At 59.5% G+C, this 53628-nt stretch carries 61 protein-coding genes (1 of these 61 running past the window's edge); 27 read left to right on the top strand and 34 right to left on the bottom strand.

Annotation, left to right across the window (positions count from 1 at the left end):
- Positions 1–81: 81 nt before the first annotated feature.
- The 5 genes from pbpG to AB5Y67_RS16985 form a co-directional block, all read right to left on the bottom strand.
- Complete coding sequence (gene pbpG, locus AB5Y67_RS17005; protein WP_005336410.1) at positions 82–993, bottom strand: D-alanyl-D-alanine endopeptidase; 912 nt, start codon at positions 991–993, stop codon at positions 82–84.
- A 261-nt stretch (positions 994–1254) separates the two neighbouring features.
- Positions 1255–2721, bottom strand: coding sequence for a glutamate/gamma-aminobutyrate family transporter YjeM (gene yjeM, locus AB5Y67_RS17000; protein WP_064341782.1), 1467 nt, complete (start codon positions 2719–2721; stop codon positions 1255–1257).
- A 435-nt stretch (positions 2722–3156) separates the two neighbouring features.
- Entirely contained in the window at positions 3157–4035 is an 879-nt protein-coding gene (locus AB5Y67_RS16995; RefSeq protein WP_081253325.1) for a DMT family transporter, read from the bottom strand.
- 33 nt (positions 4036–4068) lie between these two features.
- On the bottom strand, positions 4069–4989 hold the full coding sequence (locus AB5Y67_RS16990; protein ID WP_081253328.1) for an ABC transporter substrate-binding protein: 921 nt from the start codon (positions 4987–4989) through the stop codon (positions 4069–4071).
- Positions 4990–5109: 120 nt separating this feature from the next.
- A complete protein-coding gene (locus tag AB5Y67_RS16985) occupies positions 5110–6165 on the bottom strand; it encodes a porin (RefSeq protein WP_019444867.1) in 1056 nt (351 codons plus the stop codon).
- A 221-nt stretch (positions 6166–6386) separates the two neighbouring features.
- On the opposite strand from AB5Y67_RS16985, the gene glpX reads away from it, so the two are divergent.
- Together glpX and AB5Y67_RS16975 are read left to right on the top strand one after the other, a co-directional pair.
- Positions 6387–7397, top strand: a complete 1011-nt coding sequence (gene glpX / locus AB5Y67_RS16980) for a class II fructose-bisphosphatase (RefSeq protein WP_005336386.1) — start codon at positions 6387–6389, stop codon at positions 7395–7397.
- A gap of 131 nt (positions 7398–7528) precedes the next feature.
- Positions 7529–7780, top strand: a complete 252-nt coding sequence (locus tag AB5Y67_RS16975) for a YkgJ family cysteine cluster protein (RefSeq protein ID WP_005336384.1) — start codon at positions 7529–7531, stop codon at positions 7778–7780.
- Between the two features lie 70 nt (positions 7781–7850).
- On the opposite strand, the gene AB5Y67_RS16970 is transcribed toward AB5Y67_RS16975, so the two are convergent.
- From AB5Y67_RS16970 to hemC, 4 genes are read right to left on the bottom strand one after another with little or no spacing between them, the layout of a single operon-like run.
- A complete protein-coding gene (locus AB5Y67_RS16970; protein ID WP_199427815.1) occupies positions 7851–9014 on the bottom strand; it encodes a heme biosynthesis HemY N-terminal domain-containing protein in 1164 nt (387 codons plus the stop codon).
- 10 nt (positions 9015–9024) lie between these two features.
- Complete coding sequence (locus AB5Y67_RS16965; RefSeq protein WP_150389866.1) at positions 9025–10074, bottom strand: uroporphyrinogen-III C-methyltransferase; 1050 nt, start codon at positions 10072–10074, stop codon at positions 9025–9027.
- The gene (locus AB5Y67_RS16960) at positions 10071–10805 is read right to left on the bottom strand and encodes a uroporphyrinogen-III synthase (RefSeq protein ID WP_150389864.1); all 735 of its coding nucleotides are present in this window, start codon (positions 10803–10805) and stop codon (positions 10071–10073) included. The genes AB5Y67_RS16965 and AB5Y67_RS16960 overlap by 4 nt, the downstream gene beginning before the upstream one ends.
- Positions 10802–11731 carry a hydroxymethylbilane synthase gene (gene hemC, locus AB5Y67_RS16955; RefSeq protein WP_150390568.1) on the bottom strand — a complete coding sequence of 310 codons (930 nt, stop codon included), beginning with the start codon at positions 11729–11731 and terminating at the stop codon, positions 10802–10804. Before hemC ends, AB5Y67_RS16960 begins: the two co-directional genes overlap by 4 nt.
- Positions 11732–12054: 323 nt before the next feature.
- On the opposite strand from hemC, the gene AB5Y67_RS16950 reads away from it, so the two are divergent.
- Positions 12055–14574 carry a class I adenylate cyclase gene (locus AB5Y67_RS16950; protein WP_199427816.1) on the top strand — a complete coding sequence of 840 codons (2520 nt, stop codon included), beginning with the start codon at positions 12055–12057 and terminating at the stop codon, positions 14572–14574.
- 64 nt (positions 14575–14638) lie between these two features.
- Here AB5Y67_RS16950 and AB5Y67_RS16945 read toward each other — a convergent pair whose 3' ends face one another.
- The gene (locus AB5Y67_RS16945; protein WP_199427817.1) at positions 14639–15292 is read right to left on the bottom strand and encodes an alpha/beta hydrolase; all 654 of its coding nucleotides are present in this window, start codon (positions 15290–15292) and stop codon (positions 14639–14641) included.
- Positions 15289–15603, bottom strand: coding sequence for an iron donor protein CyaY (gene cyaY, locus AB5Y67_RS16940; RefSeq protein WP_021231825.1), 315 nt, complete (start codon positions 15601–15603; stop codon positions 15289–15291). The genes AB5Y67_RS16945 and cyaY overlap by 4 nt, the downstream gene beginning before the upstream one ends.
- Positions 15604–15676: 73 nt before the next feature.
- Between cyaY and AB5Y67_RS16935 the strand changes: the two genes are divergently transcribed.
- The 6 genes from AB5Y67_RS16935 (at position 15677) to AB5Y67_RS16910 (ending at position 20501) form a co-directional block, all read left to right on the top strand.
- Positions 15677–15853: a lipoprotein gene (locus AB5Y67_RS16935; protein ID WP_074042653.1), complete on the top strand. Its 177-nt coding sequence runs from the start codon at positions 15677–15679 to the stop codon at positions 15851–15853.
- Positions 15854–15885: 32 nt separating this feature from the next.
- Positions 15886–17136: a diaminopimelate decarboxylase gene (gene lysA / locus AB5Y67_RS16930; RefSeq protein ID WP_199427818.1), complete on the top strand. Its 1251-nt coding sequence runs from the start codon at positions 15886–15888 to the stop codon at positions 17134–17136.
- A gap of 49 nt (positions 17137–17185) precedes the next feature.
- On the top strand, positions 17186–18016 hold the full coding sequence (dapF, locus tag AB5Y67_RS16925) for a diaminopimelate epimerase (RefSeq protein WP_199415640.1): 831 nt from the start codon (positions 17186–17188) through the stop codon (positions 18014–18016).
- A 91-nt stretch (positions 18017–18107) separates the two neighbouring features.
- Positions 18108–18788: a DUF484 family protein gene (locus AB5Y67_RS16920; protein WP_043821859.1), complete on the top strand. Its 681-nt coding sequence runs from the start codon at positions 18108–18110 to the stop codon at positions 18786–18788.
- A complete protein-coding gene (gene xerC / locus AB5Y67_RS16915; RefSeq protein WP_139709609.1) occupies positions 18781–19758 on the top strand; it encodes a tyrosine recombinase XerC in 978 nt (325 codons plus the stop codon). Before AB5Y67_RS16920 ends, xerC begins: the two co-directional genes overlap by 8 nt.
- A gap of 32 nt (positions 19759–19790) precedes the next feature.
- On the top strand, positions 19791–20501 hold the full coding sequence (locus AB5Y67_RS16910) for an HAD-IA family hydrolase (RefSeq protein ID WP_144715400.1): 711 nt from the start codon (positions 19791–19793) through the stop codon (positions 20499–20501).
- A 76-nt stretch (positions 20502–20577) separates the two neighbouring features.
- Here AB5Y67_RS16910 and AB5Y67_RS16905 read toward each other — a convergent pair whose 3' ends face one another.
- Positions 20578–20976 (bottom strand): STY0301 family protein, encoded by a 399-nt coding sequence (locus AB5Y67_RS16905; protein ID WP_199427819.1) that lies wholly within the window; start codon positions 20974–20976, stop codon positions 20578–20580.
- Between the two features lie 45 nt (positions 20977–21021).
- Positions 21022–22548 (bottom strand): mechanosensitive ion channel family protein, encoded by a 1527-nt coding sequence (locus AB5Y67_RS16900; RefSeq protein ID WP_199427820.1) that lies wholly within the window; start codon positions 22546–22548, stop codon positions 21022–21024.
- Positions 22549–22693: 145 nt separating this feature from the next.
- On the opposite strand from AB5Y67_RS16900, the gene AB5Y67_RS16895 reads away from it, so the two are divergent.
- Positions 22694–23077 carry a hypothetical protein gene (locus tag AB5Y67_RS16895; RefSeq protein WP_040069030.1) on the top strand — a complete coding sequence of 128 codons (384 nt, stop codon included), beginning with the start codon at positions 22694–22696 and terminating at the stop codon, positions 23075–23077.
- A 12-nt stretch (positions 23078–23089) separates the two neighbouring features.
- Here AB5Y67_RS16895 and AB5Y67_RS16890 read toward each other — a convergent pair whose 3' ends face one another.
- Together AB5Y67_RS16890 and yjgA are read right to left on the bottom strand one after the other, a co-directional pair.
- Positions 23090–23872 (bottom strand): gamma-glutamyl-gamma-aminobutyrate hydrolase family protein, encoded by a 783-nt coding sequence (locus AB5Y67_RS16890; RefSeq protein WP_150389850.1) that lies wholly within the window; start codon positions 23870–23872, stop codon positions 23090–23092.
- A gap of 397 nt (positions 23873–24269) precedes the next feature.
- Positions 24270–24794, bottom strand: coding sequence for a ribosome biogenesis factor YjgA (gene yjgA / locus AB5Y67_RS16885; RefSeq protein WP_005336359.1), 525 nt, complete (start codon positions 24792–24794; stop codon positions 24270–24272).
- Positions 24795–24908: 114 nt separating this feature from the next.
- Between yjgA and pmbA the strand changes: the two genes are divergently transcribed.
- Entirely contained in the window at positions 24909–26252 is a 1344-nt protein-coding gene (gene pmbA / locus AB5Y67_RS16880; RefSeq protein ID WP_005336357.1) for a metalloprotease PmbA, read from the top strand.
- Positions 26253–26339: 87 nt separating this feature from the next.
- Here pmbA and murA read toward each other — a convergent pair whose 3' ends face one another.
- Genes murA through mlaF form a run of 7 tightly spaced genes read right to left on the bottom strand, consistent with a single transcriptional unit; the run spans position 26340 to position 30860 of the window.
- Entirely contained in the window at positions 26340–27596 is a 1257-nt protein-coding gene (murA, locus tag AB5Y67_RS16875; protein ID WP_005336355.1) for a UDP-N-acetylglucosamine 1-carboxyvinyltransferase, read from the bottom strand.
- An 18-nt stretch (positions 27597–27614) separates the two neighbouring features.
- Positions 27615–27872 (bottom strand): BolA family iron metabolism protein IbaG, encoded by a 258-nt coding sequence (gene ibaG, locus AB5Y67_RS16870; protein ID WP_005306001.1) that lies wholly within the window; start codon positions 27870–27872, stop codon positions 27615–27617.
- Positions 27872–28144 carry a lipid asymmetry maintenance protein MlaB gene (locus AB5Y67_RS16865; RefSeq protein ID WP_064339241.1) on the bottom strand — a complete coding sequence of 91 codons (273 nt, stop codon included), beginning with the start codon at positions 28142–28144 and terminating at the stop codon, positions 27872–27874. The genes ibaG and AB5Y67_RS16865 overlap by 1 nt, the downstream gene beginning before the upstream one ends.
- A complete protein-coding gene (locus AB5Y67_RS16860; protein ID WP_005336350.1) occupies positions 28141–28773 on the bottom strand; it encodes a phospholipid-binding protein MlaC in 633 nt (210 codons plus the stop codon). Before AB5Y67_RS16860 ends, AB5Y67_RS16865 begins: the two co-directional genes overlap by 4 nt.
- A gap of 2 nt (positions 28774–28775) precedes the next feature.
- A complete protein-coding gene (gene mlaD / locus AB5Y67_RS16855) occupies positions 28776–29273 on the bottom strand; it encodes an outer membrane lipid asymmetry maintenance protein MlaD (protein WP_005336348.1) in 498 nt (165 codons plus the stop codon).
- Positions 29274–29280: 7 nt separating this feature from the next.
- Positions 29281–30060: a lipid asymmetry maintenance ABC transporter permease subunit MlaE gene (mlaE, locus tag AB5Y67_RS16850; protein ID WP_005336345.1), complete on the bottom strand. Its 780-nt coding sequence runs from the start codon at positions 30058–30060 to the stop codon at positions 29281–29283.
- The gene (gene mlaF, locus AB5Y67_RS16845; protein WP_005336343.1) at positions 30060–30860 is read right to left on the bottom strand and encodes a phospholipid ABC transporter ATP-binding protein MlaF; all 801 of its coding nucleotides are present in this window, start codon (positions 30858–30860) and stop codon (positions 30060–30062) included. Before mlaF ends, mlaE begins: the two co-directional genes overlap by 1 nt.
- 207 nt (positions 30861–31067) lie before the next feature.
- Here mlaF and AB5Y67_RS16840 point away from each other — a divergent pair, with 207 nt between their 5' ends.
- The 10 genes from AB5Y67_RS16840 to npr all read left to right on the top strand — a co-directional run bounded on the left by AB5Y67_RS16840 (position 31068) and on the right by npr (position 37884).
- Entirely contained in the window at positions 31068–32063 is a 996-nt protein-coding gene (locus AB5Y67_RS16840; RefSeq protein WP_058057518.1) for a KpsF/GutQ family sugar-phosphate isomerase, read from the top strand.
- Positions 32063–32617 carry a 3-deoxy-manno-octulosonate-8-phosphatase KdsC gene (gene kdsC / locus AB5Y67_RS16835; protein ID WP_047438734.1) on the top strand — a complete coding sequence of 185 codons (555 nt, stop codon included), beginning with the start codon at positions 32063–32065 and terminating at the stop codon, positions 32615–32617. Before AB5Y67_RS16840 ends, kdsC begins: the two co-directional genes overlap by 1 nt.
- Positions 32614–33174: an LPS export ABC transporter periplasmic protein LptC gene (lptC, locus tag AB5Y67_RS16830; RefSeq protein WP_005336338.1), complete on the top strand. Its 561-nt coding sequence runs from the start codon at positions 32614–32616 to the stop codon at positions 33172–33174. Before kdsC ends, lptC begins: the two co-directional genes overlap by 4 nt.
- Positions 33161–33688 carry a lipopolysaccharide transport periplasmic protein LptA gene (gene lptA / locus AB5Y67_RS16825; protein WP_040068817.1) on the top strand — a complete coding sequence of 176 codons (528 nt, stop codon included), beginning with the start codon at positions 33161–33163 and terminating at the stop codon, positions 33686–33688. The genes lptC and lptA overlap by 14 nt, the downstream gene beginning before the upstream one ends.
- A gap of 3 nt (positions 33689–33691) precedes the next feature.
- Positions 33692–34417, top strand: a complete 726-nt coding sequence (gene lptB / locus AB5Y67_RS16820; protein ID WP_005336333.1) for an LPS export ABC transporter ATP-binding protein — start codon at positions 33692–33694, stop codon at positions 34415–34417.
- A 65-nt stretch (positions 34418–34482) separates the two neighbouring features.
- A complete protein-coding gene (locus AB5Y67_RS16815; protein WP_005336331.1) occupies positions 34483–35922 on the top strand; it encodes an RNA polymerase factor sigma-54 in 1440 nt (479 codons plus the stop codon).
- Between the two features lie 20 nt (positions 35923–35942).
- Complete coding sequence (gene hpf, locus AB5Y67_RS16810) at positions 35943–36230, top strand: ribosome hibernation promoting factor (protein ID WP_005336323.1); 288 nt, start codon at positions 35943–35945, stop codon at positions 36228–36230.
- Between the two features lie 2 nt (positions 36231–36232).
- The gene (gene ptsN / locus AB5Y67_RS16805) at positions 36233–36679 is read left to right on the top strand and encodes a PTS IIA-like nitrogen regulatory protein PtsN (protein WP_005336322.1); all 447 of its coding nucleotides are present in this window, start codon (positions 36233–36235) and stop codon (positions 36677–36679) included.
- Between the two features lie 45 nt (positions 36680–36724).
- On the top strand, positions 36725–37591 hold the full coding sequence (gene rapZ / locus AB5Y67_RS16800) for an RNase adapter RapZ (RefSeq protein ID WP_040068818.1): 867 nt from the start codon (positions 36725–36727) through the stop codon (positions 37589–37591).
- A 20-nt stretch (positions 37592–37611) separates the two neighbouring features.
- Positions 37612–37884, top strand: coding sequence for a PTS phosphocarrier protein NPr (gene npr / locus AB5Y67_RS16795; protein WP_005336318.1), 273 nt, complete (start codon positions 37612–37614; stop codon positions 37882–37884).
- Positions 37885–37901: 17 nt separating this feature from the next.
- Here the strand turns inward: npr and AB5Y67_RS16790 are convergent, their stop codons facing one another.
- From AB5Y67_RS16790 to AB5Y67_RS16735, 12 genes are all read right to left on the bottom strand, one after another.
- Complete coding sequence (locus AB5Y67_RS16790) at positions 37902–39806, bottom strand: PTS sugar transporter subunit IIA (protein WP_325793975.1); 1905 nt, start codon at positions 39804–39806, stop codon at positions 37902–37904.
- 106 nt (positions 39807–39912) lie between these two features.
- Positions 39913–40653 (bottom strand): KDGP aldolase family protein, encoded by a 741-nt coding sequence (locus tag AB5Y67_RS16785; RefSeq protein ID WP_199427822.1) that lies wholly within the window; start codon positions 40651–40653, stop codon positions 39913–39915.
- Positions 40653–41768 (bottom strand): DgaE family pyridoxal phosphate-dependent ammonia lyase, encoded by a 1116-nt coding sequence (locus AB5Y67_RS16780; RefSeq protein WP_199427823.1) that lies wholly within the window; start codon positions 41766–41768, stop codon positions 40653–40655. Before AB5Y67_RS16780 ends, AB5Y67_RS16785 begins: the two co-directional genes overlap by 1 nt.
- Complete coding sequence (locus AB5Y67_RS16775; protein WP_199427824.1) at positions 41752–42891, bottom strand: amidohydrolase/deacetylase family metallohydrolase; 1140 nt, start codon at positions 42889–42891, stop codon at positions 41752–41754. Before AB5Y67_RS16775 ends, AB5Y67_RS16780 begins: the two co-directional genes overlap by 17 nt.
- 42 nt (positions 42892–42933) lie before the next feature.
- Positions 42934–43584: a DUF4310 family protein gene (locus AB5Y67_RS16770; protein WP_005341755.1), complete on the bottom strand. Its 651-nt coding sequence runs from the start codon at positions 43582–43584 to the stop codon at positions 42934–42936.
- Positions 43585–43595: 11 nt separating this feature from the next.
- Positions 43596–44372 (bottom strand): DUF4311 domain-containing protein, encoded by a 777-nt coding sequence (locus AB5Y67_RS16765; RefSeq protein WP_005341754.1) that lies wholly within the window; start codon positions 44370–44372, stop codon positions 43596–43598.
- Between the two features lie 39 nt (positions 44373–44411).
- A complete protein-coding gene (locus AB5Y67_RS16760; protein ID WP_019444839.1) occupies positions 44412–44708 on the bottom strand; it encodes a DUF4312 family protein in 297 nt (98 codons plus the stop codon).
- Entirely contained in the window at positions 44708–45073 is a 366-nt protein-coding gene (locus AB5Y67_RS16755) for an SFCGS family glycine-rich protein (RefSeq protein ID WP_005355141.1), read from the bottom strand. The genes AB5Y67_RS16760 and AB5Y67_RS16755 overlap by 1 nt, the downstream gene beginning before the upstream one ends.
- Positions 45074–45090: 17 nt before the next feature.
- The gene (locus tag AB5Y67_RS16750; protein WP_199427825.1) at positions 45091–45450 is read right to left on the bottom strand and encodes a transcriptional regulator; all 360 of its coding nucleotides are present in this window, start codon (positions 45448–45450) and stop codon (positions 45091–45093) included.
- A 314-nt stretch (positions 45451–45764) separates the two neighbouring features.
- Positions 45765–46892, bottom strand: coding sequence for an outer membrane-stress sensor serine endopeptidase DegS (degS, locus tag AB5Y67_RS16745; RefSeq protein WP_325793974.1), 1128 nt, complete (start codon positions 46890–46892; stop codon positions 45765–45767).
- 109 nt (positions 46893–47001) lie between these two features.
- Positions 47002–48363, bottom strand: a complete 1362-nt coding sequence (locus tag AB5Y67_RS16740) for a Do family serine endopeptidase (protein ID WP_005336295.1) — start codon at positions 48361–48363, stop codon at positions 47002–47004.
- An 81-nt stretch (positions 48364–48444) separates the two neighbouring features.
- The gene (locus AB5Y67_RS16735; RefSeq protein ID WP_005356646.1) at positions 48445–48825 is read right to left on the bottom strand and encodes a YhcB family protein; all 381 of its coding nucleotides are present in this window, start codon (positions 48823–48825) and stop codon (positions 48445–48447) included.
- A 140-nt stretch (positions 48826–48965) separates the two neighbouring features.
- On the opposite strand from AB5Y67_RS16735, the gene zapE reads away from it, so the two are divergent.
- The 6 genes from zapE to AB5Y67_RS16705 all read left to right on the top strand — a co-directional run.
- Positions 48966–50060: a cell division protein ZapE gene (gene zapE / locus AB5Y67_RS16730; protein WP_150389842.1), complete on the top strand. Its 1095-nt coding sequence runs from the start codon at positions 48966–48968 to the stop codon at positions 50058–50060.
- Between the two features lie 266 nt (positions 50061–50326).
- Positions 50327–50755: a 50S ribosomal protein L13 gene (gene rplM, locus AB5Y67_RS16725; RefSeq protein ID WP_005336289.1), complete on the top strand. Its 429-nt coding sequence runs from the start codon at positions 50327–50329 to the stop codon at positions 50753–50755.
- Between the two features lie 15 nt (positions 50756–50770).
- Positions 50771–51163 (top strand): 30S ribosomal protein S9, encoded by a 393-nt coding sequence (gene rpsI / locus AB5Y67_RS16720; protein ID WP_005336286.1) that lies wholly within the window; start codon positions 50771–50773, stop codon positions 51161–51163.
- Between the two features lie 295 nt (positions 51164–51458).
- A complete protein-coding gene (gene petA / locus AB5Y67_RS16715) occupies positions 51459–52049 on the top strand; it encodes a ubiquinol-cytochrome c reductase iron-sulfur subunit (RefSeq protein WP_005336284.1) in 591 nt (196 codons plus the stop codon).
- A gap of 2 nt (positions 52050–52051) precedes the next feature.
- Positions 52052–53269: a cytochrome bc complex cytochrome b subunit gene (locus AB5Y67_RS16710; RefSeq protein WP_005336282.1), complete on the top strand. Its 1218-nt coding sequence runs from the start codon at positions 52052–52054 to the stop codon at positions 53267–53269.
- Positions 53266–53628, top strand: the 5' end (the start) of a protein-coding gene (locus AB5Y67_RS16705) for a cytochrome c1 (RefSeq protein ID WP_005336280.1). 372 nt of this gene lie beyond the right edge of the window; the window shows 363 of its 735 coding nt (coding positions 1–363); the start codon lies at positions 53266–53268; its stop codon lies off the right edge, out of view. Before AB5Y67_RS16710 ends, AB5Y67_RS16705 begins: the two co-directional genes overlap by 4 nt.

Here is a 53628-nt window from a genome sequence, read left to right as displayed (position 1 = left end):
GAGCAAGCTCCCGTTTTTTGGGCGCGCTCATGCAGATAAAAAAAGCGAGGCGGACGCCTCGCTTGGTTGGGGAGCTCGAGCTTACTGGTGAGTCAGCATGCTGCTCTGGTTGGCGGCCAGGGTGGTTCTGCCCGAGCTCTCCAGCCAGGTTTTGATCCGCTTGGCGTCGGCGACCCGATCGTTGGTGGTCTCGGCATTGAGCAGCACCATGATCACCGGCTCACGATTGACCTTGGTGCCCAGCACCAGACAGCGGCCCGCTTCGCGGATATAGCCGGTCTTGGAGAGAGTGAACTCCCATTGCCCTTCGCGGATCAACCGGTTGGAGTTGAGGTAGTGCAGCTGACGCTTGTTGGTGCGCACATAGCTCTGCTCGTCGGTGGAATATTGGCGGATCAGCGGATAGGAGGCCGCTGCGGCGGCGAGTTTGGCGAGATCCTGCGCGGTGGAGACATTGCGTGGGTTAAGCCCGGTGCTGTCGGCGTAGCGGGTATTCCACATCCCCAGCATGCGGGCTTTGGCATTCATCGCCTCGACGAAGGCACGCTGGCCGCCGGGATAGTGGCGGGCCAGCGCCGAGGCGGCACGGTTTTCAGAGGACATCAGGGCGATATGGAGCATTTCGGCGCGACTGAGCCTGGAGCCGATGGCCAGGCGCGAGCCGGTTCCCTTGATGCGGTCGATGTCGGCATTGGTCACCGTGAGCATTTCGTTAAGGCGCAGGTTGGCATCCAGCACCACCAGCGCCGTCATCAGCTTGGTGAGTGAGGCGATGGGCATTACCCGGTTGCCGTTGCGCTCGGAGATCACCTCGCCGGTTCTGTGGTTGGCCACCACGAAGGCAGCCGAGCTGAGGTTGGGCACATCCCGTCGCTCGAGAAAGCCGCTGCTGCTCTTGCTGCTGGCGGAAAAGGGGTTGGCATGGGCACTGTCCATAGTGGCCGGCAGCATTACTGCGCCAAGCAACAGGGGAAGGAGGGAACGCATCATCATGATCAGCTCTACCGGACGAAATACAGGGATATCTCGCTAAGTTATATGTCGTGAACTGGCGCTTCACAATCATTCTCACCTTGATATTGATAATTTACGGCGTTGAGCGTGCTCTGACGGCGAGGAGTTCGTAAAAGAGGTCTCTATGGAGTCTTTTTTTTGCATTGAAACTATGGGCTGGCCGTGATGGCGAGCGGAAGCCGGCGCTAAAAAAAATCGGGACCAGAACGGCCCCGATTGGCATGGAGCATTGCCTACCGTTTAGTGGGCATCTTCCTGCTTGATCTTGAAGCGCATGGCGATCACCACGAACAGCAGTGGGCCAATGATGGTCCAGACGCCGGTGGAGATATCGCCGGAGATAAAGGGGGCGACCACGGTAAAGACGTTGCCGAAGGCGACCAGGATCAGGCTGATGATGGTGGCAAGCAGTACCGAGCCCGCGCTCTTGAAGAAGATCAGGTCCTTGCCCAGCGCCGGGTTGTTGCGATAGCGATACCAGGCGTAGATGAGGAACATGTAGGGCAGGGTCATGCCGACGTTGGTCATGGTGATGATCAGCTCATAGAGGGCGGCGGCCCCTTCCGGGTTGATCAGGGTAAAGATGGACTTGGCGGCAATGAACAGACAGACCACCCAGGCTTGCACCTTGAGGGCTTCAATGCGCACGCCATTCTCGTTCTCGCGCTGGAAACGCTCCGGCCAGAAGTAACTCGGGGTGCCGGTGATGAACTGGCGCAGTGGCGCGTAGGAGAGGGCGATAAAGGCACCCAGATAGCTCAGGAACATGCCCAATCCGGCAAAGCGCATGAGCACCTGTCCAAGCCACTCGCCACCGAGATGGCGCCCCAGCTCCAGCATGATGATGAAGAGGGCGGAGAGAGAGGTGATCCCCTCGGCCGGGAAGTCGCTCCAGCGCATGATTGAGCCGACCGCCAGAAAGCCGATGATGTAGCAGAGTACGATGAAGGCGCCGGAGAGGAAGATGCCGCGCTTGAGGTCACGCTCGGGATCTTCCAGCTCGTCAGCCACTCCGGCCATCGCCTCGACCCCGCCGTAGGCGAAGATGGCGAACACCATAAAGCCGAGGAAGGGGATGATGTCGTTGAAAGCGGCATTGGGAGAGGCAGTCAGCGATGCCTGGGTGAAGGGCTCCTGCAGAGTCATGCCGCTCACCGCGAAGGTGAAGACGCCGCCGACCAGCAGCAACACGTTGAGCGCCACTACGGAGAGGCCGCCGATGGCCGCCACTTTGGCGAAGCGGGCGCTGCCCAGAGTGATGAGCTTGGTGACGGTGGCAACCAGCGCGATGGCGACCACACCCAGAATAAAGGGGCCAAAGTCGATGCCGGTGCCCAGGGTGACCGGGATGACGGTGATGTCGCGGCCAAACAGCATGAAGGAGAGGGGCACCCACATGGAGAGCGCCTTGCCAAACATCCAGATGACGTAAGAGGCGAACCACATGGTCAGACCGATAAAGGCGAATCGGGTCGAGACCGAGTGGCGCATCCAGGTAAAGATGCCGCCCGCCTCTTTGCGAAAGCCGGTGCCGAATTCGATCATCATCAAAATGAACGGGATGAAGAAAAACAGACCGCCGATCACGAACATCGGAATGGCGGCATATCCCATTCGGTAAAAACCGATCCCGATATTAGTGACGCCAAATACCGATGTTAATATCATCAATATAAAGGCGCCCAACTTCAGCTTTTTTGCCGACATATTAAAAACTCCCTGATGGTGCTGGATTTAAAATAATCAAAAATTAAACAGACGAAACTGGCCCCATTAATAACGCGGTAGCGCCATGCCATCCTGCTGTGGCGGGCGCGATCGGGTCATCTCTGACCGGGCTGGCTTACCCGTCAGGCGGTCAATGAATGTATGGGCGGAGCGGCATGGTCTGTGCCATGCGCGGTATTGGTCAGCGTTGCCGAAAATTAACTGTGAACGATTTTATCATTAATGCTGCTGGGCAGGTAAGTTTCCCGAATGAAGCTGAGGTTGAAATAAACAGACCTGCCAGTTAATTGATACGTTACGGATGTAAACATTTACGCCCGGGCCGAGACTTATTTCCATTATTGGTATTCGGCATATTTGGCGGAGTGAATTACGCCATCCTGCCTGATAAATACGCACCAATGGCGACAGCGCTTATCCTCCCAGCCGGGTCAGCAGCACGCCGCCAGTGATAATGGCCGCCGCCGTCAGCCGCATGCGCCCGAGCGGCTCTTTCAGCAGCCAGACCGAGAGCAGCATGGCAAACAGCACACTGCTTTCGCGCAGCGCTGCGACCACGCCAATGGGGGCTTGGGTCATTGCCCAGATAACAATCCCGTAGGCGAGCAGTGACATGGCACCTCCGGTGGCGCCAACCAGTGCATATTGGCGGATCTGGCGCCATGCGTTGCGCTTTTGGTGGACGAGCAACACCAGCAGCATCGCCAGCCCGGTACAGGCAAAGAGCCAGAGGGTGTAGCGTACCGGTTCACCCCCTGCGCGGGCGCCGGCTCCATCCGAGAGGGTATAGGTCGCCGTGAACATGGCCGTGATCAGTGCTGCCCGAACTGCCTTGCTGTCAAGGCGCTGCTGCCCACCTCGCCAGGCCATCAGCAAGACCCCCATGATCAGCACGCAGGCGCCGATGATGCCGCCGTAACCGGGGTAGTCCCGCAGCAGCAGGGCACTTAACGCCATGGCGAGCAGCGGGGCACTGCCACGGGCCAGCGGATAGATCTGGCCAAAATCGCCCTGATTGTAGGCATGGCTGAGAAACAGGCAGTAACCGATATGGAGTAGGACTGAGAGGCCGAGCCAGGGCAGCTCGGCAGCAGAGGGAAGCCCCATGGGCAGCAGCGCCACGGCGGCGATAAGCCCTGAGAAGATCGCCACCAGTGACACGCCCACCAGCCGCTCTTCGCCAATTTTGACCAGCGCATTCCAGCTGGCGTGAAGCAGGGCTGCCAGAAGAACGGCAAAAAAGACGGTGGTGCTCATGGGAAAGGGCTCTCGGGCGATGGGGGTCAACAGCATACCCGCCCGGAGCCTGATTGGCCGAGATCTTTATCAAGGCTTCGGCTTTGCGGGGCTCGCCTCCTGCGTGGTGGCGTTACCCAGCTGCCCCAGCACCAGTTTGGGATGGGGGTCGGTCTGCAGCGGAATATCCTGCAACTCTGTTCCCTGCTGATGGCGATGGATGATCCCGGCGGCCATCTTGCCCAGCGCCTCGTAGCTGCTGATGGTGCCAACGCTGCAGCCGTGTTCGACGAACAGCTCGGCACTGCAGATGGTAGGGATGGCAGCTTCGTTGAGCGCATTCAGCAGGCGGGGGGCGATGGAGAGCAGATAGCTGTCTGCGGCCAGAAAGACGATGTCGTTTTTGGCATCCTGTTGCAGCCGCTTCAGTTCTTTGTCCAGCCGCCGTGGGTCAGGGGCCATTCGCCAGGTGACCATCTGCCACTGATAGCGTTTCGCTTCATTGAGCAGCATATCAGCCACCAGCAGGGTGTTCTGCTCACGGGGGTTGAAGGGTAGCAGCAGCCGTTTTCCGGTGGCCAGATGCTCGCTGGCGTTGGCCAGTTGCAGTGCCATCGGCACCATGTTGCTTACCCCGGCCACCATGCTGTTCTGGGCTTTGTCTTCCGAGAGGATGTCTGCCCCGACCGGATCGGATACCACGTTGAAGATCAGTGGCTTGCGGTTTGCCACCAGACTCTTGGTCATGGTGGTGGCGGTGGTGCCAAAGGTGTAGATGTAGTCGTATTCGGCCAGTTTCGGCAGCATCTGCTGGCGCAGCATGGTTGCCAGCGCCGTACGATCCTGATCGGCGTTATAGGTGGTGATGGTGGCCTGATAGCCAAGACGGGTCAGCTCTGCCCGAAAGCCCGCTTCGGCTGCGGTTTCACCGCGCCACAGCACCATGGCGATAGAGAGGGCGTGAGCGGGAAGAGCCAGCAGCAACAGCAGGACGAAAGGCAGCCTGACCATGATCATCTCTCCGGCGATACATCTACTGTTGAGCCTAGGCCACTTTCTCCGGTCGTGAGCGACGCTCAGCAAAAAGCGCGATGGCAAGCCATCGCGCTTTGGGGATCCGCAAAACCTCGATTAGAAGTCGTAGCGGGCAGCCAGCTGGAAGTCATCCTTGACGTTGAGCTTGCCGCTCTCCTTGCTGTCCAGATTGTTGATACGGTACTCGCCAATCACCCGCAGGTTCTTGTTGAATTTGTACTGGGCACCCAAGGTGTAGTAATCCACGTTGTCTTTCTTGATGCCAGCCTTGTCCTGCTCCTGTTTGTTCCACAGGGCCATCAGACCGAAGCCGTTCTCGAAGTTGTAGCCCAGCGCGGCTTCCCAACCGGTGTGATCGGTGCCGGTCGCCAGGAAGTCGCTGCCATCCGCATAGCTCAGGGCGGCGTAGGCGGCCTTGTTGTCGAACTTGGCGGAGATCAGCCACAACTTGGCATCTTCTTCACCGCTCTTGTCGCGGATACCGACGTTGTAGGCGGTACCCAGTGACAGGTTGAACGGGAAGGTATAGGCCACGGCAGCACCGTAGGCGGCGTCGCTATCCTTGCTGGTGGTCTCTTCGGTGTCACCACCGTCGAACTTGTAGCTGGTGTCGAGCTGGAAGCCATTGAACAGACCGGAGTATTTCAGCACGGAACCGGCGCGGTTAGTGGCGAAGGTGTCGGTCTTGGCGCCCAGCGCTTCGTTGCCGTAGCCGTCGGAGAGGGAGACATCAGTCCAGTCGGCCAGGAAACCCGGGGCCCCTTTCTGGCGACCGAAGGTCACGGTGCCCCAGTCAGCGCCGACACCGGCGAACGCCAGACGGGTGCGCAGGTTGTCGGAGTTCTCGCTGATGGTCTTCTCGCTGTCATTGATATACATCTGTACTTCGTACTGAGCCAGAGCCTTCAGGCCGCTCTGGATCTGGGTCTCGGCCTTGGCGCCGAAACGGACAAACTGGTTGGCACCCTGTTTGTCGCTGTATTCGCTTTTCGGTTTGCCGCTGGCATCCAGTTCCTTCTTATCACCAAAGAAGTGGCCAGCGTAGATACGGCCATAGAGATCCAGCATGGAGGTGTCATTTTTGTACACTTCAACGGCTTGAGCCTGGAAGGCTGCGGTGAGAGCCAGTGCCACTACAGTCAGCTTTTTCATCTTAATCCCTTGTGGTGTTGCAAGCTTTTGTTTTGAAAACGGGGTCATGCTAGGCAGCGGGGATGACAGCGGGGTGACAGTTGGATGAAGAGTCGATGGCAATTGGGTTGCAATTGGATGAATTGGCTACATTCTTGCTCGCAGCGGCTACTTTTGTGCGCAAAGGTTTGCCCTTGTGGTAGAATGCCGCCCGTTTTCGAGCTCCATAGGTTGGATATGCGATGAGACGTGAACTGGCAATCGAGTTTTCCCGAGTGACGGAAGCGGCTGCACTGGCTGGCTACAAGTGGCTCGGACGTGGTGACAAGAATATCGCTGATGGGGCGGCCGTTGCGGCCATGCGCCACATTCTCAACCAGATCGAGATCGATGGTGAGATTGTGATCGGCGAAGGTGAAATTGATGAAGCGCCGATGCTCTATATCGGCGAGAAGGTTGGTACCGGACACGGCGACGCGGTGGATATCGCTGTCGATCCCATCGAGGGTACCCGCATGACTGCCATGGGGCAGGCCAACGCGCTGGCCGTGCTGGCGGTGGGCGACAAGGGTTCTTTCCTGAAAGCGCCTGACATGTACATGGAAAAGCTGATCGTCGGGCCCAAGGCCAAAGGCGCCATCGACCTGGATCAGGCTCTCGAGCTGAACCTGAAGTCCGTGGCCAAGGCGCTGGGCAAGCCGCTCTCCCGCCTGACAGTCATTACCCTGGCCAAGCCGCGTCATGACAAGGCAATCAAGGAGATGCAGGGTCTAGGCGTGCGGGTGTTCGCCATTCCTGATGGTGACGTTGCCGCCTCCATCCTCACCTGTCTGCCGGACAGCGAAGTCGACATGCTGTATGGCATCGGCGGCGCACCGGAAGGGGTGATCTCCGCGGCGGTGATCCGCGCGCTGGATGGTGACATGCAGGCCCGTCTGGTGCCGCGTCACCGCGTCAAGGGCGACAGCCCGGAAGTGCGTGCGCTGGGCGAGCAGGAAATTGCCCGCTGCGAAGCGCTGGGTATCGATGTGAACAAGGTGCTCAAGCTGGAAGACATGGCGAAGAATGACAACGTCATCTTCTCCGCCACCGGCATCACCAAGGGTGATCTGCTGGATGGCATCACCAGCGATGGCGTGATGGCGACCACCGAGACTCTGTTGATCCGTGGTAAATCCCGCACCATTCGTCGTATCAAGTCGATCCATTATCTTGAGCGTAAAGACAGCGTGGTTCGCGATATCATCCTGTGATGATGGCTCGCTGAACCGGCTGTGTCTGAAGCCCGATCGCCCGTGCGGTCGGGCTTTTTGTTGTGCGCCAGCTACGTTTGTGCCGCCGCTTCGGCTATGGTGGCTCAGACCGTCCCAAAGGAGTGGAGTCTATGGAGTGTCGTAGCGGCTGCGCTGCCTGTTGTATCGCCCCCAGTATCAGCAGTGCCATTCCCGGTATGCCAGATGGTAAACCGGCAGGTGTCCCCTGTATCCAGCTCGATAGCGCCCTTGGCTGCAAGATCTTCGGTCAACCGGAGCGGCCGGCGGTGTGCGGCGGTTTTCGCCCCATGATGGATGTGTGCGGCAGCCACCGTGCCGAGGCTATCTGGCTGATCGGCGAGCTGGAGCGGCTCACCACCTGACGAGGGCAGGGCGAAGAGATAAAAAAAGAGGCCGCATCATGCGGCCTCTCGCGTTTCTGTTTGCCGGGGATCAGACTCCCGCCAGTTCCAGTGCCTGACGATAGTACTCGTTGGCCTTGTTGGTGAGGCGGCGTTTGTCCATCAGCTGGCCGAGAGCGTGATAGGCGGCGGCGCTCGGCGCCCGCTCCACCTCCTGTTCCAGCAGCTTCTGGGCATCGTCCAGCTGACCGGCCAGCAGATAGAGCTGGGCCAGTGCGGTGTCCACCTCCGGTTGCCCCTGCTGTTTTTGCAGCAGTGCCAACAGCGGCTGGTAGCTGTCGAGTTTCAGCTTGGGCAGACGAGCCAGCAGCTGTGGCATCGGCTGTTTTCGCAGTGCCTCCTGCCACAGGGTGGCGGCTTCGCCATCGGCGCCCAGCTGGCGCAGCAGATCGCCGTAGCAGGCCAGCAGTTCCGGCTCGAGGCGCAGCTTGCGCGGCAGATCCTGCCATACCGCCTTGAGGGTCTCGAGGCTGCCGGCAGCCTGTTGCAGACGACCAGACCAAGCCTGTTGCAGCAGATCTTCTTCCTGTTTCGGGGTCAGCTTGCCCACCTTGTGCAGTGTCGGGATCAGGTCGCACAGGGCGCTCCAGTCCTGACGGGCCAGATGTACCTGACGCAGCTGATCCAGCACCATGGGGTGGCGCGGGTTGAGGGCGTAGACCGACTCCAGCATCGCCAGTGCGGTATCGTACTGGCCCTGCTCGATCTGCAGCTGGGTCTGGGTCAGGGTGAGCGCCAGCTCGGCTTTGGGGTTCTCCTCCTGCGCTTTTTGCAGATATTGATCCCGGCGGGCGTCGTCACCACGGGCCTGTGCCGCCTTGGCGGCGCTCAGATAGTTGAGCAGCGGGGTATCGCTGTTGCTGGCCCCCTTGATCATCAGCTTTTCAGCCTGACTGTAGTGCCCTTCGGCCATTGCCAGGGTGGCGGCGACGGTCTGTTGATTGGCCTTGCGGCGGCGGCGCGAGCCGTACCAGCCGAGGGTCTTGCGGCGCAGGCCGAATATCCGACCCAGCAGCCATTCGACGATCAGCAGGGCGCCGTAGAACAGCACGGCCAGGATCACCGCGCTGGTGACGGAGGATTCGATGGTGTAATTGCCGAGGGCAATCAGCACATAGCCCTTGTTACCGGAGGCTTGCGGGCCAAAGATCAGCCCTGCGACCATCACGGCAACCAGAATGATTATACGGATCATGGCGCCCTCCTCAGCTGCTGGCCAGAATGCGTTGCAGGCGTTCGGTCAGCACCTGCTCCAGTATCGCCTGGGTCTTGAACTGGGCCGGATAGTCGATCTGGATCTGCTCACCCTTGAGCTTGTCGATCTCGCCCTGCATGTAGCGGGTGGCGCTGTTGTCGGTGTCGAAATACTGGGTCAGCCAGCGCTGGGCCTTGTCCAGGCTGTCTTCGTAGAGCGCCTGCTGCTCGCGATAGACGGAGAGCTGGGCCTGCAACAGCTTGGTCTTGAGGTTTTCACGCAGGAAGATCTCCTGCTGCGGCGAGAGCAGCGCCTCTACTGCACCATCGCGGCGGCGGATGGTGACGAAGTTCTCGGTGAACTTGACCCAGTTCTTCTTCAGGTTGCTCTTCCACTCGTCTGGATTGGTGCTGACCGCTTGATCCGGCTCGGCCTTGGCTTCCGGCATGCTGACGGTGGAGAGGGGCAGCAGCTCGATCTGGTCTGAGAGCGCGGCCAGCTTGAGGGTCAGCCCCTCGCGGTCGATGCGCGGCATCCCCTTGAGCTTGGCGATATCCTCGGCCAGTGCCTTGCGGATCGGCATTAGGCTGGGGTCGTTGAGGGCGGCGATCCGCTCGTCGGCATTGCCGAGCAGGGTGATGGCGGAGACGAGGTCATGCTCCAGCCACAGTTTGCGGCCCGCCATCCGTACCAGATACTCGGATTCGGCCAGCATCCAGTCGTTGGGGCGCTTGTCATTCAGGTCCAGTACCCGGTTCTGCAGACCCTGCATCTCCCCCTGCAGCCGCTGCTGGGTTTGATCCAGCGCGGCCAGCTGCTCGGCATCCTTGCTGCTGGTCTGGTCGATCTTGCTCAGGGCGCTCGCCAGCTGTTGCTTGAGCTGGGCCAGTTCGGCCTGCTGGGCAACGGCATTCTTGTGACCGTGCAGATAGAGACCGCCGGTCAGGCCAAGGGCCAGCAGGATGGCGACCCCTCCCAGTACGGCACCGGAGCGGCTCTTGCTGCCATTGACCGCAGCGGTCGGCTGGGGTTTTACCTGGGATTCTTGTTGTTCTGTCATTCCATCTTCCTCAGTTCCAGTGCGGCCGTCAGGGCCTGGTTGGATGCACCTTGGGCAATCGTGATATGGATAAAGCCCGCTACGCTGGCCATCTCGGCCACGCGTGGGCTGGGGACCACCAGCAGGCGGTCAAAAAGCCAGGGCCGCTGGTGGTCGGGAACCAGCTCCAGCAGCCGTTGCAGCAGTTCACCACTGGTAATGAGCAGGCTGTCCAGCCCCGCTGCCTGCCAGTGGTGGGTCAATCTGTCCCCGTCTAGCTCGGGGTAGTGGCGCTCATAGGCCGCACAATAGTGCACCAGAGCACCGCGTGAGGCCAGCGTGCTGGCGATGAGATCCCGCCCGCCATTGCCGCGCAGGATCAGTACCCGTTTGCCTGCTACCTGCTGCAGGGCGGGCAGGGCCAGCAGCCCTTCGCTGCGCGGGTCATCCGGGCAGCTTGCCGTGATGCCGATGGTGGCAAACGCATCTGCGCTGGCCTGACCCACTGCAAAGTACTCAATATGTGGCCAGGTCTGACCAGTTTGCAACAGAAAATCGTGTGCAAAATGAACGGCATGGATGCTGACGGCGATAACCGCGTCGGCACTGCGCAGCAGGTCGGGCAGGAGAGGGAGTTCACTGCCCGCCACGGTTTCCAGCAGCGGGCAGCAGAGTGGTGCATGGCCGTGCTGGCGCAGCAACTGCACCAGCTCGGCGGCCTGGGCGGCCGGACGCACCACCAGCGGTGTCATGTGCGGTAGACCTCGGCCAGGATCTCGTCGGCACCGGCGGCCAGCAGGCGCTGGGCCAGCTGCTCGCCGAGGGCCTCACCATCGGCCAGCGGGCCACGGATCTCGTCGCGGATCACCTGGCTGCCATCCGGGCTACCCACCAGACCACGCAGCCAGATCTGCTCGCCTTCGACCAGTGCGTAGGCACCGATGGGGACCTGACATCCCCCTTGCAGGGCGCGATTCATGGCGCGCTCGGTCAGTACCCGGGCGCGGGTCTCGGCGTGTTCCAGCGGCGCCAGCAGGGCGTGCAGTTCAACATCGTTGAGGCGGCATTCGATACCGACGGCGCCCTGACCGTTGGCCGGCAGGCTCTGCTCCGGCTCGATAAAGGCGGTGATGCGGTGCGCCATCTCCAGTCGTTTCAGACCGGCGGCGGCGAGGATGATGGCATCGTACTCACCCGCATCCAGCTTAGCGAGGCGAGTGTTGACGTTGCCACGCAGGTCGCGGATCACCAGATCCGGGCGGGCGGCGCGCAGCTGGCACTGGCGGCGCAGGCTGGAGGTGCCGACCACGGCCCCTTGCGGCAGTTCGGCAATGGCCTTGAAACGGTTGGAGACGAAAGCATCGCGGGGATCTTCCCGCTCGCAGATGGTGTGCAGGCCGAGCCCCTCGGGGAACTCCACCGGAACGTCTTTCATGGAGTGAACGGCGATATCGGCCCGCCCTTCCAGCATGGCGGTCTCCAGCTCCTTGACGAACAACCCCTTGCCACCAACCTTGGCCAGCGGGGTATCGAGGATCTTGTCACCCTGAGTGCTCATGGGCACCAGTTCGACCTGCAACTGCGGGTGCAGGGCTTCGAGCCGGTCTTTGACAAAGTTGGCCTGCCACAGGGCCAGCGGGCTCTTGCGAGTGGCAATTTTCAGGGTTCGGGCTGCCATATCAATCAGTTGTTTCATTTTTAGAAGGAAATCGATATTACCACCCTTTGCCCGGGCTTTCATGGCGGAGCCGGCAAAAGCGGGGCCAAGCTCAAAAATGCATGCTGAAAATGATTTTCATTAAGCAAGAAGTGTTGATTAATTCATTGAATGTATTGGAATTTAATGATTTCCCCTGATACTTGATGTGGTCATACCAGAAATAATCTGGCGTTTAGCTGAAGGCTTGTTTACCACCGCTGTTTGCATTGTTAACATGATCACACTTTTTTGACGTATCCCCCTTTTGGTGCGTCATTTTCACTTAGGTGATAGGCAGGGCATTGCAGGAACACATCGATACGCTGGTTGCGCGTTATGACGATATTACCCGTCTCAAGACGCAACGGGCGTTAGGCCTCATGAGTCGCTATGGGCAGCAGGTATTCCAACTGCTGCCTGTCATGCTGCACTTCAATCATCCCCTGCTGCCCGGTTATGTCTCCGGTGATGTCCCTCATGGCATCTGGAGCTTCAGCGCCACCGTCGAGCAGCAAGCCTTCATCGATGACCTCTGCCGCAACGCCAACTGCCAGAGCGGTCTTGCCACCCATGATCGGGCTATTCAGGGGCTCTACTCCATGGGCAGCACCTCCTCCATCGGTCAGTGCTGTCACTCCGATCTCGATATCTGGGTCTGCCACGTGGCCGGTTTGTCGCAGGAGCGGCTCGATCTGCTGGAGCTGAAGTGCCAGCAACTCTCCAAGTGGGCCGAACAGCGCGGGGTCGATCTCAACTTCTTCCTGATCCCGGAAGACAAGTTCCGCCAGACCAACGATGCCCAGATGCAGGGGGAGAGCTGCGGCAGTGCCCAGCACCTGCTGTTGCTCGACGAGTTCTACCGCAGTGCCATGCGTATCGCGGGCAAACGCTTGATCTGGTATCTGGTACCCACCGAATGTGATGATCACTACGATGCGTATGTGAACGAGCTGTTCGAGAGCGGCAAGCTCAAGCAGGACGACTGGCTCGATCTCGGCAGTTTTGACCGTATTCCGGCCGAAGAGTATTTCGGCTCCGCCCTGTGGCAGCTCTACAAGGGGATCGACTCCCCCTACAAGGCGGTGCTCAAGTCGGTGCTGATGGAAGCCTACTCCCACGAGTATCCCAACACCCGCCTGCTGTCGATGATTGGTCGCGACTGGTTCCAGCACAACGAGGGGATGCACTACCGGCTCGACAACTACTGTCTGATGCTGGACAAGGTGACCAACTACCTCAAGTCCATCGGCGACATGGCGCGGCTCGATCTGGTGCGCCGCTGCTTCTACCTCAAGGTGTGCGACGGTCTCAGCCATCCCAAGGATGATCACTCCCCCGAGTGGCGCCGCGAGCAGATGAGCCAACTGGTCTCCTACTGGGGCTGGAGTCAGGACAAGCTCTATCAGCTCGATCATCGCCACGAGTGGAAGATCGAAGAGGTGAAGATCGCTCATGCCGAGCTGCTGGAAGCCCTGATGCAGAGCTACCGCAACCTGATTCAGTTCGCTCGCCGCAACAACATCAGCGAGTCGATCAACCCGGAAGATATCGGCATTCTGTCGCGCAAGCTCTACGCCGCGTTCGAGAGCCTGCCGGGCAAGGTGCAGCGCATCAACCTCAAGATCGCGCCGGATCTCAGCGAGCCGGATCTCAGCTTCGTGCAGGTGCCGCACGGTCGCCTCAATCGCGCCGGCTGGTATCTCTACAAACATTCACTGGAGCCGGTGGACATCATTGGCCGCGCGCCGCTGGAGTTCAACGGCTACATTAGCAAGCTGGTTTCCTGGGCCTACTTCAACGATCTGTTGACGCCCCAGTCGCGGGTGCATCTGTTCAATCAGGGCTCGGATCTGCACATCGACAATCTGCACCAGTTCTGCCGTGATCTCTCCGGCTGCTTCCCCGAGAAGTACCCGCTGGCCACCAACCTGGCCCTCAGTCGGCCGTGCGAGATCCGTCAGCTCTCCATCTTCCTCAATCTGGAGATGGACCCGACCAGCCACTGGGTCGGGCAGGTGATCGAGTTTGACGCCAACACCGTGGATGTCTTCTCGTTCGGTCGCAATCAGGAGTGTCTGGTCGGCTCGGTGGATCTGGTCTACCGCAACTCCTGGAGCGAGATCCGCACCCTGCACTTCCAGGGGGATGAAGCCGTGGTCGATGCCCTCACCACCATCCTCGGCAAGATGCATCAGGATGCTGCCGCCCCCGAGATGATCGAGGTGTTCTGCTACAGCCAGCACTTCCGTTCTCTGGTGCGCTCCCGCTTCCAGACGCTGGTGGCGGAGTGCATCGACCTGCGGCTGGCCCGCGACAAACAGCAGCTGGTCAAGACCATGGCCCTTGGCCGCGAGAAGTACGGCATCTTCTTCGAGCGGCGCGGTGTGTCGGTGAAGAAGCTGGAAAACGCCATCGATTTTTACCGTCACATCTCCCACAACAAGCTGGATCACCTGCCGCTGCGGCTCGACAAGACCCACAGCCAGCATCTGCCGAGCATCGTCGATGCCTACGCCAGCGAAGGATTGGTGCAGTTCTTCTTCGATACCCGGGATGCGGGCACCAACATCTATATCCTCGATGAGGCGAACCGGGTGGAGATCTACCAGCACTTTGCCGGCAACAAGGATGAGCTGGTGGCGGGGGTCAACCGCTTCTACACCTCCAATCACGAGCGGTTCAGCGATGATGGGCAGTTCATCAACTTCAACCTGCCGCAGTACTACGAGATAGTACAAGTGAATGGTGAGCTGGATGTGATCCCCTATCGCAGTCAGGGCACTCTGCGCGAACAGGTCCCGCCCACTCGGGAAGTGGGCTGACCCGTCAGTTGGAATCGCCATAAAAAACGGCCTGCAGATGCAGGCCGTTTGCTATTGCGGTTGCTCAGGCGCCGAGGCGGGCCAGCAGCCAGTTGCGAATGTCACCGAGCTGCGGACGGCAGATCTCGTGGCGCATCGGGTACTCGTGCCACTCGGGGGCGAGTCCGGCGCTTTCCAGCCGGTTCTTGGCATCCCAACCGAGCGACAGGCTCACCACATCGTCATAGATGCCGTGCATGTAGCAGATGGGCAGGGTGCGAGCGGCCTCGCTCATCTCGCCGAGCAATTTGTCGGGGGCGGCCAGATAGGTGGACATGCAGAGCAGGCCAGCCAGCACTGCCTGGTAGCGCAACGCGGTGAAGGAGGCAATCACCCCGCCCTGAGAGAAACCTGCCAGCACGATATGCTCGGGGGCAAACCCGTCGGCCACCAGCTGATCGAGCAATGCGGCAATCTGGTCGGCTGATTCACGGACATGGGACTCCACGGCCCGCTCGGCGGGATCCTCGAAGCTCTTTATGTCGTACCAGCCGCGCATCTTGTAGCCCATGTTGATGGTGATGGGGCGCTCGGGGGCATCCGGCAGCAGGTGACGCACCGGTAGCTCGGCGGGCAGATCCAGCGCGTCCACCAGCGGGGCGAGACCGGCGCCGGAATCACCCAGCCCGTGTAGCCAGATCACCGCATGACGGGCGCCCTGCGGGTGCAGGTCGATCATGGGAACACCACATCTTCGCCCGCCTGGGCGGTGCAGGATTGGCTCAGTAGCGCCTTGAGCTCGTGGCCGAAGCGGTTGTCGATCCAGGTGTCACCCTGCAGTTCGAAGTGGAAGCCGTTCTCGCGGGTGGCGACCCAAATCTGGTGCAGTGGCTCCTGCTTGTTAATGATGACCTTGGTCTTGTTCTCGAAAGAGAGGGTCAATACGCCGCCGTTGCGTTCGCAGTCGATATCCGGATACCCCTCGTCGAGCGTGTCTTCCACATATTGGAAAAAGGCGTCGGTCAGGGCGTGATACTCGTGATCCTTCATCGGTTTATCCTGTTGCTTTTAACAATGTGAGTGCGATTATAGAGGGCCAAAAATTTTTTCGCAGCGAACCATTATGATCACCCAGTTCACCAAGTGTCTGCTTGCCACTCTTCTGTCCCTCGGGTTGGCCGCGTGCGGTCTGAAGGGGCCGCTTTATATGCCGCCCCCCGAGCAGCCACAGAGCCAGAGTACACCGCAAGCAGTACCGCCTGCGACCACTGAGGCTGCCACCGAGGCCGCGCCGCACTAATGCCGCACCCATTCTAGGAAGGAACCGCCCCCTTGGATCACTTTAACTACGACGCCGACGGCCAGCTTCAGGCCGAGCAAACCTCGCTGCAACAGCTTGCCGAGCAGTACGGTACCCCGCTTTACGTCTACTCCCGTGCGACCCTCGAGCGCCACTGGCACGCCTTCGACAAGGCCGCTGGCGATATTCCCCATCTGATCTGCTATGCGGTGAAGGCCAACTCCAACCTGGCGCTGCTCAACCTGCTGGCCCGACTGGGCTCGGGGTTTGACATCGTCTCCGGTGGCGAGCTGTCGCGGGTACTGGCGGCGGGCGGTGATCCGGCCAAGGTGGTCTTCTCCGGTGTAGCAAAGAGCGAAGCGGAGATGCGCTTCGCGCTGGATAAAGAGATCCTCTGCTTCAATCTGGAGTCGGAAGCAGAGCTGGAGCGCCTCAATCGGGTGGCGGGCGGCATGGGCAAGAAGGCTCGCGTCTCGGTGCGGGTCAATCCGGATATCGATGCCGGTACTCACCCCTATATTTCCACTGGCCTCAAACAGAACAAGTTCGGCATCCCCATCGAGCTGGCGCCAGCCATCTATCGCAAGGCGGCCGCGATGGCGAACATCGAGATCGTCGGGGTGGATTGCCATATCGGCTCGCAACTCACTGAATTGAATCCCTTTATGGAAGCGGCTGACAAGTTGCTGCGGCTGATCGACGGTCTGGCGGCGGAAGGCATTCATATCCATCATCTGGATGTGGGTGGCGGCCTTGGGGTCAACTATGGTTCCGAGCAGCCACCCCATCCGACCGAGTATGCCGAAGCGCTCAAGCAGAAGCTGGCGGGCCGGGATCTGACCCTGCTGTTCGAGCCGGGCCGCGCCATCGTCGCCAATGCCGGCGTGCTGCTGACCCGGGTCGAGTACCTGAAACCGGGCGAAACCCGCAACTTTGCGCTGATCGATGCCGGCATGAACGACATGCTGCGCCCCTCGCTCTACGGTGCCTGGATGAACATCATCGAGGTTGATAGCCGCGCCGGTCATGCTCCCGCGCTCTATGACGTGGTGGGCCCGGTGTGCGAGACCGGCGACTTCCTCGGCAAGGAGCGCACTCTGGCCATTGCCGAGGGTTCCCTGCTGGCAGTGCGCTCGGCCGGTGCCTACGGCTTTACCATGTCATCCAACTACAACACCCGTCCCCGTGCCGCCGAAGTGCTGGTGGACGGCACGCAATCGTTCCTCATCAGAGAGCGCGAGCAGTTGACCGATCTCTGGCGCGGTGAGCACTTGCTGCCTTAAGCTGCCTTTAAAAGTGCCTTGAGCGCGCGCCCAAAAACAGGAACGCACGATGTTGATAGATTTTTCCAAGATGCACGGGCTGGGAAACGACTTCATGGTGGTGGACGGAGTCACCCAGAAGATCTTTTTCAGCAACGACGTCATCAAGAAGCTGGCTGATCGCCACTTCGGGGTCGGTTTCGACCAGCTGCTGCTGGTGGAGCCCCCCTATGACCCCGAGCTCGATTTTCACTACCGTATCTTCAATGCCGATGGCAGCGAGGTGGAGCAGTGCGGCAATGGTGCCCGCTGTTTCGCCCGTTTCGTGCGTCTCAAGGGGTTGATCAACCGCGATCGCATCGCGGTCAGCACGGCGCGCGGTCGCATCGTGTTGCAGCTGGAGGGGGAGAATCAGGTCACGGTCAACATGGGAGTGCCCCAGTTCGAGCCGGGCAAGATCCCGTTTCGGGCCCAGAAGGCAGAGAAGACCTATCTGCTGCGGGCGCAGGAACATACCGTGATGTGTGGTGCCGTCTCCATGGGCAACCCCCACTGCGTCATCGAGGTACCGTCGGTGGCCGATGCGCCGGTGGCCACTCTGGGGCCCATCATGGAGCGTCACGAGCGTTTTCCCGAGCGGGTCAACGTTGGATTCATGGAGATGGTCAATGCTACCGAGATCAAGCTGCGGGTGTTCGAGCGGGGCTGTGGCGAGACCCTGGCCTGCGGCACCGGTGCCTGTGCGGCGGCAGTAATTGGCATCAGTCAGGGCAAGCTCAAGGAGCGGGTCACCGTCAGTCTGCCGGGCGGCAAGCTGACCATCGCCTGGAAGGGGCCGGGCCAGCCGGTCTATATGACAGGCCCCGCCGAGCATGTGTTTGACGGCCAGATAGAGGTTTAGCCGATAAAGGTTCAGGTACGGGGGGCGTTGGCCCCCTTTGCCCATGATGTCGGGGCAGCGAGCCCCATTTCTCTGATGGATCAACCAATTTATGAGCGAACTCAAACGGCAGGAGCAATCGGTGGATGAAGCCACTGTGCTGGAGTACCTGGCCCGTTATCCCGAGTTTTTCCAACGCCATGCCGCCGTGCTGGACCGGATCCGCATTCCCCATGAACGCAAAGGGTCGGTCTCGCTGGTCGAGCGCCAGCTGGAGCGTCAGCGCGAGCGGATCGAACAGCTGGAGCAGGAGATCACCGAATTGATGGGGATCGCCAGCGAGAACGAGCGGATCTTCCGGGTCTATGCCGATCTCTACGGCGAGCTGTACGGCTGCCAGACCCTGTTCGAGGTGAGTGCCGTGATGGGCAAGGCCTTTGTCCAGCGGCTGCGCCTGACCGGGCTGCGGCTCTGGCTCAATCCCAAGAAGTTTACCCTGAGCGGGCCAGAGCAGCGTTTTCTGGCGCAGGGGAAGCAGCTTGAATCCCTGCTGGGTCAGCGTCTGCCGGGGCAGGATTACTACTTTGGCCGCCTGAGCCAGAGCGAGAAGCAGGCGCTGTTTGGCCACGATGTGCTGGTCAACTCGGTGGCCTTGATGCGGCTCGGCGATCTCGGTGTGCTGGCCTTCGCCAGCTCGGATCCCGGCCACTTTACTCCCCACAACGATACCCTGCTGCTGGGCCAACTGGGGCGCCTGCTGCAACTGCGTCTGCCCGAGTTGACTCATGGCTAGAACACCGGCCAGGGCGCCCGCCAAAACTCCCGTCGTCGCACCGCCACTGCCTGCGGCACTGGCGGACGAACTGGCGGCCTTTATCGAATACCTGAGGGTCGAGCGCCAGCTCAGCCCTCATACCCGCAATAACTATCAAGCCCATCTGGAGGCGATGACCGCCGAGCTGGTGGCCCTCGGGCTCACTGACTGGGGTCGGCTCGAGGCGAGCCAGGTCCGAACTCTGGTGACCCGGATGCACAAGGCGGGCCTTGCTCCTCGTTCCCTTTCCACCAAGGTCTCTGCCCTGCGCAGCTTTTGCGACTGGCAGGTGCGGCAGGGGCGGCTGACCGCCAATCCGGCCCGTGGCATCGTCACCCCCAAACAGGGGCGGCCGCTGCCGAAAAACCTCGATGTGGACGAGATGCATCAGCTGCTCAACATCACCGACGAGCAGGATCCGCTGGCGGTGCGGGATCGCGCCATCATGGAGTTGATGTACTCCTCAGGTCTGCGTCTGGCCGAGCTGGTGGGGATCAATCTGGTGGATCTGAAGCTCGACGACCGCCAGCTCAAGGTGACCGGCAAAGGCTCGCGGGAGCGGGTGCTACCCATCGGCCGGATGGCGGTCGAGTGGCTGCAGAAGTGGCTCAAGGTGCGCCCGCTGCTGGCCGGGGACGAGAGCGAGGCGCTGTTTGTCTCCAGCCGCAAGCAGCGGCTGTCGGCCCGCTCGGTGCAGGCCCGCCTTGATGGCTGGGGCAACAAGCAGGCGCTCAACGCCCACGTCCATCCCCACAAGCTGCGCCACAGCTTCGCCACCCATATGCTGGAGTCCTCCGGTGATCTACGGGCGGTGCAGGAGCTGCTGGGTCATGCCGACCTCTCTACCACCCAGATCTATACCCACCTCGACTTCCAGCATCTGGCCAAGGTTTACGACAGCGCCCACCCCAGGGCCAAGCGTGACCCGGATGCGCAGGACGATGAATGACGGGCCCTGAGCTCCGTTGCAGAGGAGAGTCCATGCACTTCTATCGCCGCTGGCAGCCGGTTGCTGCCATCTCGTTTGACCTCGATGACACCCTCTATGACAACGGCCCCGCCATCGTGCGGGCCGAGCAGTGGATGCTGAGCCATCTGCGTAGCGAATATCTGGCTACCGCGATGCTCGACAAGCCGCGCTGGCTGGAGTTAAAACGCGCCGTGTTGCTGGCCAGGCCCGAGCTGCGCCACGATGTCAGTCTGGCGCGCCAGCAGACCATTCGCGCCGCTATGGTGGCGGGGGGCATGGCCGACCAGCAGGCCAGTCGCGAGGCGGAGCAGGTCTTTACTGCGTTTCTGGCAGAGCGCTCGAAGATCGAGGTGAGCGAGTCCACTCATCAGCTGCTGGCCAGACTGGCCGAACGCTACCCGCTGGTGGTGATCACCAACGGCAATCTGGATCTGGCACAGGCAGGGCTGGCTCGCTACTTCACGCTGATCTGCAAGGCGGGGGCGGGCGCCAGAATGAAACCGGCGCCGGATATGTTTGAGCAGACCCGCAGCGCCCTCAAGTTGCCAGCGGGGCGGATCTTACATGTCGGGGATCACCCCGAGACCGATGTGCTGGGTGCCCGCTTGCACGGCTTTCGCGCTGCCTGGCTCAACGAGCGGCAACAACCGTGGCAACAGCTGCAGCTGTTGCCGGACGTTGAGCTGACGGCATTGGAGGAGCTGGCCGAGCTGCTGCTCTGATGGCGCTGGCGGGTGGCCACGCTCAGGCGGTAATGGCTGTCAGCGAATAGCGATATATGGCAAGGGGTTACGCCCGCTATTTGCGACAAATCAACCCGAGCAGGGTGTTGCGATCGCGCTGGTTGACGCGGCAGTAGCTGATGCCGACGGGCAGCGCCTGCTGCAGGGTGATGGCGCTGTTCTGATAGCGGCAGACCAGATGGAGCGGGCGCAGGCTGCTATCGAGCTGGCTCCAGTAGTGGATTTCGTCGCTGTCGCCATTATCCGGTTTGAGTTGGGCCAGCTCGGCAGGATCTCCGTCGAACAGGGCCAGATTATCGAGCCGGTGACTGAGGGTTTCGTCTGGTTTGCCATCGTCATTGCGGGTGAACGCCTGCCAGCCCTGCTGCGGGGTCAGCAGCTGCTGGCGAGTCTCGATGGTGGCGGGACAATCAAATCGCAGGCTGGCGGCAAGGGCCAGGGTGGTCAGTAACATGGCTGCGGTTCTCTCTTCACGTCCTCAATAAGGTGCCATGCTACGTCATCTTCCGCCGAACAGCTTCATCAGTTTATCAAGGAGATCAAGCTGTTGTGGTGGCTGTTTCATGGCTTCCGCCTCCCGCTCCAGCAGCGCTTGCTGCTCCTGCTGGCGGTCGCTCAGCACCCGGTAGAGGGGCTCGACCAGCGCCTCGCGCTGCATCACCAGCTCCTGAAACATTGCCTGATTGATGCGATAGGTTTCGACGGTGGCCACCGCCCGCACCGTGAAGGAGCTGGGCTCGCCAGTGAGCAGGCTCAGTTCGCCAAAGAAGTCTCCCGCGTTGAGCGTACCGAGTTTCAGCTCTCGCCCTTCGACATTGACCACCATCTCGGCTTCCCCCTTGACCAGCACGAACAGCCAGCTGGAGACATCCCCCTGCTCCAGCATGATGTCGCCGCTGACGAAGGGGGCGAACTTCACCTGATCGGCCAGCTGGAGCAGCTCGTTCTCCTGCAACATGGCAAACAGCGGCAGCTTGCGCAGGGTATCGGTTCGTTCGGCAGTGTGGCGCTTGTGGCGGGCATCCAGATGCTGCTTCTCCTTGGCCATAAAGACGTTGAAAATCGGCGGGGTGAGGCGGCGATCGTTGCGGCGCAGGGCGGCATCGATCAGGCTGCGCACCATGGAGTCGGTCGGATCGTCGCGAGCCAGATCGGTCAGCCAGTAGCGCACCGCATAGCGGGCAATCCCTCCTTCGACGTTCATCAGCAGGCAGTCCGGTTGGGGATGCTTGGCGACGCAGGGGAGCTTGGTCTCCCGCAGGGATTTCTCGATCAGCGCGATGATCTGGGTCGGCAGGGTATCCAGGGTCAGATCGAACCAGACCCAGCGCCGCCACTGCAAGGGTTCGCCACGGCGACGCCCGAGCACGGTGAAGCGCTGTTTAAGCAGGTGGCTGTTGGGGATGACCACAGTCTCCCAGTTGCGGGTCTCGATGGTGGTGGCACGCCAGTTGATCTCCACCACCCGGCCCTGGGTGGTATCCACTTGCAGCCAGTCACCGATGGCGATGGAGTTGTCGAGCTGAATGGAGACCCCGGCCAGCAGGTTGCCAAGGGTGTCCTGCATGGCGAAGGCGATAACCGCGGTGATGACCGCCGAGGTGGTGACTATCTCCCCGAGCGCCATGCCGGAGGCGTAGAGGCGAAACAGACCCCAGCCGATATAGCCGATGGTGATGACGATATCGGCGATGATCCGCGGGATCCGCACATGGCAGAGGGGGAGCAGAAACTCGAATAGCAGGATCCCCCATATCTTGACCAGTATCAGGCCAGCCAGCAGGGTGGAGATCTCGATCAGCAATTGATGGGGCAGCGGCAGTTTGAACCAGCCCCCTTCCAGCTGGATCAGCAGGATCACCACCGCGCTAATCATCACGAAACTGAGCTCGGAGAGCAGCTCCCGTCGCTGTCCCGGACGGCGCCAGAAGTGGAGCTGCATCAGGGAGAGGGTGAGCAGGGTCCAGAACGGGTGTTCGCCAATCCAGATCAGCGTCGGTAGCGCGGTGAGGTTTTCGCCAGCCATAGCAGCACCTTATTGTGGTTTTATTTCCAGCATAGCTGCTACGGCGCGGGGAAATGGTGCGTTGGGGCGGCAATTTATTTATCCTGTGCAGAACCGGGCAAAGGAGTGCGATTGAGTGAAATTTTCAAAGAAAATCATCTGTTTGATGGCCCTGTTGCCATTGGCTGGCTGCGACCTGCTGGCCGAGAAGTATCGGGTCGAATTCCGGGATGGCTCCTGGCGTGAAATAGCCATTACCCCCTTCTCCAGCGAGGCACGCTGGCGCGAGGGGTGTGCCACCGGCGAGGTGCTGAGCGACATGAAGGTGCCCATCAAGCGGGGTGACACGGTCAATGGCCGCGAGCAGTTGCTGATTGGCGGCGAGAAGTTCGAGCTGGATGACAACAACCTCTACCGCAGCAACGGTATGGTGTTTGGCCATTCGCCTGACCATATCCAGCGCGGGCTCAAGGGGATGGATATCTGCCGCACCTTGCGCCCCGAGCGGGGCGGACTGCCCAAGCTCAAGGCGCGTGGGTTTGGCGACTGAATCGATGAGGGATTAACTAGCCGCCATCAATGCACAACGCTGGCGGCAGGCATCGCCAAAGGCTTGAAAGATCTTGATGGAGTGGGGGTTTTCATTGGCTTTCCACTCCGGATGCCACTGCACTGCCAGCAAAAAGGGTGACAGTGCGGGAGCATGAAGTGCCTCGATCAGCCCATCTTCGGCGTGGGCCAACGGCTCCAGACCCTTCCCCAACCGGTTGATGCCCTGTCCATGCAGGGAGTTGACCGGAATCTGTTCTTCCCCCATCAGTTCGGCAAACCAGCTGCCGGGCAGCAGTTTTATCTGATGGCTCGGCCCATACTGCTCGTCGACCGGATCGTCGGCATCCTCCCGGTGATCGTCATAACCCGGCTCGTTATAGACCTTCTGATGGATGTCTCCCCCCAGCGCCACGTTGATCTCCTGCATTCCGCGGCAGATACCGAGGATCGGCAAGCCACGGGCGAGCGCCCCCTTGATGAGGGGCAGATCGAACAGGTCGCGATCCCTGTCTTGCTGTTTCTCCGGGGTGAGGTTCTCCTGACCGTAGAGGGCCGGATCGATATTGGAGCCAGCGCCGCTCAGATAGATGCCGTCAGCCAGATTCAGATACTGCTCCAGATCGGCGGTGCCGCAGCAGGTGGGTACCAGCAGCGGGACGCAGCCGCTTATCTCCACCAGCGGCATGATGTATTTGTGGGTCATCACCTGATAGGCGTGGCCGTTGCGGGGCTGGGCCCCCATGGTCATCAGCACGACAGGTTTACGGGTGGCGGGAGGCTGGGGATTTGGCATAGGGCACCTTGATTATCCTTGGCGTTGAAGTCTGATCCTGCGCCTTGGGCAGGCCCTTGCAAACCGGTAGGGCAAGGGCATGCCTCAAGGCATGGTCATGGGATCCCGCGTCGGGCCGGGTGGCAGAATCGTTGGTCAGCCTGGGCAGCGACAGCCTGGATCCTCTCTTCAGTCTGCCAAGGCCGTTCAATATGTCAAACAAAATGATACAAAATTGTTAACATGTCTGTTTTGGTCTGCTCTGAATCGGCGATTTAACGGGGCTGTTGAGATGGGCCGTTATGGCTGGGGTAGCAAAATGGTGGATATATTAAACGCGCAGGGATGGCGGGGGGATGTTGAGAGGAAAAGGCATCAATAGAAGCACGCCTCCGCAAGGGGAGGCGTGTTTCGGGGATCACAGCAGGTCTTCGATCTCGCCGCGCAGATACTGGTACATCTCGCGGTAGGCGACCGGCGGCTTGTTCAGCTCCCGCTCCTTGTTGGCGGAGCGGATCAGCTGGCGCAGCTTTTGGCGATCCAGCTCGTGGAACTGGGACATCAGCTCGTTGAGGGCGCTGTCACCTTCGGTGATCAGGCGCTCGCGCCACTGCTCCAGGCGATGCAAGCGGGCATTCACGGTGGAGTGACGGTTCTTGATGATAGAGAGCGCTTCGGCAATCGGCTCGATATCGCGGCTGCGCATCAGGCGGCCGATGAACTGCAGATGGCGACGGAAGGACTCATCCTTCTTCGGCTTGAGTTTGCGACCCAGCTCGACAGCTTCTGCAAGCTCTTCATCCAACGGGATTTTTTCCAGCTCGCTGTGGCTGAGGGAGACGATCTCTTCCCCCATTTTCTGCAATGCTTCGGCATCGCGCTTGAGCTGGCTCTTGCTGGGGCCCCAGTCTTCGAACTCGTTGTCGTCTTGATATTGACTCATCGGTCTCTTGATTCCTGTCATTCACGTTTGGCGGATATGTTACCAGCTTCTCCCGCTGGGCGCAGGGGTCTGATATGCTTACCCCCCTTTCCTTCTTTCATACAGATGTGAGTTATGGATCAGCAAGACCAAATCCGCCAGGATCAAGCCCATCTCGAGGCCGTGGTTGCCGAAGCCCTGGAGATAGCCAAAGGACTGGGCGCCTCGCTGGCCGAAGTCTCCATCAGCAAGCAGACCGGGTTGTCGGTGAACACCCGGGGTTGTGAACTGGAAAGCATTGAATTCAATAAGGATGGCGCCCTCGGTATCGCCGTCTATCGCGATGGTTGCAAGGGATCTTCCTCAACCACCGATCTGAGCAAACCCGCCATTCGTGCCGCCGTTGAAGCGGCCATCGAGATTGCCCGCCACACCTCGGCGGATGATTGCGCCGGTCTGGCGGACGCCGAGCTGCTGGCCTGGGATGCCCCCGATCTGCAACTGTGCCACCAAATCGAACTGGATCCCCAGCGCGGGATCGAGCTGGCCATCGAGTGCGAACGACTCGCTCTGGGCCGCGATGCCCGTATCAAGCACTCCGACGGCGCCGGTTTCTCCAGCCATCTAGGCATCAAGGTCTATGGCAACAGCCACGGCTTCGTCAAAGGTTATGCGGCGTCGCGCAACTCCCTGAGCTGTGTGCTGATCGGCGAGCAGGATGGCGACATGCAGCGTGATTACGGCTACTCCTCCAGCCGTACCCTCGACGGACTTTGGAGCCCGCAGCGCATTGCCGACGAAGCCGTTGAGCGTACCGTCTCCCGCCTCGGCGCCCGCAAGATCTCTACCCGTCATGCGCCTGTGCTGTTCCACCCAGACACTGCCTCCGGCCTGTGGGGCCATCTGGTGATGGCTATCAGCGGTGGCAACCTCTATCGCAAGTCGAGCTTCCTGCTCGACAAATTGGGCAAGCAGATCCTGCCCGAGTGGCTCACCATTCAGGAGTTCCCCCACCTGCTGGGCGGGCTTGCCAGTACCCCGTTCGATGGCGAAGGGGTGCGTACCCGCGACATGGATATCATCCGTAACGGCGAGCTGATGAGCTGGCTGCTTACCTCCTACTCCGCTCGCAAGCTGGGGCTGACCACCACGGGTCATGCCGGTGGCATCCACAACTGGCAGGTCTCCAATACTGGCCAGGATTTTCAAGGCATGCTGAAAGAGATGGGCACCGGTCTGCTGGTGACCGAGCTGATGGGGCAGGGGGTCAATATCGTCAATGGCGACTACTCCCGCGGCGCTGCCGGTTTCTGGGTCGAGAATGGCGAGATAGCCTATCCGGTCGAGGAGATCACCATCGCCGGCAATCTGGCCGAGATGTTCAGCCATATCGTGGCGGTGGGCTGTGACGAAGATGAGCGCTCCAGCCTCAAGACCGGCTCGGTGCTGGTAGAGAATATGAAGCTGGCGGGTCACTGATCCCGGTGTCAACAGAACCGAAGCCATGAAAAAGGCCCCCTCGCCAACGCGAGGGGGCCTTTTTATCGGCCAGCGATCAGGGGGCTATCAGCCCTTGATGCGTTCGATGCGGCCACCCAGACCCTGCAGCTTCTGCTCGATGTCTTCGTAGCCACGGTCGATGTGATAGATACGGTCGACGATAGTGGAGCCTTCGGCCACGAAGCCGGCCAGCACCAGACTGGCGGAGGCGCGCAGATCGGTCGCCATCACCTGGGCACCCTTGAGTTGCTCGGTGTCACGGCAGATGGCCACATTGCCCTGCAGTTCGATGTCTGCACCCATCCGTACCAGTTCGGGAACGTGCATGAAGCGGTTCTCGAAGATGGTCTCGGTGACCATGCCTGTGCCTTTGGCGACGGCGTTCAGCACAGTGAACTGTGCCTGCATGTCGGTCGGGAAGGCCGGGTAGGGGGCAGTCTTGATGGTGACCGGCTTGAGGGTGCGGCCAGTCATGTCGAGGGTGATCCAGTCTTCACCCTTCTCAATCAGGGCGCCAGCCTCTTCCAGCTTGACCAGTACCGCTTCCAGCAGGGTCGGGTCTGTCTTGCGGCAGGTGATCTTGCCGCCGGTGACCGCTGCGCCCACCAGGAAGGTACCGGTTTCGATGCGGTCAGGCTGCACACTGTAGTTGCCGCCGTGCAGACGCTCGACACCGTCGATGGTCAGGGTATCGGTGCCCGCGCCCTGGATCTTGGCACCCAGGGTATTGAGGAAGTTGGCCAGATCGACTACTTCCGGCTCGCGCGCGGCGTTTTCGATCACGGTGCGGCCATCAGCCAGGGTCGCAGCCATCATCAGGTTTTCGGTACCGGTCACGGAGACCATATCCATCAGGATGTGGGCGCCTTTCAGGCGGCCATCGACACGGGCCTTGATGTAACCATCTTCGATGGTGATCTTGGCGCCCATCAGCTCCAGGCCGTGGACGTGCAGGTTGACCGGACGGGCACCGATGGCGCAGCCGCCGGGCAGGGAGACGTCAGCCGCGCCGAAACGGGCAGCCAGCGGGCCCAGCGCCAGAATGGAGGCGCGCATGGTCTTCACCAGCTCGTAGGGAGCGACATGGTTGTTCACCGCACCGGTCAGCACGGTGACGTTGCCGTTGACCTTGGTGGTCGCGCCCAGCATCTCCAGCAGCTTGATGGTGGTGCCTACATCTTTCAGGCGCGGCACGTTGGAGAGGTGTACCTCTTCATCACAGAGCAGGGTCGCGAACAGGATCGGCAGGGCGGCGTTTTTGGCGCCGGAGATAGTCACTTCGCCGTTGAGAGTACAACGACCATCGATTTTGAATTTGTCCATTTTTACTTCGTTACCAAATCAGGAGGGCAATAGGAATTTACGTTCGCGTTTCCACTCGGCGTCGGTGAACGCCTTGATGGAGAGGGCGTGAATGGCGTTGCTGGCGATCTTGTCCATCAGCGGAGCATAGATGGCCTGCTGCTTCTTGACCCGGCTCATGCCGTCAAACATGTCACCGACGGCGATCACTTGGTAGTGACTACCGTCCCCTTTGACATGGACTTCGGACAATGGCAGAGCCTCAAGGAGTATCGCTTCAATTTCAGAGACTTGCATTATGCGTCCTCAGTTGTGAGCGGGGTTGACTGAAACAGCCCGGCCACCCCGTAGAGGTTGGCCAGGGTATAGAAATCACTGGAGGCGCCCACCAGCTGCGGTGTGGCGCCTCGCGCTAATACGGCTTTGGCCCATTTGACCAGCAGGGCCAGTCCGGCGGAGTCGAGGGTGGTGACGCCGCCGAGCTCGAGCTGGTCGTTCTGCCACCATTCGGCGCGGCGTTGCCACAGGTCATTGACCTGTGGCGCCTGCAGCTCACCGCTGAGAGTCATGGTTTGAGTACCAGCGGCTTGGCGTTGTGTTCGCGCAACTGGGCGATCACCGCATCAATGCCGTTCTGGCGAATGAGGCCGCCCAGCTCGCTCTGCTTGGCGGAGAGCAGGCTGATCCCCTCTGCCACCATGTCGAAGGCTTTCCATTCGCCGGTCTTGTTGTTCTTGCGCAGCTTGAACTCGAGGAAGATGTCCGGCTTGCCGGCCTCTTTCACGCTGACGTTGACGGCGGTGATATTGCCGCTGGGGGCTTTGCCCGGCTCGACCTTGACGGTCTGCTTGTCAAAATGGGCCAGCGCATCGGCGTAGGAGCTCACCATGTACTCGGTGAACACCTCGACGAAGGCATTGCGCTGCGCTTCGGTGGTCTCTTTAATCTGGTTGCCAAGCACCTTGTAGGCGGCGAAGCGGTTGTCCACATAGGGCAGCAGCTCTTCGCGGATGATCACCCGCAGGTGATCCGGATTGCTCTTCACCTGGGCCTGATCGGCTTTCAGGCGGGCAAAGGTCTGCTTGGCTGCCTGATCCACCAGCGCGTTGGGATCGGTGGCATCGACTGCGGCCTGGGCAGACAGGGAAAAGAGCATGCTGGTCATCAGACCCAGCAGCAGGGCGATTTTCTTGAACATGATTACTCCTTCTTGCTGTCTGACTTGCTGTCGGAGGATTGGCTGTAGAGGAACTTGCCAATCAGATCTTCCAGCACGATGGCGGATTTGGTGTCTTCAATCAGGTCGCCATCCTTGAGCATCTCGGTGCCCATCTCCTCATCGCTGAAGCCGGGGGCCAGACCGATGTACTGCTCGCCGAGCAGACCGGAGGTGAGGATGGAGAGGGAGCTGGTATCGGCGAACTCGCCAGCGCTCTTTTGCATCATCAGGGTCACTTCGGGCACCTGGGTTTTCGGGTCCAGTACGATGTCACTGACCCGACCGACCACCACGCCGCCGACCTTGACCGGCGAACGGACTTTCAGGCCGCCGATATTATCGAAATGCGCGCGCAGGGTATAGGTTTCTCCTTCCGGTTTGAAGCTCAAACCGGCCACTTGCAGGGCCAGTGCCAGAATGGCACCGATGCCAGCCAGCATGAAGGTGCCGACCAGGAATTCTACTTTGCTGAACTTCATCTTTACCTTATCCAAACATGACTGCAGTGAGTATAAAATCCAGGCCGAGCACGGCGAGGGATGAGTGGACCACGGTACGGGTCGTGGCCTGACTGATCCCGGCCGAGGTCGGCTTGGCATCATAGCCGTTAAAGAGCGCAATCCAGGTGACCACCAGGGCGAAAATCAGGCTCTTGATGGCGCCCTGCATGATGTCTTCATGCCAGTCGACGGAGGCCTGCATGGCAGACCAGAAGCCCCCTTCGTCCACGCCGAGCCAGTCCACACCAACCAGCTTGCCGCCGAAGATGCCGATCAGGCTGAACATAAAGGCCAGCAGCGGCATGCTGATGACGCCAGCCCAGAAGCGGGGGGCAACCACCCGGCGCAGTGGGTCGACCGCCATCATCTCTAGGCTTGAAAGTTGCTCGGTGGCCTTCATCAGGCCGATTTCAGCGGTCAGGGCCGAACCGGCACGGCCGGCAAACAGCAGCGCCGTGACCACAGGACCCAGCTCCCGCAGCAGGGAGAGGGAGACCAGCGGCCCCAGGCTCTGCTCGGCGCCGAAATCCTTCAATACGTTGTAACCCTGCAGCGAGAGCACCATGCCGATGAACAGGCCGGAGACCAGAATGATGGCCACCGACTGTACGCCCACCACATACAACTGCTGGACAAGCAGCGGGAAGTGCTTGCGCGGTTCGGGTTTGCCCGCCAGCGCATGGAACAACATGATAGTGGCGCGACCGACGGAGCTGATAAACCGCACTCCGACCCGCCCCAGCTTGCTTATTTGACTTATCAACATCAGAGATCCTGTAGCAGATCGCCTGCCGGAAAATGAAACGGAACAGGACCATCGGGCAATCCTTTGAGGAACTGCTCGACTTCGGGATTGTGCTCCTCGCGCAGCTGATCCGGCGTGCCGTGCGCCACCACCTTGCGATTGGCAATTATGTAGGCGTAATCGGCGATGCTCAGCACCTCTTTCACGTCGTGGGTGACGATGACTGAGGTGATGCCAAGAGCATCGTTCAGCTCCTTGATCAGCTTGACCAGCACCGCCATGGTGATGGGATCCTGCCCGACAAACGGCTCGTCATACATGATGAGGTCGGGGTCAAGGGCGATGGCCCGTGCCAGCGCCGCCCGGCGCGCCATGCCGCCGGAGAGCTCGGAGGGCATCAGTTTCGCCGCGCCGCGCAACCCCACCGCCTGCAGCTTCATCATGACGATGGTGTGGATCAGCTCCTCCGGCAGGCCGGAGTGCTCTCGCAGCGGGAAGGCCACGTTGTCGTAGACCGTCATGCCGGTAAACAGGGCGCCGCTCTGGAACAGCATGCTCATCCGCTTGCGCACTTCATAGAGGCGCGAACGGGAGAGTGTGGGGATATCTTCCCCGTCAAACAGAATGTGACCGGACTCCGGCTTGAGCTGGCCACCGATCAGCCGCAGCAGGGTGGTTTTACCGATGCCGCTCGGGCCCATGACGGCGGTCACCTTGCCACGAGGAATGGTCAGGTTGATCCCGTCATACAACAGCCGATCTCCGTGACTGAAGGTCAGGTCGGAGATGGTGATCAGGTCATTGTTCAAACAATTGTCCATCCGGTGTAAATGAGGTGCGAATTTTATGGGGTAGTCTAGGTCTAAGCAACAGCAAGGAACAACTATTGAACAGGCTGCAAGCCCATTTGCACGACAGTTTTCTGTAACAAAGTGCGTCATTGAGAGCGGGACTTGCCATCCGATTCGCTTATCCGGGCAGACTTTTTTATAATCCCGCAGCTAATTTCGGCCCGGAGCTGTGTCTTTATGTCTGTAAAGCCTGAGAAAGTGTCTGAACTGTTCGATTTTCGTCGCAGTGCCCGCGCGGTGCTGGACACAGAAAAGCAAGCCATTGATGGACTCTATCAGTATCTGAATGACGCCTTCGACAAGGCGTGCGAAATGGTGCTGCGCTGCGGTGGCAAGATAGTGGTCACCGGCATGGGCAAATCGGGCCATATCGGCAGCAAGATCGCCGCCACCCTCGCCAGCACCGGCACACCGGCCTTCTTCCTTCACCCGGGAGAAGCGAGTCACGGCGATCTGGGGATGATCTCCAGTGGCGACCTTATCATCGCTATCTCCAACTCCGGCGAGAGCGACGAAATCCTGGCTCTGTTGCCGGTACTCAAGCGCCGCGGCATTCCGCTCATCTGCATGACCGGTAATCCCGCCTCCACCATGGCCAAAGAGGCCAATGTGCACCTGTGCATCAAGGTGGAGAAAGAGGCCTGCCCGCTGGGTCTGGCACCCACTTCCAGCACCACGGCAACCCTGGTAATGGGCGATGCCCTGGCGGTCGCCCTGCTGGAAGCGCGCGGTTTTACCGCCGATGACTTCGCCCTCTCTCACCCGGGCGGGTCGCTCGGCAAGCGTCTGTTGCTGCGGGTCGGCGATCTGATGCACAGCGGCGAGCTGTTGCCCCGGGTGGGGATAGATGCCACCATCAGCCAGGCGCTGCTGGAAGTGAGCCGCAAGGGGCTCGGTATGACGGCTGTGGTCGATGGCAATGGCCTGCTGGCCGGGCTCTTTACCGATGGCGATCTACGCCGCATTCTTGACCAGCAGATCGATATCCATCACACCCCCATCAGCCGTGTGATGACGGCCAACTGTGTTACCGTAGGTCCAGAGATGATGGCTGCGGAAGCGGTCAAGCTGATGGAAACGAGAAAAATCAACGGATTACTGGTAGTGGATGAAGAGAAACGCCCGCTCGGCGCCTTCAACATGCACGACCTGCTGAAAGCCGGAGTCATTTGATGCAAAACGTACCGACCCTCTATGGTCCGGTGACGCGCAGCCAGTTCGACAAGGCGGCGCAAATCCGCCTGCTGGTGTGCGATGTGGACGGGGTGCTCTCCAACGGCCTCATCTACATGGGAAACAACGGCGAAGAGCTGAAAACCTTCTGCACCCGCGATGGTGCGGGCATGCGAGCACTGCTCAATGCCGGGATCGAGATCGCCATCATCACCGGGCGCAACTCCCGTATCGTCAGCGATCGGATGAAAAGCCTGGGGGTGGCTCATGTGGTGCAGGGGGCTGATAAAAAGCTGCCTCACTTCGAAGCGCTGCTGGCCAAGCTGGGGCTGACTGCTGAACAGGCCGCCTATATGGGCGATGACACCATCGATCTGCCGGTGATGGCCGCCTGTGGCTTGGGTATCGCGGTGGCCGATGCCCATCCGCTGGTGCTGAGCCGTGCCGATATGGTGACTCGGCTTGGCGGTGGCATGGGCGCGGTGCGCGAGGTGTGTGACCTCATTTTGCAGGCGCAGGGCCACGACGATTATCAGCCCGAGGCCTCGGTATGAGCAGACAGACCCTGTTGTTTGCCCTGCTGTTTCTGGTCGCGCTGGTTGCCTGGCAGTTGGGCAAGGTTGAGCTGGTGCCTGAGAGCGCCGTCAAAATCGAAAACTATCAGCCGGATTTTGTCGCCAAAGATCTGGTGACCACCCGTTTCGATATCAACGGCAAGCGCACCGAGCGGCTGGAGTCGACCTACGCCGAGTATTATCAAATCCTCGAGCAGGCCACCTTCGACAAGCCGGTGGTCTACATGTATGACGATCAGGGTGCCGCCGAGTGGAAGGTGACCGCCGAAACCGGCGTGCTCAACACCGGCGACAACGTCATCCTGCGGGACAAGGTGCATCTGGATGGTCTGCTGCCCACCTCTTTCATCTCCACACTGGATACCCCCTATCTGGAGCTGGATCTGGTGACACAGGATGTGCGCAGCAACCGGGAAGTGAACATTCTGGGTCGGGATTTCCAGACCCAAGGGGTTGGCCTCAAGGGCCATCTGGACCGCAAATATTTTGAGTTACTGGATCAAGGCCATGCCATCTATTTCAATGAAAAACGCTAATCTGGCCCTCGCAGCCCTGTTGTTGTGTGGTGCGGTGACCGCCAAAGAGTCCGATTTTGCCGAGAAGGTCTACGTCGATGCCGTCAAACAGGTGGCCGAGATGCAGGACAACCGCATCACCTTCGAAGAGGATGTGACCATCAATCAGGGCACCATCCGGATCAAGGCTGACAAGGTGGTAGTGACCCGTTCCGGTGAGAAAGGAGCCGAGGTGATGACTGCCTACGGTAAGCCCGCCACCTTCTTCCAGATCCTGGATAACGGCAAGCCGGTCAATGCACACGGCAATACCATCCGCTACGAGCTGAAGAACCGGCTGGTGACTATCACCGGCAACGGTCAGCTCAAGCAGGAAGATAGCCAGGTCAATGGCGATCTGATCCGCTACGACATCGTCAAACAGAAGATGATTGCCGAGAGCAAGAGCCCGAGCCAGCGGGTCAAAACCGTGTTCCTGCCGGATCAGGTAGAGAATTTCGACAAGCCCGCCGACCAGAAGAAGCAGGGAAAATAAGCCATGGCAGTGTTAAAAGCAGTGGGCCTGCAGAAGAGCTACAAGCGCCGCATGGTGGTGAGTGACGTCAGCCTTGAAGTGGGCACCGGCCAGATTGTCGGCCTGCTCGGCCCCAACGGGGCGGGCAAGACCACCTCCTTCTACATGATCGTGGGGCTGGTGCAGCGCGATGCCGGTCTCATCACCATCGACGATCAGGACATCAGCCTGCAGCCCATGCATGTGCGGGCGCGCAATGGCATCGGTTACCTGCCGCAGGAGGCCTCAATCTTCCGTCGCCTGTCGGTGTTCGACAACCTGATGGGAGTGATGCAGACCCGCAAGGGGTTGAGTCGCGAGGAGCGTGAGGACAAAGTTCAGCAACTGCTGGAAGAGTTCAATATCACCCACATTCGCGACAACCTGGGGCAGAGCCTCTCCGGCGGTGAGCGCCGTCGGGTCGAGATCGCCCGTGCGCTGGCGGCCGAGCCGCGTTTTATTCTGCTGGATGAACCCTTTGCAGGGGTTGACCCGATTTCTGTGATAGACATCAAGAAGATCATTCAGCATCTGAAAGATAGGGGCCTTGGCGTCTTGATTACCGACCACAACGTCAGAGAGACTCTGGACGTATGTGAGAAGGCCTATATCGTCAGCCACGGCAAGATGATTGCCGAAGGTGCACCGGCTGACATCCTTGCCGATGAGCAGGTCAAGCGCGTCTATTTGGGCGATCAATTCAGTCTATAGTAAGGGGGCATGCCTTCATTTCCTTTGACGAGTGCCTCGCTGAACATAAGGATATCCCGACGTAGATGAAGCCGACATTACAGTTGCGTCTCGGTCAGTCCCTGACCATGACGCCGCAATTACAACAAGCGATTCGTCTGCTCCAGCTCTCCACTCTGGAACTTCAGCAGGAAATTCAGCAAGCGCTCGAAAACAACCCTCTGCTGGAGCAGGAAGAGAGCGAGGCGCAAGAGACCAGTCCGGAAGCGCCGGTCGATGCCAGCCAGCTGGATTCCAGCGATGCCATGGCCCAGGAGCAGATGCCAGACGAGTTGCCGGTGGATACCACCTGGGACGAGGTTTACTCTGCCGGCACCGCCCAGAGTGCGGGCCCCATCCACGATGGGGAAGATAGCGTCTATCAAGGAGAGACCACCGAAAACCTGCAGGATTATCTGCTGTGGCAGATGCGGCTCACACCGTTCAGCGATGTGGATGCCGCCATCGCGCTCGCCATAATCGATGCCATCGACGAATCCGGTTATCTGACCGTTGCGCTGGAGGATATCCAGGCTGCCGTCACCAGTGATGACGTAGAGGTGGAACTCGATGAGGTCGAGGCGGTACTCAAGCGGGTTCAGCACTTCGATCCGGTCGGTATTGCTGCCCGTTCTGTGCAGGAGTGTTTGCTGATCCAGCTGGATCAGTATGACCCGCAGACCCCCTGGCTCAACGAGGCCAAGGAGGTGATCCTCGAGCACATGGAGCTGCTCGGCAACCGGGATTACCGCACCCTCGCCCGCAAGACAAAACTCAAAGAGAGCGACCTCAAGGAGGTGCTGGATTTGATCCAGCTGCTGGAGCCGCGTCCCGGCAACGGCATCATCCAGAGCGACTCCCAGTACGTGATCCCCGACGTCTCCGTGGTCAAGAAGGGCAGCAAGTGGGTGGTCGAGCTCAATCCCGACTCCGCCCCCCGCATCCGGGTCAACGAGACCTATGCCGCCATGGCACGCAACGCCCGCAGCAGCACCGACACCCAGTTTATCCGCTCCCATTTGCAGGAAGCCAAGTGGTTCATCAAGAGCCTGGAAAGTCGCAATGACACCCTGCTGAAAGTGGCCAGTTGCATTGTCGAGCAGCAACAGGGCTTTTTCGAGTATGGTGAAGAGGCGATGAAGCCCATGGTGCTCAATGACATCGCCGAAGCGGTGGAGATGCATGAGTCGACCATCTCCCGGGTGACGACCCAGAAGTACATGCATACCCCCCGTGGTATCTTCGAATTGAAGTTTTTTTTCTCCAGCCATGTGAACACCGAAGGAGGAGGAGAGTGCTCATCGACCGCAATTCGCGCGCTCATCAAGAAGCTGGTCACGGCAGAGAATCCTGCCAAGCCGTTAAGTGATAGCAAGATCGCGGATTTGCTGGCCGAACAGGGTATTATGGTGGCGAGACGCACGATCGCTAAGTATCGCGAATCCTTGTTTATCCCACCTTCCAATCAGCGCAAACGCCTGGTTTAGGCAAACAAAAGGATGATGTTATGCAAATTAACCTGACCGGACACCATGTCGAGATCACCGAAGCTCTGCGTGATTATGTGAATAACAAATTTGCCAAACTCGAGCGTCACTTCGACCACATCAACAATGTTCATGTGGTGCTTAGCGTGGAAAAACTGAACCAGATAGCGGAAGCCAAATTGCACGTCAGCGGTGGCGAAGTGTTTGCCAACTCTGAACATGCCGATATGTATGCTGCGATAGACACCTTGCTCGACAAGCTGGACAGGCAGATCATCAAGCACAAAGATAAGTTAAATAAAAAATAACCATGCAACTTGAACACATACTGAGTCGGGACTGCACAAAGAGTGCAGTCCCTTGTACCAGCAAGAAACGCGCCCTCGAAATCATCAGCGAGCTGGCCGCCGAACGCCTTGGCACCTCCCGTCAGGCGCTGTTTGAATGCTTGCTGGCCCGCGAAAAAATGGGTAGTACCGGGATCGGTGCCGGTATTGCGATCCCCCACGGTCGCATTGACGATGAGTTCCCGCCAACCGCGATCCTGATGACCTTTGCCGACCCTATTCCTTTCGACTCCATCGACAATCAACCGGTTGACCTGCTGTTTGCCTTGCTGGTGCCGGAAAGCGAGTGCAAGCAGCATCTCAAGACCCTTTCTCTGATGGCTTCCAAGCTGGGTGACAAGGCGGTTTGCCGCCAGTTGCGTCAGGCAACCAGCGACGAAGAGCTCTATCAGATCATGACCTCGGCCTGACAGCAGGCCAAGGATGAGACACCCGTTTTGGCGTGAGGGAACAAGATGCAGTTAATCGTGGTAAGTGGACGTTCGGGCTCCGGTAAAACGGTAGCCCTGCGAGTGCTGGAAGATCTGGGTTACTACTGTGTGGACAACCTGCCGGTCAATCTGCTGCCCCAGCTGATTGTCTCGGTGGAGAGCCAGTATGACAAGCTGGCGGTCAGCATCGACGTGCGCAACCTGCCGAGCGATCCGGAGAAACTGGAAAATCTGCTGGCTCAGGTGCGCAATGAGGGGCGGGTTGAGTTCTCCAGCTTCTTCTTCGACGCCGACAACGGCACCCTGCTCAAGCGCTATGGCGAGAGCCGCCGTTTGCACCCCCTCTCACGCAACAAGCTGTCGCTGGATGAGGCGATTCGGGAGGAGACCCACCTGCTGGCGCCACTCTCCTCGACTGCTGACCTGCGCATCGACACCACCACCCTCAGCATTCATGACCTGAGCGAGCTCATCAAGACCCGGGTTCTCGGCAAGAAAGAGAACGAGCTGGTGCTGGTGTTCGAGTCGTTCGGCTTCAAGTACGGCATTCCCAAGGATGCTGACTTTGTGTTCGATGCCCGCTTCCTGCCCAATCCGCACTGGATCCCCGAGCTCAAGCCGTTCACTGGTAAGGATGAGCCGGTCGCCAACTACCTCTCGGCGCAGGCTGACGTAATGCTGTTTACCCAGCAGATCGAGAACATGCTGGTGACCTGGTTGCCCCATCTGGAGCGCAACAATCGCAGCTACCTCACGGTCGGCATCGGTTGCACCGGCGGTCAGCACCGCTCGGTCTTTATTGCAGAGCGGCTGGCCAGTGCATTCCGTTTGCTCGGCAAGAACGTGCAGATCCGCCACCGCACTCTCGACAAGAGTGCCCCCCAATCCTGACGGACCAATAGGACGACCCGATGACTGTTTCCGCCTCGGTTGAAGTGAAAAACAAGCTGGGTATTCATGCCAGACCAGCCATGATGCTGTTCGAGCTGGTGCAGGGTTTCGATGCTCACGTGCTGCTGCGCAATGAAGATGGTGTGGAGGCCGATGCTGATAGCATCATCGGCCTGCTGATGCTGGATTCGGCGCAAGGGCGGCAGGTGGAAGTGCAGGTTGAGGGGCCCGAAGAGGTCGAGGCCCTGGCCGCCGTGGTGGAGCTGTTCACCTCCGGCTTCAATGAGGAGTAGTCACTCCTCGTTATATGTTATGAACCGGTACGCGCCAGCGCTTTGAAGCTGGCAAAATCCCGACAAGCCAGCAGATTCCTGCTGGCTTTTTCGTTCATCAGTGCCAGAAACAGGTCGTAGAGACCCATCGCCTCCTCGTAGTCGGCCTTGCTGATGGCCAGCACGAAGATGAGCGTCGCGATTTCCCCGTTGCCCCAGTCGATCCCCTGCGGTGCCAGTACGGTGTACACCAGAGTGCGGCGCGCCAGCAGACCGAGAGAGTGGGGCAGGGCGATCCCTTCTCCCAGCATGGTGGAGACGATCCGCTCCCGCTCCTGCAGTGAGGCTCTGAAGCCGCTCTCCACCAGGTCTTCCGCCTCCAGCTGATCACAGATACGGGCAAACAGTTCGGCCTGGCTGAGGGGGCCGTTGACCACCATGAAGTGGTCGGCATCGAAATATTTGTCGAGCATGTAGGGGCGGGTGCGGTCGATCAGCACCAGCTTGCCAAGCTGCTCCAGCTGGTATTGGGTCGGGAAGGGGGCAACGAGTACCACGGGGGCGTTTTTTTCGTTCACCTTGACGGTACTGATGACAAAGTCCTGCGCGATCTGCGCCAGACCTTCGTAATCCCGCACCGACTCAAGCGTGGTCAGCTGCAACTGGGGATACTCCCGCTTGATGCGTGCTTCCAGCACTCGGAAGGTGGCGTTGCCCGCATCGCAAAGCAATAGCGCCTGCGGGCGGCGGGTATAGCCGATGTCGTAATGGCGCTCCAGCCCGACCCCGATATGGATCACCAGATAGCCGATCTCGTGATGGGTCAGTCGGTAGGGGGTCTGCTTGATCCACTCCGAAATGGCCGCCAGCGTGATGTCGTAGGCGAGGGGGTAGTACTGCTTGATATGATCGGCCAGCGGGTTGTGGTTGCCAATCTGGTATTTGACCCGTAGCAGCATGGCGCTGATATGGGTTTGTAGGTCGGCCCGCAGCTGTTGGTCGCCTCGCAGGTCGTAAGGGTAGTGTTGATGAATGTAGGCCAGCAGATGCTCCACCAGCTGTTCGCTCTCGGCGGCCATCGCCGGGCTGAGCTGGGGAGTATCGGCAATCAGGCGCGCCTGGATTTGGATGGCGAGACCGGCGATCTCGTCCTCTACGGGGGGCGTCAGGGTGGGCAATACCGCATATATATCGCGAGATACTGCCAGCAGCGGCAGAGTCAGATCCTCGCTGGCGAAGTGGCGCAACTCGTGACCGGATGCCTGACGCAGCAGGGCAACGGCGCAGTAGATGGCGAGCTGCTGCAAGCTCTCGTCAGCGAGACGCAGCTGATGTCGGGCAAGCTGGGCATGGATGTGATTGCCCACTACCTCCATCGTCTTGCTGGGGCAAAGGTTGGGCAACAGAGTTTGCAACTGGTTGTTGTGCAGCAACTCCTGATAGAGCAGTTGGGTCAAACAGGCACGGATCGCCGTCTCCTCCCCCTGAATGCGCATCCCCAGGCGGGGTTTGCTCTCAACGCTGAGCCTGAAGTGGCTGAGCTGCTCGCGGACTTCCGCCATATCCCCCTGCAGTGCCGCCCGGCTCAGATACCAGGTATCAGCCAGCTCATCGAGCTTGATCCCCTGCTCTGCCGTCAATAGCAGGATCTGCAGGTGCAGCACCCGCTCCCGGCTGGTGCGTGGCAGGCCGCTATCCTGACCCTGGGCCGCCAGCAGAGCGTCGAACAGTCCCTGATTGTAGATTTTCAGCTGGTAGCCGCTGCCACGCTGGTGGATCAGGTGAGCGCCGTGGGTGGCAATCAGTTCGTTGAGGGTCGCCACATCGGTGCGCACCGTGCGGGTGGAGACATTGAGGCGGCGAGCCAGCTCCTCCTGTGGCAGTGGTTCGGCATGGAGCTGGATCAGCAGTTGATGGAGCCTGGGGTGGGGCAGCTTGATCATAGGGGGTATGCAAGACTCCTGTTGCGAGATAAAGGGTCGATGTTAACAAGTGGGTCATCAACAAGCCAGGCACCGGTCAGTGATTGAACCGGCGCCGTGACTGCCATCAGGCCAACAGTCGTTTCACTATGGCCAGCAGAGCGCGCACATCCTCGGGGCGAGTGTGCCCGTTCGTGTTATCTATGATGGAACTGTAGACGTGCGGGATCACCTTCTCGACTCCGGCGTCCAGCGCAATCCGGACTATCTCCTCGAAGTTCTCCAGATCGATGCCGCCGGTGGGCTCCAGCCAGAAGCCGTGGCGGGCACAAGCCTCGGCCACTGCCTGATACTCGTCGCGGCAGGCCAGCCCACCCATGGGGAAGAACTTGACCGAGCTGCCGCCCATGTCCTTGAGCAGGGCAATGGCGGTATCGATGGGCACTATGCCATCGGGCTGCCCGGCGCTGAGTGGACCGGTGGAGATCTTCACCATGCCCGGCATGCCGGTAGGGGAGATCAGCCCGTTGACCAGTGTCTCTGACTGGCCGAGCAGCGCCCGGCTGGCGCCGACACCGGTGAACACCTGATTGACGTGCTGGGGCTGCAGCTCGCAGGCCAGTTCGGCCACCATGGCGGATTGACGCGGATCACCGGCCCCCAGACCGATGGAGAGGGCGTTATCGATAAGCTTGGCGTACTCCTTCATATCGGCAACTGCGGAGGGAATATCCGGGTAGTTTTTGGAGAGCACGCCGACCAGCACGTGGCCTTCGGCTGCGTCGTATACCTCGACGGCATTCTCCTTGGAACCTGCCAGCACGTTGAGACAGACCCGATCACGGTAGTAGTTGGGGGTAAGGGACATCAGCGATTCTCCTGAACGAGGTTGGCAATGGCGGAGTGGATTTGGTCGAGCTGGGGCACGGTGACGCTGCGCACATCGATCTCGATGTGCCCCTCGTTGGCCTTGTAGCCGCGGCAGTAGATGGCAGGCGTGCCCTGTTGCAGACGGCTGACGACCTGCACTGTGGTCATGCCGATCTTTTGGTGGTCAAAAGCGATATCGGTGCGGGCAATGTCGCGTCCTGCGCTGTCCCATACCACCTTGGCGGTGACGCCGGGCAGCTGGTTGAGGCGCTCGATAAAGGGGCTCATCTTGGCGACCATGGCGGCTCCGCTCTCTTTCTCTTTGGCCAGATAGCGCTCGATGGCGTGGGTCAGGCCGAGGATACCCTCCTTGCCCACCTTCATGGCGCGACCGATACCATTGGCCTGCTGTTTGACCCACTCCACGTACTGACGCTTGCCGAGCACCAGCCCGCTGGTGGGCCCTTCAATGGCCTTGGCGCCGCTGTAGATGACCAAGTCCGCACCCTGGTTGTAGTAGAGGCGCAGATCCTCTTCGGCAGCCGCATCGACGATGAGCGGGAGCCCGTGGGTCTTGGCGACCTCGGCGGCCTCGGCCACCGACAGAATGCTCTTCTGCACGCAGTGGTGGGACTTGATATAGAGGATCGCAGCGGTGTTGGCATTGATGGCGGCTGCCAGCTGGGAAGGGGAGCACTCGTTGGCGTAACCGGCTTCCACTACTTTGCCGCCACCCAGATTGACCATGGTACCGACCGGGGCGCCGAAGTTGACGTTATGCCCCTTGGGCAGCACGATTTCACTCGGCACGTCATGGTGATGGGCATGCAGGTGCTCGAGACGGTAGGGATCGCCGCGCACTATCATGGCGGCGACTGACTGGGCGATGCCGGCGCTGGCACAGGAGACCACCACAGCATCTTCCACATCCAGTAAACCAGCCAGATAGGCGCCGGTCTTGTTGACCAGATCCTTGACCTCGAAGTAGTGGCCCAGGCCAAAATTGACCGCATCGACCACCTCCTGCTCGGGGGTGGAGACGCCGAGAATGGTCATGCGCCCGGAGGCGTTGATCACCGGTTTGAGCTGATATTTCTCATAAACAGAAGGCATGGTGTGATTTCCCATAGTGAGTCAGAACCAGTTCGCCACCGACCAGGGCGGCGAGAGGCTGCAGTTGTTGGTCACCGCTGCGGGACTGGGCTTCGGTATCCATAAACAGGGTCGGGCCGCTGGCGACCTCGAACAGGGTCAGATCGGCATCGGTGCCCACCTCGAGCCGCCCCTTGCCGGACAGGTGCAGGGCATCGGCCGCTTGATGGGTGACACAGGCGAGCACCTGCTCCAGCGTCATGCCGATGGCGAGAAACTTCGACATCACGTGAGCCAGACTGTAGACCGGCCCCTTGATGCGGTTCTTGCAGTAGATGTCGGAGCTGATGGTGCGGGGCAGGATCCCCTGTCGGATAGCCAGCTCCGCCACCTCGAAGCTGAAGCTGGCGCCGCCGTGGCCGATGTCGAGCAACAGGCCCCGTTTCATCGCCTCGCGCACCGCGACCCGCAGCTCGCCAGCCGGAGTCAGGATGCGGTTCGGTTTGCCATTGAAGCAGTGGGTCAGCAGATCGCCATCCCCCAGCAGGGCAACTATCTCGTCCAGATCCGGCGGCGTGTTGCCCACGTGCACCATCAGCGGTAGCTGGCCGTGGGTCTGTTGCAGGGCCTTGGCTATGCGCAGCGGTTGCAGACCGTTTTCTCCGACCACGCTGCCGCTCATCCGCGCCTTGATGCCGACAATAAAGTCGGGGTGGCGGCGAATGGCTGCCGAGGCAAGATCCATATCCAGATCCCGGCTATCAGCCAGTTCGTTCTGGCGCAGCAGGCCGATACGGGAGAGATTGAGCAGGGCATGCACCCGGGTCTTGCAGCCCGCAGCGATCTGCTGGAAGTCATCCACATCGTCGGCTCCGGTGCTGCCGGCGTCGATGACGGTGGTGACGCCGGACTCTACGCCCACCTTGTCCGGCTCATCGTGATAGATGGGGGAGGCGGGGTAGCAGTGGGTGTGGCCATCGATCCAGCCAGCGCTCACATGCACCCGGCCGCCGAGATCCAGGATCTGCCGCGCCGTTGCCATCTCCGGCAGGGAGCCGATGGCGGCGATTTTGCCCTCCCTGATGGCGATATCGACGAGCTGGCCATCTCCCTGGCGCCCGGCTCTGATGATCATGTCGTACATGCTGATAACCTCTGGCGAGCCGCCCCGCAGGGCGGCTGGTACTTACACAAGGGCGACCGGGAAGAAGGTACCCAGCAGCATGGCTCCCAGGATGGCACCGCCGGTGATGGGCTTGCCCCATACGTAGAACAGCAGCGCACCCAGCAGGGAACCGATACCGATGGGAATGGAGGCGCCCATGGCGGAGAGGATGATGAGGGGGCCGAGGAAGCGGCCAGAGCTGTTGCCAGCACCCATCATCACGTCAGCACCGTAAGTGGAGTTGCTCTGGTTGATGGTGAACTTGCGCGCCAGAATGATGATGTAGCCGATGGCCAGACCAATCCCCATACCGGTTGCCAGCGAGGCACCGAAGTTTTCCACCGGATAGACGATGCCGGCTCCCAGCAGCAGGGCTGGCACTCCGAGGCCGACCCCGGTCTGGATGGCTCCGCCGATATCCAGGATCCCCACCAGGGATCCCTCGATGATGCGGGCGAACAGGAAGCTGGCACCGAACGCGGCCACCGCGCCGTAGGCACCCGTGTCCATTCCGGCTTTCAGCATGGCGACGAAGGCTACCTCGTTGAAGGCACCAACCCCGTACAGATAGAACATGTGGGTACCGGCAAAGACCCCGGCCGAGAGCAGGCCGACGAAGATGGGGAAGGACCAGTCGGCATACCAGAAGTTGTTTTTCAATTTCTCATCCATGGTGTGACCCCTTATTTGCCGCTCAGCAGGTTATGGACGTTTTCCAGCCATAGGGGGACGCCCATATGGAAGGATTCAATCAGTTTCATGTCGAAGCCGCGGAAGAAGCCGCTCAGCACGAACAGCAGGACGATGGCTGCCATCATCACCTTGGTGACATGGTTCCAACCGCTCTCTTCCACACCCTTGCCGATCAGGATGCCGAGCACCAGACCCGGTACCGCGTTACCCATGATGAGCTGTGCCAGACCGCCGAAGATGGTGGCCCAGAAACCGGATTTCTTGCCCGCCTCGATGGCTGCGAGCCAGAAGATCACCGGCATGACGGTGTTGACCAGCAGGTTGGCGGCCGGTACCAGCACCTTGACCGCAGTGACCTGCAGGGCGGCCGGGACGGCTGCGGCCGTGCTGTTGAGGAAGGCAACCACGATGGCACCTATGATGCCGCCAGCGATGGCCATCTTTTTCGGGTCGTGCAGAGTGGTGGCGAGATCCCGATTTTTGAACAGCAGTGCCGCCGTGGCCCAGTGCGGGATGATGCGGTGATCCACATCCTGGGTGAAGGCGCCGGCCGCCACGGTCGAGGCCCAGGCGTTGAAGAAGAAGCCCAGACCAAACGAGAAGTGAGAAGCGGGATCCCCCTCGCAGGAGTTAAGTTCGCCCAGGGTGCGGAAGGCACCCATACCCTGTACGGTCGGGGCGTGGAACATCCGCGCCGCGCCGGCCCCCACCCCGACGCCAACCAGGCCGCCAATGATGAGTGACTTGATAAAAATGATTAGAAACATCCAACGTATCCTTCTTGTGGGGTTGTGCCTGCGCAGGCATCACACCTGGGTGAATGTCACCTTGGCGACATCCAGACTGGTGACCTGAACCTTGATCTCCAGCTGGACGCGGTATTCGCGGCGCTGGCGCGGCAGGAAGAAGAACAGGAACTTCTCCACCCGGACCGACTCCTCGGCTTTGAGCACCTGTACATCGACCGGCTCAATGCGCAGCAGTACCTGCTGGTTGTCCTTGAGCAGTGTGGGTTGCACCTGGCTGAGGGCGGAGGCAAACGCCTGCTGGCGGGTCGTCCCCTTGCCGTTGACGATGACCTGGGTGGTGAAGTTCTCTTTCATCAGGCGCGTCCGTGCTTCTTGGCGAAGGCTTCGACCAGCTTCTGGCCCAGCTCTTCCTTGTCCATGAAACCGAAGCCCAGCACCACGCACCCTTCGTTGATGGCGGTGACGCCCTCTTCAACAGAGCGCATGCCGTAGCGGCACTTGTAGCCGTATTTGGTCTGGGCGGTGATCGCCCCGGCGCCGCCGCTGCCGCAGAAGGAGATGCCGAGATCCGCCTGCTCCTTGTTCATCACGTCGCCGAGCTTCATGTCAGCGGCCATGCCGGGGATGATGGTCACGTTGGCCCCGGCAGCTTCCGCGCCTGCCCCCACTTTCTGACCCTTGCCGAGACGATCTCCGATTACGAGTTTGATGGCTGTCATATCGATTTCTCCTTGAGTTACGGGTTCTGCACCGAGCTGAGTTCGTTTTCTTTGGCGACTTCAAAATGGACGGACAAGAGGTGTGCCTCCTCATAAGCAAGCTGATCCAGCCAGCTGACGACCTGTTCGGCGAGACGCAGTGAGAGGGGGGAGATCTCTTCAAACAGGCTGAGGTCAACTTCTGGCAGGGGCTCGCCGCTGTGGGAGCGCCACACCATGGCTTTGACATGGGAGGCCAGCATCTGCCGTTGCACCTCGTTGGGGATGATGCCCTGTTCGACCAGCAGGGGATAAATGCGCGCGAGGATATGATCGGTCTGGCGCAGCAACTCCGGGCTGTTCGGGGTCAGGGTCTGGTCGTGAGTCTCTGTTTGCAATGTCTGCTCTCCAAGGCTGGCAGAAGGTATGGCGTTACCCTAAGCCTGCGCGTCGATGTGGAGGAGGCAGTGTTTTTCCGATTCGAAGCGGAAATTCCTGAGGAAATGGCCCCGAAGTGATCGTTTGGATACTGAAAAGGTAAAAAGAGTGCTTATTGAAGCTGGTTTTGTGTGATCGGTAGCGCACAAATCGGGGGGCGGGGGCAGGGCAAGCGTTGCGGGAAACTGTGAGTCATCTCACGGTAAGAGACGTTGCCGAGAGGGCAGATATGGAAAAGGGCGGTTTCCCGCCCTTCTCATTAAAAGGAGTGACGCTAGCTGGCTGACGCGGCGCTCGAGCTGCTGGCCATCCGCTTCTGGTAGCGCAGGTCTTCTTCTATGGTGACCACCACTTCCAGCGGCTTGCCGGAGCGGAATACCGAGATGGTCAGCTTGGTGCCGGGGCGGCTCTCGACAATCTTGTCCATGGCGCTGCGTACGCCACTGATGGCCTCTCCGTTGATCTTGAGCAGCACATCTCCTCGCTGCAGGCCACCTTTGGCCGCCGGGCCGTTGGGATCCAGACTCTCTACCACCAGACCACGCAGGTCGCCGAGGTTCATCATCCGCGCGACTATGGGGTTGATCTCGACGCTGGAGATCCCGAGGTAGCCGCGGATCACCCGGCCGTTGGCGATCAGCTCATCCATGATCCGTTTTGCCAGCCGGTAGGGGATGGCGAAGCTGATACCGTAGCTCTCCTGATTGCCGTTGAGGTGATAGGTGGCGGTGTTGATCCCCACCAGATCGCCACGGCCGTTGACCAGCGCGCCACCCGAGTTGCCCTCGTTGATGGCGGCATCGGTCTGCAGCAGATCCTGACGGCCATTGCTGTCAGGTCCCATGCTGGAGAGGCCGGTACGGCCGGTCGCACTGATGATGCCCTGGGTGATGGTCTGGCCGACGTTGTACGGGTTGCCGATGGCGAGCACCACATCCCCCACTTCTGGCAGTCGCTCGGGATCCTGCGGGATCACTGGCAGGTTGTCTGACTCGATATAGAGCACGGCGAGGTCGGTGAGCTGATCGGTACCGACCAGCTCGGCGCTGAAGACCCGACCATCCTGCAATGCGACGATGATCTGGTCGGCATCGGCGATGACGTGGTAGTTGGTCAGTACATAGCCGCGCTGGTTCATGATGACGCCGGAACCCAGCCCTTGCGGGCGCAGTTCCCCCTGATTGCCCTGATTGGGGGCAAAGCTGCGGGTGTAGATGTTGACGACGGCGGGGCCTGCCCGATGGGCGGCATAGGAGAAACTCAGTTCACGGGCATTGGTGATGATGCCGGGCAGTTGGGCACCACCGCGAAAATGGGGAAACAGCAGCAACAGCAGCGCCGCGACGGTCAATCCAAAACCAACAGACTTGCCCAAGTAACTGACTAAAGAGGGGATTTTCATGTCATTCTCATCCGTACAGGCTGCGCGCAGAGAATAACACTATCGATGGATAAAAATCACCCGCGGTGAAGGCCGCGGGTGATAGAGGGGTTGGCGAACAACTTGAGCGTTAGCGGATCACCAGATAGAGCGAGGAGTCGCCGCGCTGGATGTTGAGTGCCAGCACGTCAGGCTTGTTCTTGAGCGCCTTGGTCAGCTCGCCCAAGGTGTTGATGCGCAGGCGGTTGACCCCGATGATGATGTCGCCCTTCTGCAGGCCGGAAGCGGCTGCCGGAGAGCGAGGATCAATATCGGCCACCGCGACACCGGAGACCGGGTCGGTGGTGGTGCTCAGCTTGGCCCCTTCCAGTGCCGGATGCAGCGCGCTGGCGCGTACTTCGCTGTCATCGGCCTGCTTCAGAGTCACTTTGGCAGTTTGTGACTTGCCATCGCGGATCAGCCCCAGTTCGACCTGCTTGCCAGCGCCCATGGTGGCAATCTTGGCGCGCAGCTCGCCGAAGGAGCGAACCGGTTTGCCATCGATGCTGACGATGATATCGCCGGCCTTGATACCCGCCTTGTCGGCCGCCGAATCCGGCATGACCTGATTGACGAAGGCACCATCCTTCTTGTTGTAACCGAAGGTCTTGGCGATGTCGGAGGTGAGCTCGGTGCCGGTAATACCCAGCTGGCCGCGACGCACTTCACCGTACTTGACGATCTGCTCGGTCAGGTCCCGCACCATGTTGGAAGGGATGGCGAAGCCGATGCCGATGTTGCCGCCGTTCGGGCCCAGAATCGCGGTGTTGATACCGATCAGCTCGCCACGCAGGTTGAGCAGGGCACCGCCGGAGTTACCGGAGTTGATGGCCGCATCGGTCTGGATGAAGTTCTCCAGATTCTCGATGTTGAGGCCGCTGCGACCCAGCGCACTGACAATACCGGAGGTGACGGTCTGGCCCAGACCAAACGGGTTGCCTATGGCCAGCGCATAGTCACCTACCCGCAGCTCGTCGGAGTCGGCGAACTTGATCTGCACCAGATCCTCGGCCTTGATTTGCAGCAGGGCGATGTCGGACTGCTTGTCTTCACCGATCTTCTTGGCTGCGTACTCACGACCATCCTTCAGATTGACTTTGATCTCGTCCGCCTCGTGAACCACATGGGCGTTGGTGATCACGTAACCCTTCTTGGCATCGACGATGACACCGGAGCCGAGCGCCTGGAATGGCTGCTCGCTCACCTGTTCATCGGGCATGTTGGGGCCGAAGAAGAACTTGAACTGTTCCGGCAGACGCTGACGGGTAATTTTTTTGCCAGAAACCGAGATATTGACCACCGCCGGGGTGACCTGTTCGAGAACAGGCGCCAGGCTTGGCATCTCCTGATTTGAACCTAACAGGGAAGGCAGTGCAGCCTGAGCAGGGGCCGCAGACATGGCGATACCGACACTGAGGGCTAGCACACTGAGCATGGAAAGAGGTTTACGCATATGAAAAACAGCTCCCAGAAAAAGTTGCATTGCAATCGTCAAGGTCAGACCACGGGACTGGCCAATTAGTTCCGCGAGGAACTAGTTTGGTTGCTTGAGCAGTCCGGAAGAGGCGCCAGCATAGTCGCGAGGCGGAACGCCCGGCTCTTCTGCCACATTGGCAGGGGCTTCTTCTACCAATGATTCGCGGAACAGCGGTTCCTGCGCCTTGGCCAGGAATTTGCTCTGCTCGGCCATGTGGCGATAGAGGGTCTGATACTGCTCGGCCAGTTGCTCCATCAGGGCGGCACTGTCGGCGAAGTGGGTGTTGATCTGGCCCTGATAACTCTCGAGCTCCTTGTGGGCCTTCTTCAGTTCCTGTTCGAGACGGCCAGCATCGCGGCTACGCACCGAAAAACGGCCGAGAACGATACCGATAATCAAGGCCGCGACAGCCAGCAGGATCCCAGTTAACAGACTCATAGATGCTCCTTGTTACAGCTAAAACAGAGTGGGTTTATGCGGTCGTCATAACCGCCATGCCTTGATGGCACTATACCGTGCGTCCTGAGGCCGTGATACCATTTTGTCCTCGATTCAGGGACTTGGAGAGGCGCTCAAGGATGACACCGCAGCAAAAATACCAGCAGGATCTGCTGCGCCCCGGCTTTGTGGCCGACCCCGCACAGGGGATGGCCATTAGCAGGCTGGAGCGACTGTATCAGGATTTGCTACGGCGCCCGACTCCGACCAGATCTCGAGGGCTGCTGGGTTGGCTGCAAAAGCCCAAGCCGCCGGAGCCCGTCCTCGGTATCTATATGTGGGGCGGAGTGGGCCGAGGCAAGACCTGGCTGATGGATACTTTTTTCGACAGCCTGCCGGGGACGCGCAAGATGCGCAGCCATTTCCACCGCTTCATGCACCGCATTCACGATGAACTGCAGGGGCTGAGCGGGCAATCCGATCCCCTCAAGCTGGTGGCCAGCAAGCTTGCCAGCGAGACAGACATCATCTGTTTCGACGAATTTTTTGTCTCCGACATCACCGATGCCATGTTGCTGGGCACGCTGTTTCAGGAGCTGTTTGGTCACGGTGTTGTGCTGGTCGCCACTTCAAATATTCCGCCGCAGGATCTTTATCGCAACGGGCTGCAGCGAGCCCGTTTTCTGCCAGCTATCGAGCTGATCGAGCGTCATTGCGAGGTACTTAACGTAGATGGCGGTATCGACTATCGCCTGCGTACGCTGGAACAAGCGGAGATTTATCACTGCCCGCTGGACTTGCAGGCAAAAGCCAATCTTGACCACTATTTTCAGCAATTAACCGGTGGGCACACTGCTTGCGAGGGGACGTTCGAGGTCAATCATCGTCAGCTGAAGTCGCTCGGGATGGGGGAAGGGGTGCTCTATATGGAATTTGAGCAACTTTGCTGTACTCCCCGCTCCCAGAACGACTATATCGAGCTGGCCAGGCTGTTCCATACCGTTCTGCTGGCCAATGTTCAGCCAATGGGCACAGGCACGGATGACGCGGCTCGCCGCTTCATTGCCATGGTCGATGAGTTCTACGAACGGCACGTCAAACTCATCATGTCGGCGGCGGTTCCCATGACAAAACTCTACGGCGAAGGGCTGCTGAATTTCGAATTCAAACGCTGTCTTTCACGGCTTCAGGAAATGCAATCGCACGAATACCTTGCCAGAGTGCACCTTCCTTAGTCACAATACCGCGCCTGCCAGTCGGATGGGCATCTGCGGCAGGTAGGGCCGGGCGACATTTGCTGGTTTCATGGCAGTGAAATTAGCAGGTGATATTTAAGGCAACTTCACTTATAATCGCCCGGCCCACGTTACAGCTGTCGATAAGACAGCAACACTTTAAGCTTTACTTGTATTCGAAGGGGTACAGGTAGGCCATCGTTTGTTGTTTGTGGGAGAGCCCCCATAAGCAATTGGGTCTGTAACAGGTAATTGGGTTTAACTTAATGAAAACTTTCGTTGCCAAGCCAGAAACCGTAAAACGTGACTGGTACATTGTGGACGCAGAAGGTAAAACTCTGGGTCGTATCGCAACCGAGATCGCTGCTCGTCTGCGTGGTAAGCACAAAGCTGAGTACACTCCGCACGTTGACACCGGTGATTACATCATCGTTGTAAACGCTGAGAAGGTACACGTAACCGGTAAGAAATTTACCGACAAAATGTACCACGCTCACTCCGGTTTCCCGGGTGGTATCAAGTCAATCAGCTTCGACAAGCTGATTCAGCGTAAACCGGAAATGGTAATCGAAGCAGCCGTCAAAGGCATGCTGCCGAAAGGTCCTCTGGGCCGTGCCATGTTCCGTAAACTGAAAGTTTACGCAGGCGCCGAGCATGCTCATGCTGCTCAGCAACCTCAAGTACTGGATATCTAATCGGGAACTGGCAACATGGCAGAAAATCAATACTACGGTACCGGCCGTCGCAAAAGCTCCACTGCTCGCGTATTTATCAAAGCGGGTAGCGGCAAGATCGTAATCAACCAGCGCTCCCTGGAGCAGTACTTCGGCCGTCCGACTGCCCGCATGGTAGTTCGTCAGCCGCTGGAACTGGTTGAGATGACCGAGAAACTGGACCTGTACATCACCGTTAACGGTGGTGGCATCTCCGGTCAAGCTGGTGCGATCCGCCACGGTATCACTCGTGCTCTGATGCAGTACGACGAAACCCTGCGTTCCGAACTGCGTAAAGCTGGCTTTGTTACTCGTGATGCCCGTAAGGTTGAACGTAAGAAAGTTGGTCTGCACAAAGCTCGTAAGCGTCCGCAGTACTCCAAGCGTTAATTCGCTTTTGGTACTCACTCTTTCGAGTGTCAAAAAAGCCTGGCAACCGCCAGGCTTTTTTTATTGGTAATATTACCGACATCAATGCTAACCACGCGTCACAAAAGACAAAAAATTGTTTCTTTATTGTTTTCATTGCTCATCGCTCTTTCTTGTCAAGTTGTTATCTTTTCTTTAAAATTTCCCCTGTTTTCTGTGGCAATTGTAAATCCAGCTTCCGCCGCTGTTGTCACGGGAAAAATGGGGAACAGGGACACTATAAGAATGTGCGGAGTCCACATGGGAGAGTTTTTGGATGAGCAATGCGCCAGTTGATACCGGTCGCCGCAGATTTCTTACCTGGTCAACGGTTGCCGTTGGTGGGGTAGGAGCTGCGTTTACCGCAGTGCCGTTTATAAAGTCATGGAATCCGAGCGCCAAGGCCAAAGCAGCCGGTGCGCCGGTTGAAGTCGATATCAGCAAGTTGGAACCGGGTCAGCTCATCCGTGTCGAGTGGCGAGGCAAGCCTGTCTGGGTGGTGAAACGCACCAAACAGACGCTGGATGCCTTGGCCGCGCATGATGACAAGCTGCGGGATCCCTCATCTGAAGAGCCGCAGCAGCCTGACTATGCCCATAACGGGTACAGATCGATAAAGCCCGAAATTTTTGTCGCGGTCGGTATTTGCACCCACTTGGGGTGTTCACCTTCCTATCTGCCTGACAGCTTTGGCGAGCAGGTGCAGGGCGTTACGTCCGGCTTCTTCTGCCCGTGCCATGGCTCCAAGTTCGACATGGCCGGCCGTGTGTTCCAGGGGGTGCCTGCACCGCTGAACCTGGTCATTCCGCCCTATCAATTCATTAATGACACCACCATCCAGGTCGGTGCCGATGGCAAGGAGGCCTGACCATGTTGAGTAAACTGATGGGCTGGATCGATTATCGATTCCCGCTCACGGCCATGTACAACGACCACATGGCCAAGTATCCGGCACCGAAGAATCTGAACTTCTGGTACTTCTTCGGCTCGCTGGCCATGCTGGTGCTGGTCAACCAGATCATCACCGGTATCTGGCTGACCATGAACTACAACCCCTCCGCGGAAGGTGCGTTTGCCTCCGTGGAGTACATCATGCGCGATGTGGAGTACGGCTGGTTGCTGCGTTACATGCACTCAACCGGTGCGTCTGCATTCTTCATCGTGGTCTACATGCACATGTTCCGCGGCATGATCTATGGCTCTTATCAGAAGCCTCGTGAACTGCTGTGGATCTTCGGCATGCTGATCTTCCTGGTGCTGATGGCGGAAGCCTTTATGGGCTACTTGTTGCCCTGGGGCCAGATGTCATTCTGGGGGGCCCAGGTCATCATCTCGCTGTTTGGCGCCATTCCGGTCATCGGTGACGATCTGACCCTGTGGATCCGCGGTGACTACGTGATTTCCGGTGCGACCCTTAACCGCTTCTTTGCGCTGCACGTCATTGCGTTGCCGCTGGTGCTGGTGATGCTGGTTGCCATGCACATTCTGGCGCTGCACGAAGTAGGATCCAACAACCCGGACGGTATCGACATCAAGAAGCACAAGGACGAAAACGGCTGGCCGCTGGATGCGGTGGCGTTCCACCCTTACTTCACCGTCAAGGATATGATCGGTGTGGCAGGCTTCCTGTTCTTCTTCTGCGCCATCATCTTCTTCAAACCGGATATGTGGGGTTACTTCCTCGAGAAGCCGAACTTTGAAGTGGCCAACGGCCTGAAAACCCCGGAGCACATCGCGCCTGTGTGGTACTTCACGCCGTTTTACGCCATTTTGCGGGCGGTGCCGGACAAGCTGCTTGGCGTCATCATGATGGGTCTCTCCATAGTGGTGCTGTTCCTGCTGCCGTGGCTAGATCGCTGCAAGGTGCGCTCGGTGCGTTATCGCAGCATGCTGCACAAGCTGAACATTGCCCAGTTTGTGGTCTGCTTTATCATCCTGGGGGTGTTGGGGGTGCTGCCATCGACGCCGACGTTGACGCTGGTTGCCCAGATCTGTTCACTGGGATATTTCGGGTTCTTCGTCCTGCTGTTCTTCTATAGCAAGAATGAAAGCACCAAGCCGCTGCCAGAGAGGGTGACATTTAAATGAAAAGAATAATATTTGCAGTGCTGACCCTGCTGCCATCTCTGGTATTTGCAAGTGGCGGAGCTGTTCATCTGGACAAAGCCAATTACGATCTGAGTGACAAGGCATCGCTGCAACGCGGCGCGGCCACCTTCATGAACTATTGCGCCGGATGCCACTCTACCCAGTATCAGCGTTATAACCGGGTCGCAGAAGATCTCGGGATCCCCGAAGATTTGATGAAAGAGAACCTGATTTTCACCGGTGCAAAGGTCGGTGACCTGATGAAGAGCGCCATGTCAGAGAAGGATGCCGCCAAGTGGTTTGGTGCGCCGCCCCCCGATCTGACACTGGTTGCTAGGGTGCGCGGTGCAGACTGGATC

Source organism: Aeromonas sp. s12 (assembly GCF_040907925.1).
GTDB classification, from domain to species: Bacteria; Pseudomonadota; Gammaproteobacteria; order Enterobacterales; family Aeromonadaceae; genus Aeromonas; species Aeromonas veronii.
This window is presented reverse-complemented; position numbering and strand designations above follow the sequence as displayed.

What these genes read in the sequence shown, in the direction of transcription:
- pbpG (WP_005336410.1), bottom strand. Translation starts at nt 993, where the DNA reads ATGATGATGCGTTCCCTCCTTCCCCTGTTGCTTGGCGCAGTAATGCTG.
- yjeM (WP_064341782.1), bottom strand. Translation starts at nt 2,721, where the DNA reads ATGTCGGCAAAAAAGCTGAAGTTGGGCGCCTTTATATTGATGATATTA.
- AB5Y67_RS16995 (WP_081253325.1), bottom strand. Translation starts at nt 4,035, where the DNA reads ATGCTGTTGACCCCCATCGCCCGAGAGCCCTTTCCCATGAGCACCACC.
- AB5Y67_RS16990 (WP_081253328.1), bottom strand. Translation starts at nt 4,989, where the DNA reads ATGGTCAGGCTGCCTTTCGTCCTGCTGTTGCTGCTGGCTCTTCCCGCT.
- AB5Y67_RS16985 (WP_019444867.1), bottom strand. Translation starts at nt 6,165, where the DNA reads ATGAAAAAGCTGACTGTAGTGGCACTGGCTCTCACCGCAGCCTTCCAG.
- glpX (WP_005336386.1), top strand. Translation starts at nt 6,387, where the DNA reads ATGAGACGTGAACTGGCAATCGAGTTTTCCCGAGTGACGGAAGCGGCT.
- AB5Y67_RS16975 (WP_005336384.1), top strand. Translation starts at nt 7,529, where the DNA reads ATGGAGTGTCGTAGCGGCTGCGCTGCCTGTTGTATCGCCCCCAGTATC.
- AB5Y67_RS16970 (WP_199427815.1), bottom strand. Translation starts at nt 9,014, where the DNA reads ATGATCCGTATAATCATTCTGGTTGCCGTGATGGTCGCAGGGCTGATC.
- AB5Y67_RS16965 (WP_150389866.1), bottom strand. Translation starts at nt 10,074, where the DNA reads ATGACAGAACAACAAGAATCCCAGGTAAAACCCCAGCCGACCGCTGCG.
- AB5Y67_RS16960 (WP_150389864.1), bottom strand. Translation starts at nt 10,805, where the DNA reads ATGACACCGCTGGTGGTGCGTCCGGCCGCCCAGGCCGCCGAGCTGGTG.
- hemC (WP_150390568.1), bottom strand. Translation starts at nt 11,731, where the DNA reads ATGGCAGCCCGAACCCTGAAAATTGCCACTCGCAAGAGCCCGCTGGCC.
- AB5Y67_RS16945 (WP_199427817.1), bottom strand. Translation starts at nt 15,292, where the DNA reads ATGATCGACCTGCACCCGCAGGGCGCCCGTCATGCGGTGATCTGGCTA.
- cyaY (WP_021231825.1), bottom strand. Translation starts at nt 15,603, where the DNA reads ATGAAGGATCACGAGTATCACGCCCTGACCGACGCCTTTTTCCAATAT.
- AB5Y67_RS16935 (WP_074042653.1), top strand. Translation starts at nt 15,677, where the DNA reads ATGATCACCCAGTTCACCAAGTGTCTGCTTGCCACTCTTCTGTCCCTC.
- dapF (WP_199415640.1), top strand. Translation starts at nt 17,186, where the DNA reads ATGTTGATAGATTTTTCCAAGATGCACGGGCTGGGAAACGACTTCATG.
- AB5Y67_RS16920 (WP_043821859.1), top strand. Translation starts at nt 18,108, where the DNA reads ATGAGCGAACTCAAACGGCAGGAGCAATCGGTGGATGAAGCCACTGTG.
- xerC (WP_139709609.1), top strand. Translation starts at nt 18,781, where the DNA reads ATGGCTAGAACACCGGCCAGGGCGCCCGCCAAAACTCCCGTCGTCGCA.
- AB5Y67_RS16910 (WP_144715400.1), top strand. Translation starts at nt 19,791, where the DNA reads ATGCACTTCTATCGCCGCTGGCAGCCGGTTGCTGCCATCTCGTTTGAC.
- AB5Y67_RS16905 (WP_199427819.1), bottom strand. Translation starts at nt 20,976, where the DNA reads ATGTTACTGACCACCCTGGCCCTTGCCGCCAGCCTGCGATTTGATTGT.
- AB5Y67_RS16900 (WP_199427820.1), bottom strand. Translation starts at nt 22,548, where the DNA reads ATGGCTGGCGAAAACCTCACCGCGCTACCGACGCTGATCTGGATTGGC.
- AB5Y67_RS16895 (WP_040069030.1), top strand. Translation starts at nt 22,694, where the DNA reads ATGGCCCTGTTGCCATTGGCTGGCTGCGACCTGCTGGCCGAGAAGTAT.
- AB5Y67_RS16890 (WP_150389850.1), bottom strand. Translation starts at nt 23,872, where the DNA reads ATGCCAAATCCCCAGCCTCCCGCCACCCGTAAACCTGTCGTGCTGATG.
- yjgA (WP_005336359.1), bottom strand. Translation starts at nt 24,794, where the DNA reads ATGAGTCAATATCAAGACGACAACGAGTTCGAAGACTGGGGCCCCAGC.
- pmbA (WP_005336357.1), top strand. Translation starts at nt 24,909, where the DNA reads ATGGATCAGCAAGACCAAATCCGCCAGGATCAAGCCCATCTCGAGGCC.
- murA (WP_005336355.1), bottom strand. Translation starts at nt 27,596, where the DNA reads ATGGACAAATTCAAAATCGATGGTCGTTGTACTCTCAACGGCGAAGTG.
- ibaG (WP_005306001.1), bottom strand. Translation starts at nt 27,872, where the DNA reads ATGCAAGTCTCTGAAATTGAAGCGATACTCCTTGAGGCTCTGCCATTG.
- AB5Y67_RS16865 (WP_064339241.1), bottom strand. Translation starts at nt 28,144, where the DNA reads ATGACTCTCAGCGGTGAGCTGCAGGCGCCACAGGTCAATGACCTGTGG.
- AB5Y67_RS16860 (WP_005336350.1), bottom strand. Translation starts at nt 28,773, where the DNA reads ATGTTCAAGAAAATCGCCCTGCTGCTGGGTCTGATGACCAGCATGCTC.
- mlaD (WP_005336348.1), bottom strand. Translation starts at nt 29,273, where the DNA reads ATGAAGTTCAGCAAAGTAGAATTCCTGGTCGGCACCTTCATGCTGGCT.
- mlaE (WP_005336345.1), bottom strand. Translation starts at nt 30,060, where the DNA reads ATGTTGATAAGTCAAATAAGCAAGCTGGGGCGGGTCGGAGTGCGGTTT.
- mlaF (WP_005336343.1), bottom strand. Translation starts at nt 30,860, where the DNA reads ATGGACAATTGTTTGAACAATGACCTGATCACCATCTCCGACCTGACC.
- AB5Y67_RS16840 (WP_058057518.1), top strand. Translation starts at nt 31,068, where the DNA reads ATGTCTGTAAAGCCTGAGAAAGTGTCTGAACTGTTCGATTTTCGTCGC.
- kdsC (WP_047438734.1), top strand. Translation starts at nt 32,063, where the DNA reads ATGCAAAACGTACCGACCCTCTATGGTCCGGTGACGCGCAGCCAGTTC.
- lptC (WP_005336338.1), top strand. Translation starts at nt 32,614, where the DNA reads ATGAGCAGACAGACCCTGTTGTTTGCCCTGCTGTTTCTGGTCGCGCTG.
- lptA (WP_040068817.1), top strand. Translation starts at nt 33,161, where the DNA reads ATGAAAAACGCTAATCTGGCCCTCGCAGCCCTGTTGTTGTGTGGTGCG.
- lptB (WP_005336333.1), top strand. Translation starts at nt 33,692, where the DNA reads ATGGCAGTGTTAAAAGCAGTGGGCCTGCAGAAGAGCTACAAGCGCCGC.
- AB5Y67_RS16815 (WP_005336331.1), top strand. Translation starts at nt 34,483, where the DNA reads ATGAAGCCGACATTACAGTTGCGTCTCGGTCAGTCCCTGACCATGACG.
- hpf (WP_005336323.1), top strand. Translation starts at nt 35,943, where the DNA reads ATGCAAATTAACCTGACCGGACACCATGTCGAGATCACCGAAGCTCTG.
- ptsN (WP_005336322.1), top strand. Translation starts at nt 36,233, where the DNA reads ATGCAACTTGAACACATACTGAGTCGGGACTGCACAAAGAGTGCAGTC.
- rapZ (WP_040068818.1), top strand. Translation starts at nt 36,725, where the DNA reads ATGCAGTTAATCGTGGTAAGTGGACGTTCGGGCTCCGGTAAAACGGTA.
- npr (WP_005336318.1), top strand. Translation starts at nt 37,612, where the DNA reads ATGACTGTTTCCGCCTCGGTTGAAGTGAAAAACAAGCTGGGTATTCAT.
- AB5Y67_RS16790 (WP_325793975.1), bottom strand. Translation starts at nt 39,806, where the DNA reads ATGATCAAGCTGCCCCACCCCAGGCTCCATCAACTGCTGATCCAGCTC.
- AB5Y67_RS16785 (WP_199427822.1), bottom strand. Translation starts at nt 40,653, where the DNA reads ATGTCCCTTACCCCCAACTACTACCGTGATCGGGTCTGTCTCAACGTG.
- AB5Y67_RS16780 (WP_199427823.1), bottom strand. Translation starts at nt 41,768, where the DNA reads ATGCCTTCTGTTTATGAGAAATATCAGCTCAAACCGGTGATCAACGCC.
- AB5Y67_RS16775 (WP_199427824.1), bottom strand. Translation starts at nt 42,891, where the DNA reads ATGTACGACATGATCATCAGAGCCGGGCGCCAGGGAGATGGCCAGCTC.
- AB5Y67_RS16770 (WP_005341755.1), bottom strand. Translation starts at nt 43,584, where the DNA reads ATGGATGAGAAATTGAAAAACAACTTCTGGTATGCCGACTGGTCCTTC.
- AB5Y67_RS16765 (WP_005341754.1), bottom strand. Translation starts at nt 44,372, where the DNA reads ATGTTTCTAATCATTTTTATCAAGTCACTCATCATTGGCGGCCTGGTT.
- AB5Y67_RS16760 (WP_019444839.1), bottom strand. Translation starts at nt 44,708, where the DNA reads ATGAAAGAGAACTTCACCACCCAGGTCATCGTCAACGGCAAGGGGACG.
- AB5Y67_RS16755 (WP_005355141.1), bottom strand. Translation starts at nt 45,073, where the DNA reads ATGACAGCCATCAAACTCGTAATCGGAGATCGTCTCGGCAAGGGTCAG.
- degS (WP_325793974.1), bottom strand. Translation starts at nt 46,892, where the DNA reads ATGAAAATCCCCTCTTTAGTCAGTTACTTGGGCAAGTCTGTTGGTTTT.
- AB5Y67_RS16740 (WP_005336295.1), bottom strand. Translation starts at nt 48,363, where the DNA reads ATGCGTAAACCTCTTTCCATGCTCAGTGTGCTAGCCCTCAGTGTCGGT.
- AB5Y67_RS16735 (WP_005356646.1), bottom strand. Translation starts at nt 48,825, where the DNA reads ATGAGTCTGTTAACTGGGATCCTGCTGGCTGTCGCGGCCTTGATTATC.
- zapE (WP_150389842.1), top strand. Translation starts at nt 48,966, where the DNA reads ATGACACCGCAGCAAAAATACCAGCAGGATCTGCTGCGCCCCGGCTTT.
- rplM (WP_005336289.1), top strand. Translation starts at nt 50,327, where the DNA reads ATGAAAACTTTCGTTGCCAAGCCAGAAACCGTAAAACGTGACTGGTAC.
- rpsI (WP_005336286.1), top strand. Translation starts at nt 50,771, where the DNA reads ATGGCAGAAAATCAATACTACGGTACCGGCCGTCGCAAAAGCTCCACT.
- petA (WP_005336284.1), top strand. Translation starts at nt 51,459, where the DNA reads ATGAGCAATGCGCCAGTTGATACCGGTCGCCGCAGATTTCTTACCTGG.
- AB5Y67_RS16710 (WP_005336282.1), top strand. Translation starts at nt 52,052, where the DNA reads ATGTTGAGTAAACTGATGGGCTGGATCGATTATCGATTCCCGCTCACG.